Annotated in this window: 50 protein-coding genes and 1 pseudogene (2 of these 51 running past the window's edge); 29 read left to right on the forward strand and 22 right to left on the reverse strand. The window is 70.3% G+C overall.

Annotated features, from left to right (window positions below; translation table 11 throughout):
* The 3 genes in view from AB0M48_RS01415 to AB0M48_RS01425 are tightly spaced (at most 8 nt apart) and all read right to left on the reverse strand, a layout consistent with a single transcriptional unit that may run on beyond the window.
* A protein-coding gene (locus AB0M48_RS01415; RefSeq protein WP_363835195.1) for a 2Fe-2S iron-sulfur cluster-binding protein crosses the window boundary here: on the reverse strand, positions 1–1726 show its 5' portion. Its footprint begins 1112 nt before the window's first position; only the first 1726 of its 2838 coding nucleotides appear in the window; its start codon is at positions 1724–1726; its stop codon lies beyond the left edge, outside the window.
* Complete coding sequence (locus tag AB0M48_RS01420) at positions 1723–2004, reverse strand: sarcosine oxidase subunit delta (RefSeq protein ID WP_363835196.1); 282 nt, start codon at positions 2002–2004, stop codon at positions 1723–1725. Before AB0M48_RS01420 ends, AB0M48_RS01415 begins: the two co-directional genes overlap by 4 nt.
* Positions 2005–2012: 8 nt before the next feature.
* The gene (locus AB0M48_RS01425) at positions 2013–3251 is read right to left on the reverse strand and encodes a sarcosine oxidase subunit beta family protein (protein ID WP_363835886.1); all 1239 of its coding nucleotides are present in this window, start codon (positions 3249–3251) and stop codon (positions 2013–2015) included.
* A 69-nt stretch (positions 3252–3320) separates the two neighbouring features.
* Here AB0M48_RS01425 and AB0M48_RS01430 point away from each other — a divergent pair, with 69 nt between their 5' ends.
* A complete protein-coding gene (locus AB0M48_RS01430) occupies positions 3321–3980 on the forward strand; it encodes a GntR family transcriptional regulator (protein ID WP_363835198.1) in 660 nt (219 codons plus the stop codon).
* Here the strand turns inward: AB0M48_RS01430 and AB0M48_RS01435 are convergent.
* The 4 genes from AB0M48_RS01435 to AB0M48_RS01450 all read right to left on the reverse strand — a co-directional run bounded on the left by AB0M48_RS01435 (position 3964) and on the right by AB0M48_RS01450 (position 9967).
* Complete coding sequence (locus AB0M48_RS01435; protein ID WP_363835199.1) at positions 3964–5097, reverse strand: aromatic ring-hydroxylating dioxygenase subunit alpha; 1134 nt, start codon at positions 5095–5097, stop codon at positions 3964–3966. The genes AB0M48_RS01430 and AB0M48_RS01435 overlap by 17 nt on opposite strands.
* Before the next feature lie 269 nt (positions 5098–5366).
* Positions 5367–7814 carry an FAD-dependent oxidoreductase gene (locus tag AB0M48_RS01440; protein ID WP_363835201.1) on the reverse strand — a complete coding sequence of 816 codons (2448 nt, stop codon included), beginning with the start codon at positions 7812–7814 and terminating at the stop codon, positions 5367–5369.
* Entirely contained in the window at positions 7811–8896 is a 1086-nt protein-coding gene (locus AB0M48_RS01445; RefSeq protein ID WP_363835202.1) for an S-(hydroxymethyl)mycothiol dehydrogenase, read from the reverse strand. The genes AB0M48_RS01440 and AB0M48_RS01445 overlap by 4 nt, the downstream gene beginning before the upstream one ends.
* 288 nt (positions 8897–9184) lie before the next feature.
* On the reverse strand, positions 9185–9967 hold the full coding sequence (locus tag AB0M48_RS01450) for an IclR family transcriptional regulator (protein WP_363835204.1): 783 nt from the start codon (positions 9965–9967) through the stop codon (positions 9185–9187).
* Between the two features lie 164 nt (positions 9968–10131).
* Between AB0M48_RS01450 and AB0M48_RS01455 the strand changes: the two genes are divergently transcribed.
* Positions 10132–10449 carry a bifunctional 3-phenylpropionate/cinnamic acid dioxygenase ferredoxin subunit gene (locus AB0M48_RS01455; protein WP_363835205.1) on the forward strand — a complete coding sequence of 106 codons (318 nt, stop codon included), beginning with the start codon at positions 10132–10134 and terminating at the stop codon, positions 10447–10449.
* Between the two features lie 20 nt (positions 10450–10469).
* Here AB0M48_RS01455 and AB0M48_RS01460 read toward each other — a convergent pair whose 3' ends face one another.
* Positions 10470–13367 carry an AAA family ATPase gene (locus AB0M48_RS01460; protein ID WP_363835207.1) on the reverse strand — a complete coding sequence of 966 codons (2898 nt, stop codon included), beginning with the start codon at positions 13365–13367 and terminating at the stop codon, positions 10470–10472.
* A gap of 133 nt (positions 13368–13500) precedes the next feature.
* Here AB0M48_RS01460 and AB0M48_RS01465 point away from each other — a divergent pair, with 133 nt between their 5' ends.
* Positions 13501–15063: a S8 family serine peptidase gene (locus tag AB0M48_RS01465; protein WP_363835208.1), complete on the forward strand. Its 1563-nt coding sequence runs from the start codon at positions 13501–13503 to the stop codon at positions 15061–15063.
* 21 nt (positions 15064–15084) lie between these two features.
* Positions 15085–16617, forward strand: coding sequence for a S8 family serine peptidase (locus AB0M48_RS01470; RefSeq protein ID WP_363835210.1), 1533 nt, complete (start codon positions 15085–15087; stop codon positions 16615–16617).
* Between the two features lie 71 nt (positions 16618–16688).
* Here the strand turns inward: AB0M48_RS01470 and AB0M48_RS01475 are convergent, their stop codons facing one another.
* Positions 16689–18494, reverse strand: a complete 1806-nt coding sequence (locus AB0M48_RS01475) for a trypsin-like serine protease (RefSeq protein ID WP_363835212.1) — start codon at positions 18492–18494, stop codon at positions 16689–16691.
* A 136-nt stretch (positions 18495–18630) separates the two neighbouring features.
* Positions 18631–20196 carry a phospholipid carrier-dependent glycosyltransferase gene (locus tag AB0M48_RS01480; RefSeq protein ID WP_363835214.1) on the reverse strand — a complete coding sequence of 522 codons (1566 nt, stop codon included), beginning with the start codon at positions 20194–20196 and terminating at the stop codon, positions 18631–18633.
* Between the two features lie 164 nt (positions 20197–20360).
* Here AB0M48_RS01480 and AB0M48_RS01485 point away from each other — a divergent pair, with 164 nt between their 5' ends.
* Together AB0M48_RS01485 and dinB are read left to right on the forward strand one after the other, a co-directional pair.
* Positions 20361–21326 (forward strand): serine hydrolase domain-containing protein, encoded by a 966-nt coding sequence (locus AB0M48_RS01485; protein ID WP_363835215.1) that lies wholly within the window; start codon positions 20361–20363, stop codon positions 21324–21326.
* Between the two features lie 35 nt (positions 21327–21361).
* The gene (gene dinB / locus AB0M48_RS01490) at positions 21362–22552 is read left to right on the forward strand and encodes a DNA polymerase IV (RefSeq protein ID WP_363835216.1); all 1191 of its coding nucleotides are present in this window, start codon (positions 21362–21364) and stop codon (positions 22550–22552) included.
* 72 nt (positions 22553–22624) lie between these two features.
* Here the strand turns inward: dinB and AB0M48_RS01495 are convergent, their stop codons facing one another.
* Complete coding sequence (locus AB0M48_RS01495) at positions 22625–22828, reverse strand: cold-shock protein (RefSeq protein WP_258949282.1); 204 nt, start codon at positions 22826–22828, stop codon at positions 22625–22627.
* Between the two features lie 11 nt (positions 22829–22839).
* Positions 22840–23070 (reverse strand): hypothetical protein, encoded by a 231-nt coding sequence (locus AB0M48_RS01500; RefSeq protein ID WP_363835218.1) that lies wholly within the window; start codon positions 23068–23070, stop codon positions 22840–22842.
* Between the two features lie 148 nt (positions 23071–23218).
* Between AB0M48_RS01500 and AB0M48_RS01505 the strand changes: the two genes are divergently transcribed.
* The 4 genes from AB0M48_RS01505 to AB0M48_RS01520 all read left to right on the forward strand — a co-directional run bounded on the left by AB0M48_RS01505 (position 23219) and on the right by AB0M48_RS01520 (position 26838).
* The gene (locus tag AB0M48_RS01505; RefSeq protein WP_363835220.1) at positions 23219–23449 is read left to right on the forward strand and encodes a hypothetical protein; all 231 of its coding nucleotides are present in this window, start codon (positions 23219–23221) and stop codon (positions 23447–23449) included.
* Positions 23450–24777: 1328 nt separating this feature from the next.
* Positions 24778–25218, forward strand: a complete 441-nt coding sequence (locus AB0M48_RS01510; RefSeq protein WP_363835222.1) for a discoidin domain-containing protein — start codon at positions 24778–24780, stop codon at positions 25216–25218.
* Positions 25219–25282: 64 nt separating this feature from the next.
* Complete coding sequence (locus AB0M48_RS01515; protein ID WP_363835223.1) at positions 25283–26362, forward strand: dihydrodipicolinate reductase; 1080 nt, start codon at positions 25283–25285, stop codon at positions 26360–26362.
* Positions 26359–26838 carry a carboxymuconolactone decarboxylase family protein gene (locus AB0M48_RS01520; RefSeq protein ID WP_319983890.1) on the forward strand — a complete coding sequence of 160 codons (480 nt, stop codon included), beginning with the start codon at positions 26359–26361 and terminating at the stop codon, positions 26836–26838. Before AB0M48_RS01515 ends, AB0M48_RS01520 begins: the two co-directional genes overlap by 4 nt.
* Before the next feature lie 14 nt (positions 26839–26852).
* Here AB0M48_RS01520 and AB0M48_RS01525 read toward each other — a convergent pair whose 3' ends face one another.
* Positions 26853–28421 carry a GMC oxidoreductase gene (locus tag AB0M48_RS01525; protein ID WP_363835225.1) on the reverse strand — a complete coding sequence of 523 codons (1569 nt, stop codon included), beginning with the start codon at positions 28419–28421 and terminating at the stop codon, positions 26853–26855.
* A gap of 232 nt (positions 28422–28653) precedes the next feature.
* Here AB0M48_RS01525 and AB0M48_RS01530 point away from each other — a divergent pair, with 232 nt between their 5' ends.
* The 4 genes and pseudogenes from AB0M48_RS01530 to AB0M48_RS01545 all read left to right on the forward strand — a co-directional run bounded on the left by AB0M48_RS01530 (position 28654) and on the right by AB0M48_RS01545 (position 31137).
* Positions 28654–29244, forward strand: coding sequence for an FAD-dependent oxidoreductase (locus AB0M48_RS01530; RefSeq protein WP_363835227.1), 591 nt, complete (start codon positions 28654–28656; stop codon positions 29242–29244).
* 47 nt (positions 29245–29291) lie between these two features.
* Positions 29292–29812: pseudogene (locus AB0M48_RS01535) on the forward strand (FAD-dependent oxidoreductase); the annotation flags it as partial.
* Positions 29813–29886: 74 nt separating this feature from the next.
* Positions 29887–30474 carry a cyclic nucleotide-binding domain-containing protein gene (locus tag AB0M48_RS01540; RefSeq protein ID WP_363835228.1) on the forward strand — a complete coding sequence of 196 codons (588 nt, stop codon included), beginning with the start codon at positions 29887–29889 and terminating at the stop codon, positions 30472–30474.
* A gap of 114 nt (positions 30475–30588) precedes the next feature.
* Positions 30589–31137 (forward strand): DUF1062 domain-containing protein, encoded by a 549-nt coding sequence (locus AB0M48_RS01545; protein WP_363835230.1) that lies wholly within the window; start codon positions 30589–30591, stop codon positions 31135–31137.
* Here the strand turns inward: AB0M48_RS01545 and AB0M48_RS01550 are convergent.
* On the reverse strand, positions 31127–31990 hold the full coding sequence (locus tag AB0M48_RS01550) for a LysR family transcriptional regulator (protein WP_363835231.1): 864 nt from the start codon (positions 31988–31990) through the stop codon (positions 31127–31129). The two genes, AB0M48_RS01545 and AB0M48_RS01550, sit on opposite strands and share 11 nt — an antisense overlap.
* A 74-nt stretch (positions 31991–32064) precedes the next feature.
* Here AB0M48_RS01550 and AB0M48_RS01555 point away from each other — a divergent pair, with 74 nt between their 5' ends.
* Positions 32065–32670 carry a dihydrofolate reductase family protein gene (locus tag AB0M48_RS01555; protein WP_363835233.1) on the forward strand — a complete coding sequence of 202 codons (606 nt, stop codon included), beginning with the start codon at positions 32065–32067 and terminating at the stop codon, positions 32668–32670.
* A 96-nt stretch (positions 32671–32766) separates the two neighbouring features.
* Positions 32767–35748: a TIM-barrel domain-containing protein gene (locus tag AB0M48_RS01560; RefSeq protein WP_363835235.1), complete on the forward strand. Its 2982-nt coding sequence runs from the start codon at positions 32767–32769 to the stop codon at positions 35746–35748.
* Here the strand turns inward: AB0M48_RS01560 and AB0M48_RS01565 are convergent.
* Entirely contained in the window at positions 35726–36427 is a 702-nt protein-coding gene (locus AB0M48_RS01565; RefSeq protein WP_363835237.1) for a FadR/GntR family transcriptional regulator, read from the reverse strand. The genes AB0M48_RS01560 and AB0M48_RS01565 overlap by 23 nt on opposite strands.
* 145 nt (positions 36428–36572) lie before the next feature.
* Between AB0M48_RS01565 and AB0M48_RS01570 the strand changes: the two genes are divergently transcribed.
* Genes AB0M48_RS01570 through AB0M48_RS01580 form a run of 3 tightly spaced genes read left to right on the forward strand, consistent with a single transcriptional unit; the run spans position 36573 to position 40634 of the window.
* Positions 36573–37895 carry an SLC13 family permease gene (locus tag AB0M48_RS01570; protein WP_363835239.1) on the forward strand — a complete coding sequence of 441 codons (1323 nt, stop codon included), beginning with the start codon at positions 36573–36575 and terminating at the stop codon, positions 37893–37895.
* A gap of 5 nt (positions 37896–37900) precedes the next feature.
* On the forward strand, positions 37901–39307 hold the full coding sequence (locus AB0M48_RS01575) for an acyl-CoA synthetase (protein WP_363835241.1): 1407 nt from the start codon (positions 37901–37903) through the stop codon (positions 39305–39307).
* Complete coding sequence (locus AB0M48_RS01580; protein ID WP_363835243.1) at positions 39291–40634, forward strand: carboxyl transferase domain-containing protein; 1344 nt, start codon at positions 39291–39293, stop codon at positions 40632–40634. Before AB0M48_RS01575 ends, AB0M48_RS01580 begins: the two co-directional genes overlap by 17 nt.
* Here the strand turns inward: AB0M48_RS01580 and AB0M48_RS01585 are convergent.
* A complete protein-coding gene (locus tag AB0M48_RS01585; protein WP_363835245.1) occupies positions 40616–40747 on the reverse strand; it encodes a hypothetical protein in 132 nt (43 codons plus the stop codon). The genes AB0M48_RS01580 and AB0M48_RS01585 overlap by 19 nt on opposite strands.
* A gap of 128 nt (positions 40748–40875) precedes the next feature.
* Between AB0M48_RS01585 and AB0M48_RS01590 the strand changes: the two genes are divergently transcribed.
* Positions 40876–41004 carry a hypothetical protein gene (locus AB0M48_RS01590; protein ID WP_363835247.1) on the forward strand — a complete coding sequence of 43 codons (129 nt, stop codon included), beginning with the start codon at positions 40876–40878 and terminating at the stop codon, positions 41002–41004.
* 169 nt (positions 41005–41173) lie between these two features.
* Here the strand turns inward: AB0M48_RS01590 and AB0M48_RS01595 are convergent, their stop codons facing one another.
* Positions 41174–41632, reverse strand: a complete 459-nt coding sequence (locus tag AB0M48_RS01595) for a hypothetical protein (RefSeq protein WP_363835248.1) — start codon at positions 41630–41632, stop codon at positions 41174–41176.
* Position 41633: 1 nt separating this feature from the next.
* On the opposite strand from AB0M48_RS01595, the gene AB0M48_RS01600 reads away from it, so the two are divergent.
* Positions 41634–41774 carry a hypothetical protein gene (locus AB0M48_RS01600; RefSeq protein ID WP_363835249.1) on the forward strand — a complete coding sequence of 47 codons (141 nt, stop codon included), beginning with the start codon at positions 41634–41636 and terminating at the stop codon, positions 41772–41774.
* On the opposite strand, the gene AB0M48_RS01605 is transcribed toward AB0M48_RS01600, so the two are convergent.
* On the reverse strand, positions 41761–42348 hold the full coding sequence (locus tag AB0M48_RS01605) for a helix-turn-helix transcriptional regulator (protein WP_363835250.1): 588 nt from the start codon (positions 42346–42348) through the stop codon (positions 41761–41763). The two genes, AB0M48_RS01600 and AB0M48_RS01605, sit on opposite strands and share 14 nt — an antisense overlap.
* Before the next feature lie 67 nt (positions 42349–42415).
* Here AB0M48_RS01605 and AB0M48_RS01610 point away from each other — a divergent pair, with 67 nt between their 5' ends.
* The gene (locus AB0M48_RS01610) at positions 42416–43369 is read left to right on the forward strand and encodes an alpha/beta hydrolase (RefSeq protein ID WP_363835251.1); all 954 of its coding nucleotides are present in this window, start codon (positions 42416–42418) and stop codon (positions 43367–43369) included.
* On the opposite strand, the gene AB0M48_RS01615 is transcribed toward AB0M48_RS01610, so the two are convergent.
* Both AB0M48_RS01615 and AB0M48_RS01620 read right to left on the reverse strand, forming a co-directional pair.
* Positions 43359–44831: an amidase gene (locus AB0M48_RS01615; protein WP_363835252.1), complete on the reverse strand. Its 1473-nt coding sequence runs from the start codon at positions 44829–44831 to the stop codon at positions 43359–43361. The two genes, AB0M48_RS01610 and AB0M48_RS01615, sit on opposite strands and share 11 nt — an antisense overlap.
* Positions 44832–44913: 82 nt before the next feature.
* Entirely contained in the window at positions 44914–45840 is a 927-nt protein-coding gene (locus AB0M48_RS01620) for a patatin family protein (RefSeq protein ID WP_363835254.1), read from the reverse strand.
* 217 nt (positions 45841–46057) lie between these two features.
* Between AB0M48_RS01620 and AB0M48_RS01625 the strand changes: the two genes are divergently transcribed.
* The 4 genes from AB0M48_RS01625 to AB0M48_RS01640 are packed head-to-tail and all read left to right on the forward strand — an operon-like array spanning position 46058 to position 50917.
* Positions 46058–47668 carry an ABC-F family ATP-binding cassette domain-containing protein gene (locus tag AB0M48_RS01625; RefSeq protein WP_363835256.1) on the forward strand — a complete coding sequence of 537 codons (1611 nt, stop codon included), beginning with the start codon at positions 46058–46060 and terminating at the stop codon, positions 47666–47668.
* Entirely contained in the window at positions 47661–49253 is a 1593-nt protein-coding gene (locus tag AB0M48_RS01630; protein WP_363835258.1) for an ABC-F family ATP-binding cassette domain-containing protein, read from the forward strand. The genes AB0M48_RS01625 and AB0M48_RS01630 overlap by 8 nt, the downstream gene beginning before the upstream one ends.
* Positions 49254–49269: 16 nt before the next feature.
* Positions 49270–50118, forward strand: a complete 849-nt coding sequence (locus AB0M48_RS01635) for a hypothetical protein (protein WP_363835260.1) — start codon at positions 49270–49272, stop codon at positions 50116–50118.
* 49 nt (positions 50119–50167) lie between these two features.
* Positions 50168–50917 carry a DUF899 family protein gene (locus AB0M48_RS01640; protein ID WP_363835262.1) on the forward strand — a complete coding sequence of 250 codons (750 nt, stop codon included), beginning with the start codon at positions 50168–50170 and terminating at the stop codon, positions 50915–50917.
* Here the strand turns inward: AB0M48_RS01640 and AB0M48_RS01645 are convergent, their stop codons facing one another.
* Positions 50918–51655 carry a methyltransferase domain-containing protein gene (locus tag AB0M48_RS01645; RefSeq protein WP_363835263.1) on the reverse strand — a complete coding sequence of 246 codons (738 nt, stop codon included), beginning with the start codon at positions 51653–51655 and terminating at the stop codon, positions 50918–50920. It lies immediately after the preceding gene.
* Between the two features lie 63 nt (positions 51656–51718).
* On the opposite strand from AB0M48_RS01645, the gene AB0M48_RS01650 reads away from it, so the two are divergent.
* The 3 genes from AB0M48_RS01650 (at position 51719) to AB0M48_RS01660 (ending at position 55419) form a co-directional block, all read left to right on the forward strand.
* Positions 51719–52906: a GNAT family N-acetyltransferase gene (locus tag AB0M48_RS01650; protein ID WP_363835265.1), complete on the forward strand. Its 1188-nt coding sequence runs from the start codon at positions 51719–51721 to the stop codon at positions 52904–52906.
* Positions 52907–53040: 134 nt separating this feature from the next.
* Entirely contained in the window at positions 53041–54357 is a 1317-nt protein-coding gene (locus tag AB0M48_RS01655; RefSeq protein WP_363835270.1) for a cytochrome P450, read from the forward strand.
* A 135-nt stretch (positions 54358–54492) separates the two neighbouring features.
* Complete coding sequence (locus AB0M48_RS01660) at positions 54493–55419, forward strand: hypothetical protein (RefSeq protein ID WP_363835272.1); 927 nt, start codon at positions 54493–54495, stop codon at positions 55417–55419.
* Between the two features lie 48 nt (positions 55420–55467).
* On the opposite strand, the gene AB0M48_RS01665 is transcribed toward AB0M48_RS01660, so the two are convergent.
* A protein-coding gene (locus tag AB0M48_RS01665) for an FtsX-like permease family protein (RefSeq protein WP_363835274.1) crosses the window boundary here: on the reverse strand, positions 55468–57671 show its 3' portion. The gene runs 277 nt beyond the window's last position; only the last 2204 of its 2481 coding nucleotides appear in the window; its start codon lies off the right edge, out of view; the stop codon is at positions 55468–55470.

Below are 57671 nucleotides of genomic sequence, written 5' to 3' on the forward strand. Positions count from 1 at the left end.
GGCCGACGTCCTCGAACAACGCCCCGTGCGCCACGTGCCACGGGTGGATCGACGTGACGCGCACCGGGTCGTGCAGCTCGCCGCGGTCCCGCCCGGCCAGCGCGGCGAACGACACCGACGTGAACGGCGGGCGGAACGTCGTGGGCCGCTGCTCGGCCAGCTCGACGCCCAGTTCCTCCGCGACGATGCCCGCGGCGATCATGCCGGACGTCTTGCCCTGGTCGTGCGCGGTGCCGATGGTCGTGTAGCGCTTGACGTGCTCGAGCGACCGCAGACCCGCGCCGGTCGCCCGCAGCACGTCCGCCACGGTCGAGTCCCGTTGCAGGTCGACGAAGCTCGCGTCCTCGTTGCCCGGCACCCGCCACAGCACCAGGCCGGAACGGGCCGTGCAGCGCGAGTCCGACACCGGCAGCGGAACCTGGCCGCCCGGCGTGAACCCGGCGGCGGCCGCGGCCCGCGCACCGGCGTCCCGGCCCTGCCGCGCACACGCGCCGAGGTCCAGCTCACCGGTCGCGGATCCGGCGACCCGCACGGTGGCAAGTTCCTCGCCCGGCACGAAAGCACCGAGTTCGGCGTCGTAGCGCAGCGCCCCGCGTGCCTGGCTGAACAGGCTCACCACCGGGTTCCAGCCGCCCGACACCAGGACGGTGTCGCAGGCGACGGTGACGTCCGGCGACGTGACGGCCAGCGGAGCGATCCGCACCCCGGTCACCCGGCCCTCGCCCTCGGTCCCCACGACCACGTGTCCGGCGCGGACCTCGATGCCCCGCGCCGAACATTCCTCCGCCAGCCGGACGGGCGTCTCCGGGCGGGCGTCCGCGATCAGCGCGATGTCCACACCGGACTCGGCCAGGTCGATCGCCGCGCAGTACGCGCTGTCGTTGGTGGTGAAGACAACGGCCCGCGATCCGGGCAGCACGCCGTAGCGGTGCAGGAACGTGCGAGCCGACGAGGCGAGCATGATCCCCGGCCGGTCGTTGTCGGCGAAGGCCACGGGCCGTTCGTGGGCGCCGGTGGCGAGCACGGTCTGCCGCGTCCTGATCCGCCACACCCGCTGGCGTGCCAGCGCGGCCGGCGCCGCGAACCCGAGGTGGTCGGTGCGCTTCTGCAGCGCCAGCACGAACCCGTCCTGGTACATGCCGAACGCCGTGGTGCGCTCCAGCACCAGCACACCGGGCGTGCTCCTCAGCTCCGCCACGACGTCCGCGACCCACTCGGCGGACGGCCGGTCGTCCAGGTACTCGTCCACGCCCAGCAGCGCGCCACCGGCCTGGTTCTGCTCGTCGACCAGCACCACCCGCGCACCGCTGCGAGCGGCGGTCAGCGCCGCGACCAGACCGGCGGGCCCGGCGCCGACGACCAGCACGTCGCAGTGCTCGTGCTTGGCGTCGTAGCGCGCGGGGTCCGGTTCGGGCGACAGCCGTCCCTGACCCGCCAGTCCGCGCGCCACCAGACCGTCGTACAGCTCGACGGTCGTGGCGAGCAGCATCGGCTCGGAGAACGGCGCCTCGACCTGCACCAGCGACGTCGGGTCCTCCGACCCCGCCGCGACGATGCCGCGCGGCCGGCCGAGCTTCACGCTGCTGCCGATCTCGTGCACCCCGTGAGCGAGCAACGCCGACGCGAGCGTGTCGCCGGGGTGCCCGGTGTACGGGAGGCCGTTGAAGGTGAAGTGCAGCAGGGTGTTCCGGTCGATCGAACCACCGTTCGGGGTGCGGAAGGTCATGCGGTCACCTCGGGCATGGGCTCGCCCACGCGGTAGACGGCCAGCAGGTCGTGGGTGCGGGTGTCGCGCACGGCGTTGAACCACCGGCGGCATCCGGCGTGGTGGCTCCAGCGCTCGGCGAACGGGCCGCTCGGGTTCTCCCGGAAGAACACGTACTGCGCCCACTGCTCGTCGGTCAGCGCCGAGGGGTCCTCGGGGTAGGCGACGTGCGCCTGGCCGCCGTAGTGGAACTCCGCTTCCTCGCGCGGGCCGCACCACGGGCACGGGATGAGTTGCATGCCTGCTCCTAGTGCGCGACGGCGGCGGCGCCGTGCTCGTCGACGAGAGCGCCCGTGGTGAAGCGCTCGAGGGTGAACGGTTCGTTGAACGGGTGCGGTTTGTCGTGGGCGATGGTGTGCGCGAAGCAGTCGCCGACACCGGGCGTGGCCTTGAAGCCGCCGGTTCCCCAGCCGCAGTTCAGGGACAGGCCGCCGACGGGCGTGAGGCCGACGATCGGCGAGGCGTCCGGGCTGACGTCGACGATGCCCGCCCACGTCCGCAGCAGGTGGGCTCGCGCGAAGACGGGGAACAGCTCCAATGCCGCCGACATCTGCTGTTCGATGATGTGGAACGAACCTCTTTGCCCGTAACCGTTGTAGCTGTCGATGCCCGCGCCCATCACCAGTTCTCCCTTGTGGGCCTGGGAGACGTAGACGTGCACGGCGTTCGACATCACGACGGTCGGGTGGACGGGTTCGAGCAGTTCGGAGACGAGGGCCTGCAACGGGTGCGAGGCGAGCGGCAACCGCAGTCCGACCATCTTCGCGAGCACCGAGCTGTGTCCGGCCGCGCACAACGCGACCTTGCCGGCGGCGATGCGACCGCGGGACGTCTCGACCGCGGCGATCCGGCCACCGGACGTCTCGAGCCCGGTGACCTCGCAGTTCTGGATCAGGTCGACGCCCATCGCGTGCGCGGCCCGCGCGTAGCCCCACGCCACGTAGTCGTGCTTCGCGATGCCCGCGCGCGCCTGGTAGGTCGCGCCCAGCACCGGGTAGCGGACGTCCGGCGAGGTGTTGACGATCGGGCAGATCTCCTTGACCCCGGCGGGATCCACCCACTCCGCGTCGATCCCGTTGAGCCGGTTGGCGTTGACCCGCCGGACGCTGTCGCGCACGTCCTGCAGGCTGTGCGCCAGGTTCAGGACACCGCGCTGGTCGAAGAGGATCGGGTAGCCGAGGTCGTCCTCGAGGCCCTCCCACAGCTTCAGCGAGTGCTCGTAGATGCCGGAGCTCTCGTCCCACAGGTAGTTCGACCGGATGATCGTCGTGTTGCGGGCCATGTTGCCGCCCGCGAGCCAACCCTTCTCCAGCACCGCGACGTTCGTGATGCCGTGCACCTTCGCGAGGTAGTACGCGGTCGCGAGGCCGTGCCCTCCACCGCCGACGACCACGACGTCGTAGGAGGGCTTCGGTTCCGGGTCGTCCCAGAGGAAGTCGGGGTGCTCCGGGAGGTGCGCTCCGAGCGGCTGAGCCGAGCTGGTCATGCGCGACGCCTCCAGCTGAGTCATCTGGTCGACTACTGGTATATCAGTCTGTGCGTTACCGTAGGTCACATGAACGCACGGGTCAACGACGAGCCCGCCTCCGTCTCACTCACCGAGCGGGCGTACGCGGTCCTGCGAGATCGCCTGGTGATGCTGGAAATCAAGCCGGGTGAGCCCATCAACGAGGAGAGGCTGCGTACCGAGCTCGGCGTCGGCCGCACCCCGATCCGCGAAGCCCTCAAGCGGCTGGAGCAGGAACGGCTCGTCGTCGCCTTCCCGCGCCGCGGCACGTTCGCCACCGACGTGAACATCTCCGACCTCTCCCACATCTCCGAGGTGCGCCGGACGCTGGAACCCCTGGCCGCGGCAGCCGCGGCCGAACGCGCCACGGGCCAGGACAGGGCGGCACTCACCGAGCTGCGCTCGCGGCTCGACACGGCGGCGCCGACGGGCGACAACACGGAGCTCCTGCGCACCGACGTCGGTGTGCACCGCGCGATCTACGGGTGCGTGCACAACCCGTTCCTCGAGGACACCCTGATCTCCTACGACAACCTGGCCACCCGGATCTGGTGCGTGTTCCTGCCACGACTGTCCGGAATGGCCGGTCACGTCGACGAGCACGTACCCCTCCTCACCGCGATCGTCGAGGGCGACGCGAAGAAGGCGAGCGAACTCGCCTCCCAGCACGTCATCGGTTTCGAGCAGGCGATCAGGGCGTTGATCTGACCGCCAGCTTCTCCAGCACCCACGAGTGGAACTCGCCGATGTGGTGCTCGGAGGGAACCAGCACACCGCCGTCGCGGTAGGCCCGCGACGACATGGCGGGCTGGCACCGCTCGCAGGCCTCGAAGTCCTGCTCGTTGACCCGGTGGAAGAGCTCGACGGACCGCGACACGTCCTTGCCGGTCGCGACGACGTCCTTGGCGTAGAGCCAGTCGCACTCGACGATCGTGCGGTCGGCGGCCATCGGGAACATCCGGTGGATGATCACGTGGTCCGGCACGAGGTTGATGAACACCTGCGGCCGCACGGTGATCGCGTAGTACCGGCGTTCCTGGTCGGCGGCGACGCCGGACAGGTTCTCGAAGCCCTCGCTGCCGTCGATCGTGAAGCCCTTGATCTCCTCGCCGAACACCGCCCCGTGCCCGACGTAGTACTGCGCGGCGTACCCGTCGGCGAACTCCGGCAGGACCTCCGTGAGCTCGGGGTGGATGGTCGCGCAGTGGTAGCACTCCATGAAGTTCTCGATGATGAGCTTCCAGTTGGCCTTGACGTCGTAGGTGATCCGGCGGCCCAGCTCCAGTTCGCTGACCTGGTAGTTGCCGATCGCGTCGAGGTTGCCCAGGCGTTCGCGCACGTCCTGCTGCACGGTCTCCTCGAACGACGCTGGCTCGTCGGCCAGCGAGATCCACGCGTAGCCGAGCCACTCGCGCAGCTGCACGGTCTTCAGCCCGTACTCGACGCGGTCGACGTCCGGCATTGACGTGAGGTTCGGCGCGGCGACCAGCCTGCCGTCCAGGCCGTAGGTCCAGGCGTGGTACGGACACTGGAAGTTGCGCTTGACCGTGCCGGTCTCCTCGACGCACAGCTTGGCGCCGCGGTGGCGGCAGATGTTGAGGAACGCGCGCAGCGAGCCGTCGCGCGAGCGGGTCACGAGGACGCTCTCGCGTCCGATCTGGACGGTCCGGAAGTTGCCCGCGTCCGGCAGGTCGGCGCCGCGGACCGCGCAGAACCACATCCGCTCGAAGATGTTCTGCTGCTCCAGCGCGAAGATCGCCGCATCGGTGTAGGTGTTGCCGGGCAACGTGGGGATCAGGCTGGACGGCAGTTCGGTCTGGGTCATGGTGGCTCCGTGAAGGGAAGTCGAAGGAGATCGCTCCTACGTGGACAGCCCGGTTGCAATAGCCGGAAGCCAGGCCGATGGTCTTGGCGGTACCGGCCGAGGCGACTCACCGGTCTACCGTCGGGCCGACGGTAAGTCAGGTCTGTGGAGCTTGTGCAAGACCGTGGGCGGCACACCGTCCCCAGCTGGAAACCTCAGGCGGCGACGGGCTGCGAAGCAGAAAACTCCAACCGCGAGGCTGGATGCTCTCGGCTTCGGCCGCGGAGAGGTCAAGAGCGGATCCGCTTCATCTCGGGGTCGAACAGCGGTTCGGGTGCCACTACGGCCCCGATCCGCACCCCGAAGTACTCGATCTCGACCGGAGTTCCCTCCACCGCGACCTCGGCCGGCAACCAGGCGTAGGCGATGTTCTTGCCGATCGAGTAGCCACGGGCCGCGCTGGTCACGTACCCGACCGGCACACCACCGGCGAACACCGGCTCGGAACCCATGACGACCTGGTAGTCGTCGTCGATGACCAGGCAGGTGAGCTTGCGGCTCACGGTTTCCCCGGAACGACCCTCCAACGCCTTGCGGCCGTGGAAGTAGCCCTTGTTCATCCGGACCGCGAAGCCCAGCCCCGCCTCGAACGGGTCGTGCTCGGCGGTCACGTCGGCGCCCCACGACCGGTAGCCCTTCTCCAGCCGCATGCTCGTGAACGCGCTGCGCCCGGCCGCGATGACACCGAGCTGCTGCCCGGCCTCCCAGAGCGTGTCCCACAGACGCCGACCCATGTCCGCGGTGGTGTAGAGCTCCCAGCCGAGCTCACCGACGTACGACAGGCGCATCGCGGTGACCGGCACCTCGCCGATGAAGGCTTCCTGGGCCTTGAAGTACCCCATCGCCTCGTGCGAGAAGTCGGTGCGGGTCAACGGCTGCAGGAGATCACGGGCCAGCGGCCCCCACAGGCCGATGCAGCACGTGCCGGGCGTGATGTCCGTGATGTGCACGCCGCCGTTGCGCGGCATGCGCCTGCGCAGCCAGTCGAGGTCGAGCGGGCCGTTCGCGCCGACCTGGAACCGGTTCTCGCCGAGCCGGGCGATGGTCAGGTCGCTGCGCACTCCCCCGTCCTCGTTGAGCAGCAACGTGTAGACCACCGCGCCCGGCTTGCGGTCGAGCTGGTTGGTGGTCATGGTCTGCAGGAACGTCAACGCCTCCGGACCGCTGACCTCCAGGCGCTTCAACGCGGTCATGTCGAACATCGCGACCCGCTTGCGCGCGACGAGGGCCTCGGCGCCGGCGATCGGCGACCAGAACCGGGACGCCCACTCGTTGCGCTCGGGGATCTCCGCGACCTCGGGCAGTGAGGCGTTGGCCTCGTACCAGTGCGGCCGCTCCCAGCCTGAGGCTTCGAGGAACACCGCGCCGAGTTCCTGCTGGCGCTCGTAGAACGGGCTGGTGCGCAACGGCCGCGGGTTCTCGGCGGGCTGCAGCGGGTGCAGGACGTCGTAGACCTCGACGAACGCCCGGCAGCTGCGTTCGTGCACGTAACCGGGCGAGCGCTGGACGTCCTCGAACCGGTTGAGGTCGCAGCCGTGCAGGTCGATGCCCGGCTGCCCGTCGACCAGCCACTCGGCCATCGCCTTCGCGACACCGGCCGAGTGCGTGATCCACACGGCCTCGGCCACCCAGAACCCGGTCAGGCCGGGGTGTTCGCCGAGCAGCGGGTTGCCGTCCGGGGTGAAGGAGAACAGGCCGTTGACGCCCTCCTCGACCTTCGAGTCGGCGAGCACCGGCAGCAGGTCGACGGCGGCGTCCCAGGAGGTCTCGAAGTCCTCCGGGGTGAACGCGATCTCGGACGGCATGGTCGGTGCCACGCCGAAGTCGAGGATGTCGTCCGCCGAGATCGGCATCGGCCGGTGTCCGTACGCGCCGATGCCGATGCGATCGACGTGTTCGCGGAAGTACAGGTCCGCGTCCTGGTGGCGCAGCAACGGCTTCGACATCTCGGACAGCTCGGTGTTGACGCCTTTCAACGCCGGCAACGGAGCGGTCTTCGCGTACTGGTGGGCCATCGGGACGAGCGGGATGTCGAGGTCGACCATCCTGCCGATGCGCGGGCCCCACATGCCGACGCAGGACACCACCACGTCCGCAGGGAAGGTGTCGTGCTCGGTGACGACGGCCTTCACCCGGCGCCCGGTGCGTTCGATGCCGGTGACCTTGTGGTGTGCCAGGAACTTCGCGCCGCGCTCCATCGCCCTGCGCGCCTGCGCCTCGGCCGCGCGCAACGGCTTCGCGATGCCGTCACCCGGGATGTGGAACCCGCCGAGGATCTTGGCCGGGTCGAGCAGCGGGTGCAGCCGCGCGCACTCCTCCGGGTCGCGCAGGAAGCTCTCGACGCCCCACGACGTCGCCCAGCCGTGGCGGCGCTTGACGTCCGTCCAGCGTTGCGGGGTGGTGGCGACCTCCAGGCCGCCGAGCTGCTGGAAGCACCACTGGTCGTCCATCGTCAGCGCCGTGTACTTCTCGACGGTGTACTTGGCGAACGACGTCATGGTCTTGCAGCCGGTGGTCTGGAAGACCAGGCCCGGCGCGTGGGAGCTCGATCCGCCCGTCGCGAACAGCGGTCCCTGTTCGAGCACGGTGATGTCGGTCCACCCGCGCGCGGTCAGTTCGTCGGCCAGCGCGCATCCGACGATGCCCGCGCCGATCAGCACGACTCTCGGCTGGGTCACAGGACCACCACCGAACGCAGCACGCGGCCGTGGTGCATGTCCTCGAACGCCTTCTCGACGTCGCCGAGCCCGATGGTCTCCGAGACGAACGTGCCGAGGTCGAGCCGGCCCTGCAGGTAGAGGTCGATCAGCATCGGGAAGTCCCGTGAAGGCAGGCAGTCGCCGTACCAGGACGACTTCACGGCGCCACCGCGCGAGAACACGTCGATCAACGGCAGTTCGAGCACCATGTCCGGGGTCGGCACGCCCACGAGCACGGCGAGACCGGCGTGGTCACGGGCGTAGAACGCCTGCTGGAACGTCTCGGGGCGGCCGACCGCGTCGATCACGACGTCGGCGCCGTTGCCCTCGGTGAGTTCCCGGATCGCCTCGACGACGTCCCGCTCGCGGGCGTTGATCGTGTGCGTGGCGCCGAACCGCCGCGCCCATTCGAGTTTGGTGTCGTCGAGGTCGACGGCGATGATCGTGCGCGCCCCCGCCAGCCGGGCTCCCGCGATGGCCGCGTCACCGACACCGCCGCAACCCAGGACCGCCACGCTGTCGCCGCGGGTGACGCCGCCGGTGTTGATCGCGGCGCCGATGCCCGCCATCACGCCGCAGCCGAGCAGTCCCGCGACCTCGGCCGGTGCCTTCGGGTTCACCTTGGTGCACTGTCCTGAGTGGACGAGCGTCTTCTCGGCGAAGGCGCCGATGCCCAGCGCGGGTGACAGCGGTGTGCCGTCCTCCAGCGTCATGGGCTGTGCCGCGTTGTGGGTGTTGAAGCAGTACTGCGGCCGGCCTCGCAGGCAGGAGCGGCACGAACCGCACACCGCGCGCCAGTTGAGGATCACGAAGTCGCCGGGTTCGAGGCCGGTCACGCCGTCGCCGACGGCCTCGACGACGCCCGCCGCCTCGTGCCCGAGCAGGAACGGGAACTCGTCGTTGATCCCGCCCTCCCGGTAGTGCAGATCGGTGTGGCAGACCCCGCAGGCCCGCACCTCCACCAGCGCCTCGCCGGGGCCGGGGTCCGGCACGAGGATGGTCTCGACCGAGACCTTGGCCCCACGCCCCGCAGCCACGACACCGTTCACCGCATGTGCCACTGAGTCGCTCCTGTCAGAGGTGGGGGAAGAGGGAGTTCTTCGCCGCCGGCCGGGCGACGCGAGCGGAGAGGTCGTCCTGAACCGTGGTGGTGGGAACGGGGAGCGACAACGGGCCAACCCTTCCGAGCAAGTTCCGCAGTACGCAACAAGGTCCGCATTATGCAACTACAGCGCATCACGGTGCGACTCGCACGAGCCGTTGTCAAGCCCTTGTCGCACGGACGGAGGCACCCGGAACGACGACGAGCCCCCGGCCGCGACCGGGGGCTCGTCGTTCATCAACGTCTTTCACAGCACGGGATGCCCCATGCGGACGGAGAGGTCGCGCGAGGCCACGCGCAGCTCCTCGACGATCTCGGGCATGCGCTTCTGCGAGAGCCGGTAGGCCGGACCGGCGGCACTGATCGCCGCCACGACGTCACCACGCGAGCCGAACACCGGCACGGCCACCGCGTGCAGGCCGGCCTCCAGCTCCTCCATGCAGGTGGCGAACCCGTCCTCGGCGGTGCGACGCAGCACGCTGCGCAGCTTCACGGGATCGGTGATCGTGCGTGGAGCACAGGACTCCAGGTCGCCGGAGAGCAGGCGTTCCTGCTCGGCCGGTGACGCGGCAGCGAGCAGGACCTTGCCGCTCGACGTGGCGTGCAACGGCGTGCGCTGACCGATCCAGTTCTGCGCCGCCACGGCGGAGCTCCCTCGCGCCTGACTCACGTTGAGGGCCACGTCGCTGTCGAGGACCGCGATGTTGACGGTCTCCCCGAGCCGGTCCGCGAGCGCCGAGCAGACGGGGCCTCCCACCCGGACGTAGTCGAGCTGGCCGCTCACCGCTCCGGCGAACCGCAGCATGCCGAGACCGATCCGGAACGGGCCGCGTTCGCCGTCCTGTTCCACGAGCTCACGGGCCTGGAGCGTGTAGACGAGCCTGGACGCGGAGGACTTGTGCACGCCGAGCTCGGCGGCGATCTCGGTGATTCCCGCTTCCCCGTTGCGGACCAGCAGCTCCAGCACCGACACCGCCCGATCGACCGATTGCACCAGCGCCGGGTCGCGCGCCTGCCCGTTGTTGCTCATCACGCAACACTATCCGATTGGCGCAACGCGGTGTTGCGAACGAGCACGCGGTGTTGCACCGGGGAAACGCTGGACATTGGAGCCTTGACGCGTCTGAACACCTCCGTCATTCTGCTGTTGCGTATCGCACACCCGGTTCCGTAATACGCAACGGAGGGTTTCTGATGATCACCGCATGCGCCGTCGACGACCTGCCACCGGGTGAGTCCCTGCGGGTCGACGGCAAGCCTGCGATCGCGGTCTTCAACGCGGACGGCGAGTTCTACGCGATCGACGACACCTGCAGCCACCAGGACGCGTCCCTGTCCGAGGGCTGGCTGGAGGGGTGCTTCGTGGAATGCCCGCTGCACGCCGCGCTCTTCGACCTCCGCACCGGCGTGCCGACGTGCCTGCCTGCCAAGAAGGCCGTGCGCACGTACCCGGTCGTGGTGCGGGACGGCGTGATCTACGTGGACACGGACGGCCGCGAAGCCGTGGCGTGAGAACAGCTTCGGGCCTCGACCTAAGCCAGGTCCTCGGCCTGCAGCTCGGCCCGCGACGACACCCCGAGCTTGCGCAGCACCCGTGCCGCGTGCTGCTCGACGGTGCGCGGCGACAGGAACAGCACGTCGGCGATCTTGCGGTTGGTGTGGCCGGCGACCAGCAGCCGGGCGACCTCCTGCTCGCGGGGCGACAGCTCGTCGCCGTACCCGCGCCTGCCGCGCCGTGACGGTTTGCCGCCGCCGATGCTGCGCAGCTGGTGCCGGCACCGGGCCGCGTCACGGGTGGCGCCCAGGCCGTCGAACGTGTCCACCAGGGCCGACAGGATCTCGGCCGCCTTCTCCTGGTCGGAGGGCAGCAGGCAGGCGGCTTCGCGTTCGGAGACCAGCGCGGTGAGGTAGGGCGCGGGCAGTGCCGAGTACCGGTCGGCGGCCTCGCGGAAGAGGGACATGGCGGCGTCGGCCTGGCCGCGTGCCTCGGCGAGCAGGCCGCGGCACCAGGCGAGGGCGGCGAACGCCATCGGGGCGTCCCTGCCGTCGATGCCCGCCGCCATCTGCTCGATCAGCGTCTCGGCGTCGGTCTCCCGCCCGGCGGCGAGGAACGTGGCCACGGCAACCGGTCCGATTTCGGTCGCCCACACCCACACGCCCTTCGTGCGCACGATCGCGAGGCCGCGGTCGACGTCCACGCAGGCACGGGTGATCTCGTCCTGGGCCAGCATCGTCCGGGCGAGAGCCGCGCAGCCCGCGATGGCGACCGGCACGATCGACTCCTCGGGGGCGAACGCGCCGGTCTCGGTGAGGTAGCTGGTCGCCTCCGCCCACTCCCCCCGCGCCATCGCCAGCGAGCCGAGGACCAGGCACAGCTCGCTGGCCAGCGGGAACAGGTCGCGGTACTCGTCGAGCAGGCTCGACGCCCGGTCGGCGAGGCCGTCCCAGTTGCCGGTCAGCCAGTCGAGGCGGGCCCTCGTCGCGTGGGCGGTGCTCGCCGTGAACGGGGCACCGCACTCGGCGGCGAACCTCAGGCCGTCGCGCAGCAGGTCGGCGCAGCGGCCGAAATGACCGGTCGTGGTCATGGCGTCGGCGAGGTTGCAGTGGGCGCGGGCGAGCTGGCGCAGTTCACCGGAGGTGGACGCGGGCCGGAACGCCCACTCGGCCAGCACCGAGGGGTCGCCCGTGTGCATCTTGGAGCCGACCTCGTTGGCGTACAACGCCATCTTCTGCTCGGGATCGGTCTCGGCCGCGCGCGTCCGGCTGACGCGGTCGAGCCAGGGCTGGACCTCGCTCATCGGGGTCATGCCGAGGTAGGACAGTCCCAGCACGGCTTCTCCCCGCGCGGCCAGCTCGGGGCACTCGGTCAGGTCGGCGACGGCCCGTTCGAGCTCGGAGCGGGCCTCCTCGACCCCGCCCGCCTGGCGGATCAACAACACACCCCGGTAATGCCTGACCTGGCCGCGCGCCGCGGTCGACAGGCGCCGGTCCGACAGCAGGCGTTCCAGCGCCTCGGTCGGATCCAGCTGGTCGAGGCCCTGGTGGGCGACCTGACCGAGCTTGATCGCGAGCCGGTCGACGTCGGCCGCGGGCACGGCCGGGTCGAGCAGCAGCCGTTGCAGGAGAGCGGTGGCCGTGCCCGCGTCGCCGTTCTCGACCGCCCGGTCCGCGGCGGCCTCCCCGTAGCGCAGCCACTCGGACGTGCGCCCGGCACGTTCGCTGTGCTCGGCGAGCTGGACGAGCGGGCGTGGTTCGACCCGGTCGAGCACCTCGGCCGCGCGGCTGTGCAGCTCCTGGCGGTCCGGTCCGCTCAACGTGTCGTAGACGGCCTGCTGGGCCAGCGCGTGCCGGAAGCCGTACCGCCGTGCGTCGACCTCGTGCAGGACGTGGCCCGTCAGCGCGTGCGTCAGGGCAGCACGACTCTCACTGATCTCCGCCACCTCGCCGAGCAGTTCGGCGGACGCGGGCGCGCCCAGCACCGCCGCGGCCTCGACCAGCCGGGTGGCGGCGGCGGGCAGCGCGGCCAGGCGTTCGGCGATGGCGTCGCGCAGCAGGACCGGAACCTCGACGTTGTCGAGCAGCCTGCGCGCCGTGGCGCCGTCCGCGTGCACGGCGCCGGCGGGATTCCGCAACGCTCGCAACGTCTCCTCGACGACGAACGGGATGCCCGCCGTGCGTTCGTGCAGTTTGGCCGCGAACTCCGCCGACACCGCCTCGCCGTCGAGGATCGCCGACGTCAGCGCCCGCACCTCGGCCACGTCGAGCGGTTCGAGTTCGAGCAACGCGCTGGTGATGCCGGTGGGCGGCCGGTACGCCGAGCCGAGCGGCACACCACCCGGCACGTCCTCGCGCCGGTAGGTGACCACGATGGACAGGTTGGCCGGCGGATCACCCATCAGGAACCGCAGCAGCTGCCGGGACCCGTCGTCGGCCCAGTGCAGGTCCTCGACGACGAGCAGCACCGGTCCGAGCACGCTGATCAGTTCGCGCATCGCGCGGAACAGCCGGTGCCGATCCGCCCGCGGATCACCGGTCGGAGGCAGCGGTGGTGGCAGGTGCCCGGCGAGTTCCGGCAACGCCGAACCCAGCACACCCGACACCGGGCTCAGCCGGGAGTGGTTGCGCGCCAGGCGATCCGTGCAGTCGCGCAACGCCTCCAGCACCGCGCCGTACGGGAACGGCTCCCCCACCGGCTGGCAGTGACCCATGAGGACGAAGAGCGGCCCCAGGTCGGCGTCCAGCAACTCCCGCACCAGGCGTGACTTCCCGACGCCCGCCTCGCCCTCGATCATGACCACCGCGGGCTGGCTCGGCACGGCCGCCCGCAGCGCGCCGAGCTGGTCACCTCGGCCCACCAGCACCGGCGAGCTGGTGCGCATCAGTCCGCCGGGGTCGCAGCGCCGCGCCCTGGACTTCGGTGTCCGGCTCATCCGCACCGATGGTAGGTGAAAGACGGGTATCCCTACGTAGCGATATCCGGATTGTTCGCCGTTCGGCCTCGATCGATGGTGATCGGCACGTGCCGCCCATCCCTGCAGTGGCGGCCAGAACGGAGAACCCGAGATGCGACTCGATCGCACAACACGAGTGCTCGCGGCGGCCGGCCTCGGCCTGGCCGTCGCGGCGGCGGTGAGCAGCCCCGTCTCCGCCCAGACGGGCTCGATCCAGAAGACTGACAGGCCCGTCGCGGGCAGCTACATCGTCGTGTTCAAGGACGGTGCCACCGACGTCCCGACCACCAACGCCAAGGCGCTCGACCTCGCCCGCAAGCACGGTGGCAAGGTCAGCAACACTTACGTCGCGTCGGTGCGCGGCTTCGCCGTGAAGCTGGACGAGGCGGCGGCACGGCGGCTCGCGACCGACCCGTCGGTGGCCTACGTGCAGCAGGACGGCTGGGCGAGCATCTCCGACACCCAGACCAGCCCGACGTGGGGGCTGGACCGGATCGACCAGGCCAACCTGCCCGTCGACGCGAAGTACACCTACCCGAACACCGCCTCGAACGTGACCGCGTACGTCCTGGACACCGGGATCTACAAGGCGCACACCGAGTTCGAGGGCCGGGCCAAGGACGGCTACGACTTCATCGACAACGACGCGGACGCCTCGGACTGCCAGGGCCACGGCACGCACGTCGCCGGCACGGTCGGGTCGAAGACGTACGGCGTGGCGAAGAAGGTCAACCTGGTCGCGGTCCGCGTGCTCGACTGCTCGGGCAACGGCCAGTACTCGCAGATCATCAAGGGCATCGACTGGGTGGCCCAGAACGCGACGAAGCCCGCCGTGGCGAACATGAGCCTCGGCGGCGGCGCGGACTCCACTGTGGACAACGCGGTGAAGCGCGCGATCGCGGCGGGCGTGACGTTCGGCCTGGCGGCCGGCAACAACAACGGCAACGCCTGCAACACCTCTCCCGCCCGCGTGCCCGAGGGCATCACGGTGGCCGCCAGCGACTCGGCCGACAAGCGTTCGATCTACACCGGCGGGCAGGCCTCGAACTGGGGCTCGTGCGTCGACCTCTTCGGGCCTGGCTCGAACATCACGTCGACCAGGAACGGCGGCGGCACCACGTCCATGGGCGGCACGTCGATGGCCACCCCGCACGTCGTCGGTGCCGCCGCGCTGTACGTGTCCGCGAACCCGTCCGCAACCCCTGCCCAGGTTCGCGACGCGCTGGTGAACAACGCCACGACCGGCAAGATCACCGATCTCCAGGGCTCGCCGAACAAGCTGCTCAACATCAGCTTCATGGGCGGCGGCGGCCCCGACCCGGAGCCGTGTGCCGCGGCCACCAACGGGGACGACGTGTCCATTCCGGACAACAACACCGCGGTCACGTCGTCGGTGAACGTCACCGGTTGCACCGGCAAGGCCTCGGCCACCACCCAGGTCAAGGTCGACATCAACCACCCCTACACCGCTGACCTGGCCATCGACCTGGTCGGTCCGTCGGGTGCCGTCTACAGCCTCAAGAAGGCCAAGGGCGCCACCTCTTCGGCCGGTGTGCACGAGACCTTCACGGTCGACGCCTCGGCCGAGAACCGCAACGGCACGTGGAAGTTGCAGGTGACCGACGTCTGGACCTACGACGCCGGGAACATCGACACCTGGACCCTGACGTTCTGACGACGCCCGGAAGGACTTCCCATGCACCGCACCACCTGCGGGCTCGCCGTTCTGATCGTCGCCTCCGCCATGCTGGCCACCCCGGCACACGCGGCTGAGGCCGACTTCGTCAAGGCCCGCAACCCCGCGGCCGGCGGCAGCTTCATCGTGTCCCTCCAGCCCGGCGCGGCCGTCCAGGCGTCGTCGAGCGCTCTCACCCAGAAGTACGGCGGCACCCTCGACGCCGTGTTCTCCCGCGCCATGCGCGGCTTCCAGGTCAAGAACCTGACCGAGGCCGCGGCGCGGAGGCTGGCGGCCGACCCCGCCGTCAAGGCCGTCTACCAGGACGGCACCGCGAAGGCCGTGGACGTGCAGACCAACCCGACGTGGGGCCTGGACCGCGTGGACCAGGCGTCCCTGCCGCTGGACAAGAAGTTCACCTACCCCAGCGGCGGCGCGTCGAACGTGACGGTCTACATCACCGACACGGGCGTCAAGACGTCGATCGCCGACTTCGAGGGGCGCGCGTCCGTGGGCGCCGACTTCATCGAGGACGGCCAGAACGGGCAGGACTGCTCGGGCCACGGCACACACGTGGCGGGCACGGTCGGCTCGAAGACCTACGGCGTGGCGAAGAAGGCCAAGCTGGTCTCGGTCCGCATGCTCGGCACGAGCTGCGGGAGCAGCGGCCCTGACTCGGCCGGTGTCAAGGCCATCGAGTGGATCACCGCGAACGCGCAGAAACCCGCCGTGGTCGACGCTTCCTGGACCTTCGACACCGCCGACATTGGCAACGACGCCATCGCCGGCATGGTCGCCTCCGGCGTGCAGATGGCCGTCGCGTCGGGCAACAGCTCGACGAACGCCTGCTCCACCGGCCCTGCCAAGATCGCGTCACTGATCACCGTGAACGCGACCTCGTCCAACGACGCACGCGCCTCGTTCTCGAACTACGGCTCGTGCACGGACATCTTCGCCCCCGGTGACGGCATCACCTCGCTGGGGCTGAACGGCGGCGCCACCAACATGTCCGGCACGTCCATGGCCACCCCGCACGTCGCGGGTGTCGCGGCCCTGTACCTGTCGGCCAACCCGTCCGCGAGCCCACAGGCCCTGCGCGACGCGCTGGTGAACAACGCCACCGACGGCAAGGTCACCAACCCTGGCACCGGTTCGCCGAACAAGCTGCTGTACAGCGGTTTCATCGGCGGCGGTCCCGACCCGGTGTGCGGCCCCGGCACGAACGGCGACGACGTGTCCATTCCGGACACCGGCACCGCAGTCTCGTCGCCGGTCACGATCTCCGGCTGCACCGGCAACTCCACGGCCTCGGCAACCGTCAAGGTCGACATCTTCCACACCTACACCGGTGATCTGGCCATCGACCTGGTCAGCCCGTCCGGCAAGTCCTACGTGCTCAAGAAGGCGGGCGGCACTTCGTCGTCGGCGGGTGTCCACGAGACCTACACCGTCGACCTGTCCACCGAGGCGCGCAACGGCACCTGGAAGCTGCAGGTGAAGGACGTCTACACCTATGACACCGGCAACATCGACACCTGGACTCTGACGGTCTGAGTCCTCGCACCGCAGTGAAGAGCCCCGGAGCCGTAGCTCCGGGGCTCTTCCTTTCCCTGTTCCCCTGGGGGCTAGCGGGTGACCGTCAGCGTGAACGTGGTCGTGCCGGTCTTCCCGTCGGCCGAGGTGGCCTTGATGGTGATCGGGTAGGTCCCGGGCGGGGTGGAGAAGTTCGTGAAGACCCAGACGTTGCTGCTGCCGTTCTGGCCGATCGTGGCCGGGTTGAACGACATCTGGGCACCGGTGGGCACACCGGACGCGGTCAGCGTCAGGTTGCCGGTGCCGCCGGCGGCCTTCACCAGGGTCTGGGCGAGCATGCCCTGCCTGACGCTGGCCGACGACGGCGACGCGGTCACCGTGACCTCACCGGTCGGCGGGTCGGTGCCCTCGACCGTGAGCGACACCGTCGTGGTGGCGGTCTTCCCGCCCGTGTCCGTGCCCGTCACCGTGATGGTGGACGTGCCGGCGGTCGCGGTGCTGGAGACGTCCAGCGTCAGCTTGGACGAGCTGCCGGCACCCACCGACGACGGCTGGAACGTGGCCTTCACGCCGCTGGGCACGCCCGAGGCCGACAGGGTGATCGTCCGGCCGTCGCCACTCGAGGAGATCGTGGTGGAGACGTACTTCCCCTTGGCCGCCTTCACGCTGCTCGGCGAGGCTCCCAGGGTGAAGTCGCCCGGCTGCGGGTCGCCGCCGCCGGTGACGGTCAGCGAGTACTTGCCGGACGCGGTCTTGCCGCTCGTCGTGGTGCCGCCGACGGTGATCTCGTAGGTGCCGTTGGGAGCGGAGGTGCTCGCCTCGAACGTGACCTTGGCCGAGTTGCCGGTGGTCACCGACGTCGGCTGGAAGACCGCCTTCACGCCACTGGGCAGGCCGCTGGCCGACAGCGTGGCGTTCTCCGCGCCACCCGAACCGGCCGTGGTGGTGATGCCCGCGGACACCGTCTTGCCCGCGGCGACCGAACCACTGCCCGGCGCGACGGTCAGCCCGAAGTCACCGACCGGGGGCTGCTCGCCGACCTCGGTCCTGACCCAGTCGCCCATCTCGTTGTCGAGGCGGCCGTAGATCGAGTACCACTTGAAGTCCGACCGGCTCCACGACGCGACGCCGTAGATCTTGCCGTCGAGGATCAGCGGGCCGCCGCTGTCACCGGGCAGGATCGAGATCCGGCCGTCGGAGTACCCGGCGCAGATCATGGTCGCCGACTTGAAGCCCGCGCCGACGCCCTGGCAGACGCTGTCCCCGTTGACGACCGGCAGGCTCGCCTTGTCGAGGGTGACGTCCTGCGAGTTGTCGTTGAAGTCCTTCTTGCCGTAGCCGAAACCGAGGCCGGTCTTGCCCGGCGCGGCGCCACCGGCGTCCGCGGAAGTGGCGAACTTCGGGTACGCGGCACCACCCTTCAACGCGATGTCGCGGTCCACGGTCACGACGGCGACGTCGTAACCCTGGTCGAAGTTGACGTACTTCGGGTGCTTCTTGTAGCTGACGACGTTCACGGCGAACCCGGTGCCGGCGCCGCCCTGGTAGTCCTTGAGGTCGTCGAGCCCGTAGACGAACTTCTTCTCCCCCTGGGCATCCGCGCAGTGCGCCGCGATCAGGATCTTGCGCGGCGCCAGGACAGTGCCGGTGCAGGTCTGGCCCTCCGGCCGGGTGCCACCGGCCCGGATGCCCGCGATGATGCCGGGGAACTCGCTCACGGTGGCGTTCTGCCCGCCGACGAACATGGGCGAGGCGTCACCGAGGTTGGCGGGGACGGTGTCCCCCAGGTAGTTCGCCGCAGGGGCGTTCGGCGGTGCGGCGTGCGCGATGCTGACCGGCGTCAGCACCGTGGCCGCGACCAGGGCCAGCAGGCCCCAGGACCGTGGTGTTCTCGTCACGTTGGTTCCTCTCCGGATCTCGGAACGGCCCACCTCAGGGCAGGGACGGCGGCCGTTCGCTGCGATCACTGTCGGAGCCCCGCACGCGCGGAACAATCAGGGTCCGCATCCGTAGGGGTACGGAACTTTCACGTACCTAAGACCTGCGGAAGATCGTGATGGAGTGCCCCACGACGTCGATCGGCGCGCTCGTGTCGATCAGGGCTCGCAGCACGTCGTCGGCCTTGGCGATGGCCGTGTTGGACACGACGAGCAGCCCGTGCACCTGGTCCGGCGGCACCTCGCGCGGGTCGGCGGCACTGATGCCGTAGTGCTCGGGCACGCCGGAGCCCTTGTAGACGAGCCACTTCTGTTCGCCGGGGTACCGCTGCAGACGCTCGGCCAGCCTGCCCAGGTCCTGGCCCCAGTCGACGTTCGAGTCGTGCAGGTGCAGGTGGGTCTTGGACGGGCCGCCGAACACCTCGTTGGAGTACGGCAGGTAGTAGGGGAACGTCCACAGTGAACTGACCGCGGCCAGCGCGACCGCGAGCACGGCGTAACGCCGGTGCGCGACCACCGCGGCGGCGACCGCGAGGAACATCGGCACGAAGATCGCGTACCGGACGCCGAGGTCGCGGTTGCCGGTCATCGCGAAGAGCAGCAGCACGGCGGCGGGAGCGAGGACGTACGCGGCCGCCGGGCGTTTGACCATCGCGACGGCTCCGGCCGCCCAGAGCAGCAGGGCTCCCAGCGGTGTCTTCACCAGCAACGCGGCCGGCAGGTAGTACCAGTGCGAACCCTCGTAGTGCGTGCCGAAGAGGTAGCCGCCCCAGACGCGGTTCTCGAACCCCAGCTGGACGCGCATCCCGTCGAGGTAGGGCTCGGGGAACGGCAGCAGACCGACCGGTGCGGACGGCAGGTCGGGCGGGGTCTCCCAGCGGAGCAACGGGTCGACGGCGAGGTACGACGCCCACACCACGGTGACGGCGATCAGCACCATGACGAGCACGGCTTTGGCGCGGGCCTGCCAGAAGGCCAGGAACAGCAGCACCGGCACCGCGGCCAGGGTGTTCATCTTGGTCGCCAGTGCCGCGCCGAGGGCCAGTCCGGCGAGCGGCAGGTACGGCCCGGGGTCGGTGCGCGCCCGCCACAGCAGCCAGGCCGACGTGAGCAGGAACCCGGCCGCCGCAACGTCCAGCGCGGCCAGCGATCCGTGGGCGATCAGGTCGGGCGAGAACGTGTACAGCGCGAGCGCGACGAGCCCGCCGGACCTGTTCGTGACGTCGGTGGCGAACAGGAGGACGACCACCCCGAACAACAGCGTCAGCACGATCATCGGCAACCGGGCCGCCAGCAGCAGTGCGCCGGGGTCGTGGCCCGACTCGTAGAGCAGGTGCCTGCCCAGTTCGGTCTGGTCGCCCTGGAAACCGGGGTCGAGCCGGACGTCGGCGAACGCGAGCCCGGTCGCCATGATCAGCTTGCCCAGCGGCGGGTGCTCGGGGTTGTACCGGAGGCTGTGCTGTTGCAGCTGGACGACCGTCGTGCCGATGTACACGGGTTCGTCGATCGTCGGCGTCTGCGCGACCGCGGTGGTGATCATCGCGATCGCCATCTGGGCCAGCAGCACGGCCGCGGCCAGCGCGAACAGCCAGCGCCGCGGTGCTTTCACCGGCACCGGCGGCGGCGACACGCCGGCGGGGCGCTGGATCGTGGCGAGCGACAAGACCGCTCGGTCCTCTCCCGTGGATGAACCAACCCGACACTTCCCGAAACGGGATGCCCGCCGGATCGGTTGCTCCACGGATCCGCCGCAGATCGTTGCGAGACGTCGTCCCGGCAGCGGAAATTCGTTTCAGCGAGGCGGTCACACAGGTCTAGCCTGCGCGAATGCCGTTGGGAGAGCTGGACAAGATCGCCGAGGACACCGGTTTCTCCGGCGTGGTCCAGGTCGACCGCGCCGGGGAGATCGAGTTCGCGAAGGCCTACGGGCTCGCCAACCGCGCGTACGGCGTGCCCAACACCGTGGACACCAGGTTCGGCATCGCCAGCGGCGGCAAGGGGTTCACCGCGCTGACGGTGCTCTCGCTGATCCACGAGGGGAAGCTGGCGTTCGACACCACCGCCCGTTCGCTGCTCGGCGACGACCTGCCGTTGATCGCCGACGACGTGACGGTCGAGCACCTGCTCACGCACACGTCGGGAATCGGTGACTACCTCGACGAGGAGGGCGACTGGCAGGCCGACGACTACGTGATCGGCGCCGTGCACTTGCTGACCACGACGGAGGCATTCCTGCCGCTGCTGGACGGGATTCCCACCAAGTTCAAGGCCGGCGAGCGGTTCGGGTACTGCAACGGCGGCTACGTGGTGCTGGCGCTGCTGGCCGAGCGCGCGAGCGGGCAGGGCTACCACGACCTCGTCCGCTCCAGGGTGCTCCGCCCGGCGGACATGACGAGGACCGGCTTCCTGCGCTCCGACGAACTGCCCGGCGACGCCGCCGTCGGTTATCTGGAGGGCCTCGACCGCTCGAACGTCTTCCACCTGCCGGTGCTGGCCACCGGTGACGGCGGCATCCACACGACGGCGGGCGACATGTCGAAGTTCTGGCGCGCCTTGTTCGCCAGCGGGGACGCGGAGCTGGTCACGAGGCCGCGCCACGACGTGCCCGAGGAGTCGCTGCGCTACGGCCTCGGGTTCTGGCTGCACCAGACCAGCGACACCGTGATCCTCGCCGGGTACGACGCCGGCGCGTCGTTCAAGTCCACTCACGACCCGCACACCGGCACCACCATCACCGTCCTGTCGAACACCTCCCCCGGCGCCTGGCCGATCGCGCGGGCACTCATGTCCTGACAGCACTGTTCTGAACGGGTGACGGATGCGAACATGTGTTCGTGAGCACCCCGATCCTGCACGCCGACCTCGACGCGTTCTACGCGGCGGTCGAGCAACGGGACGATCCGAGCCTGCGCGGCCGTCCGGTGATCGTGGGCGGTGGAGTGGTACTGGCCGCGAGCTACGAGGCCAAGGCGTTCGGCGTGCGCACGGCGATGGGCGGCGAGAGGGCACGGCGGCTCTGCCCGCAGGCGATCGTCGTGCCGCCGCGGATGTCGGCCTACGCCGCCGCGAGCAAGGCGGTGTTCGAGGTGTTCCGCGGCACGACGCCGCTGGTCGAGGGCCTGTCGATCGACGAGGCGTTCCTCGACGTCGGTGGCCTGCACCGGATCGCCGGCCCGCCGGAGGTGATCGCCGCACGACTGCGGGCGGACGTGCTCGCGCAGGTCGGCCTGCCGATCACGGTCGGGGTGGCGCGGACGAAGTTCCTGGCCAAGGTCGCGAGCGGGGTCGCGAAGCCGGACGGACTGCTGGTCGTGCCCGCCGATCGCGAACTGGAGTTCCTGCACCCGCTGCCCGTCGAACGGCTGTGGGGCGTCGGCGAGGTGACGGCGGCCAAGCTGCACGCCCTGGGCCTGCGCACGGTCGGTGAGGTCGCCGGGCTCGGCGAGGCGGGGCTCGTCTCGATGGTCGGCCGCGCGGCGGGCCGGCACCTGCACGCGCTGGCGCACAACCACGACCCGCGTCCGGTCCAACCAGGACAGCGCCGCCACTCGATCGGCTCACAACGCGCCCTGGGCCGCCGGGATCGCACCCGCGACGAGCTCGACGCCGTCCTCGCCTCGCTGCTCGACGGCATTTCGCGGCGGCTGCGCACGGCCGAGCGCGCGTGCCGGACCGTCGTGCTGCGCCTGCGGTTCGCCGACTTCACCCGCGCCACGCGTTCGCACACGTTGAGGCACCCGACAACGGAGACGGAGGTGCTCCTGGCGACAGCGAGGGAGCTGCTCGGCACCGCGACGCCGATGATCGAGACCCGCGGCATCACGCTGCTGGGCGTCTCGCTCACCAACCTCCAGAACGACGCGCCGATGCAGCTGGCGCTGCCGTTCGAGGAGCGGAAACCGGCCGCACTGGACGCCGCGCTGGACCACGTGCGCGACCGCTTCGGGTCGGCGTCCGTGACGCGGGCGACGCTGCTCGGCCGCGATCCCGGCATCTCCGTGCCGCTGCTGCCGGACTGATCACCTGGTCCGCACACAACACCGTGGAGCGACCGGCCGATGGCCGATCACTCCACAGTGGACGTATCAGGTCTAGACGAGGCGCACGGCGCGAGCCTGCGGCCCCTTCTGCCCCTCGCCGATCTCGAACTCGACGGCCTGGTCGTCGGCGATGCCGTGATGCCCGTAGTCCTGCACCTCGGACTGGTGCACGAACAGGTCAGGCCCGCCGCCCTCGGGCGCGATGAAGCCGAAGCCCTTGCTGCCGTTGAACCACTTGACAGTTCCTCGAGTCACCGGTGTGCCCCTCATGCGTGAAGTGCGGTGGAGGCCGGCAGGTTCGCCAGGCCGAGCATGGACAGCAGTTCACGGCAATCGCCGGCGTCATGGGAACGTCCCGCCACTATCTTGGCGGCCTGACGCTGGTGGTTGATCCCGGTGATTTCGGCGTCCAGTCGCGCTTGCGCGAAGTCCTGAGCCGCGTGACGCGGCTTGCCGAACCGGAGAGACGAGGGTGAAGTCGGGAATTCCGGCTGCAAGCCGGTGCTCCGTTCTCCGGCCGGAGACACCGGACCGGACGGGATCGGGGACCGCAGCGGCTGGTTGCCGTCGGCTGGTACCCCAACCTGACCCACAGTAGCCCAATGACCAGCGCGAAGCACCACGAGCACCGCGTATCGTCGATCCATGCCAAAAGACCAAGGTGGACCGGCGCTCGCGCCCACGCTGTCCGAATGGCTCAAGGCCCGCGAGGAAACGGCCCGCCACCTGGCCACCGGTGCCGCGCGCACGGTGGACGAGGCATGGGTGCAGCGGCTCGCCGACCTGCTGGCGACCGAGAGGTCCTGGCAGGAGCAGTACACCGAACTGGTGGCTCTCGGCAGCACGGACGGCCGGTTCCCGACCTCCAACCGCTGAGCCCGCGTCCTGCGCCTGTACTGACGGCTGAAGTTCCGGTCCGTCAAATTCTTGCGTGGTTCTGTTGACATCTTGCACTCTAGAGTCGGGTCGCCGACAAAGGAGTTCGCGATGTCCCTGTCACGCCGAACACTGCTCAGCACCGCGCTCGCCGCTCCCGCGCTGGGGTTCCTGCCCACCCCCGCGCAGGCGGTCAGCCCTCCCGGCGACGTCGTCGGCTAGATCACCGTCGGGTACCAGGGCTGGTTCGCCTGCCGCGGGGACAACTCCCCGATCGACGGCTGGTGGCACTGGAACGACGACTGGAGCCGGCCTCCCGCACCGCCCACCAGTTCCATCGTCGCGTGGCCGGACGTCCGCGACTACGCACACACGTACCCGACCGCGTTCGCCGATCTGGGCGACGGCCGGCCCGCCACGCTCTTCTCGAACTACGACCGGCAGACCGTCGACGTGCACTTCCAGTGGATGCGCGACAACAACATCGACACGGCGGCCCTGCAGCGGTTCGACCCGACCGGCGGCGAGGGCCCGATCCGCGACGCGGTGACCGCGCACGTCCGGCCGGCCGCGGAGGCCACCGGGCGGAAGTTCTACATCATGTACGACGTCACGAACTGGACGAACATGCGGTCGGAGATCAAGACCGACTGGCTGGACAAGATGTCCGCGTACACGTCCTCCCCCGCGTACGCACGGCAGAACGGCAAACCAGTCGTGTGCGTCTGGGGCTTCGGGTTCAACGACCCCGGCCGGCCGTTCGGACCGGAGGCGTGCCAGGACGTCGTCGACTGGTTCAAGGCGCGCGGCTGTTACGTGATCGGCGGCGTCCCCACCCACTGGCGGCTGGAGATCGAGGACTCGCGGCGGGGCTTCGGCACCGTCTACCGGTCGTTCGACATGATCTCGCCGTGGATGGTCGGCCGGATCGGCACCCCGGCGGACACGGATCGCTTCCACACCAACGTGAACACACCCGACCAGGCGGAGTGCAACGCGCGCGGGATCGACTACCAGCCGTGCGTGCTGCCGGGCGATGTCGGGTCGCGGCAACGGTTGCACGGCGACTTCATGTGGCGGCAGTTCTACAACATGGTCCGCCTCGGCGCGCAGGGCATCTACATCTCGATGTTCGACGAGTTCAACGAGGGCAACCAGATCTGCAAGACGGCCGAGACGCCGGCCGACGTGCCGGTCGGATCCGGCTACCTCGCACTGGACGAGGACGGCACCCGCTGCTCCGCCGACTACTACATGAGGCTGACCGGCGACGGCGGCAGGATGCTCAAGGGCGAGATCGCCCTGACCGCGATCAGGCCCACCCAACCGTGGATCGGCGGTCCGCCTGCCCCGGACGTCGACCGGCCGCCGGGCGTCCCACGACCCAGAGCTCGCAGACCCAGCACTACGGCAGCGGTTTCGCCGTCGACAACGATCCGCACTCCTACTGGGAGAGCGCGAACAACGCCTTCCCGCAGTGGACCCAGGTCGACCTCGGGGCGGTGCACGCCCTCCGCAGGGCCGTGCTCACCCTCCCACCGAACCCCGCGTGGGGCCGGCGCACCCAGACCGTGACGATCGAGGGCAGCGCGAACGGCCAGTCGTTCGTCCCGCTCGCCGGGGCGGCCGGGTACGTCTTCGACCCCGCGACCGGCAACTCGGCCACCGCCACGCTGCCCGGCGCCCAGGTCCGGTACGTCCGGCTCACCTTCACCGGGAACACGGCCTGGCCCGCGGGTCAGCTGTCGGGACTGCGGCTCCACACCTGATCAGGCAGCTTCTCGCCGGATGGGCGCTGTACAACTAGAACGTGTTCTAGGTAATCTGCACCACATGATCGCCACAGTGGTGTTGGGCACCGGCAACGTCGGCCGTGCCGCCATTCGCGCCGTCGATGCCCATCCGGCGCTGAAGCTGACGGCCGTGGTCGTCCACAACCCGGAGAAGGTCGGCCGCGACGCGGGCGATCTCGCCGGGATCGAGCAGGAGCTCGGAGTCGCGGCCACGAACGACATCGACGCGGTGCTCGCCACGAGTCCGCGTGCCGTGGTGTACGCCGCGTCGGGTGACATCCGGCCGGACGACGCGCTGGCCGACATCACGAAGGCGATCCGCGCGGGCGCGGTGGTCGTCACGCCGTCGCTGTACGCGCTGTACGACCCCCGCAGTGCACCGCCTGAACTTCGAGAACCGGTTCTAGCCGCGATCAAGGAGGGCGGCGGGTCGCTGTTCGTCTCCGGCGTCGACCCCGGCTGGGGCAACGACGTGCTGCCGTTGCTGATCAGCGGGCTCGGCCACACCGTCGACGCGGTGCGCTGCCAGGAGATCTTCGACTACTCGACCTACGACCAGCCCGACGCGGTGCGGTGGCTGATCGGGTTCGGGCAGCCGCTCGACTACCAGGCGCCGATGCTGATGCCGACGGTGCCGACCATGGTCTGGGGCGGGCAGATCCGGCTGATGGCCAGGGCGTTCGGGGTCAAGATCGACGAGATCCGCGAGACCGTCGACCGGCGCGCGCTCGACGAGACGGTCACGACGCGGACCATGGGCGAGTTCGAGAAGGGCACCCAGGGCGCGATCCGGTTCGAGGTGCAGGGCATCGTGGACGGCGAGCCGCTCATCGTCATCGAGCACGTGACGCGCATCCACAACTCCTGCGCGACGGACTGGCCGATGCCCCCGTCCGGCGACGGCACGCACAAGGTGATCATCGAGGGCAGGCCGCGCATCGAGGTCTCCGTCGAGTCCGCCGACGAGGGCGAGAACCGTTCCGCGGGCGGCAACGCGACCGCCGTCGGCCGCATCGTGAACGCCATCGACTGGCTCGCCGAGGCCGAGCCGGGACTCTACGACGCGCTCGACGTCCCGTTGCGCGCCGCGGCCGGCAAACTCGGAAGGAGGAAGCCGTGAACATCGACATCCCCGAGGGCAAGGATCCCATCGGCTACGTGTGGGGTGAGCTCGTGCCGGGCATCGGCATGGCCGCCGCGAACCTCTCGCTGGCCGTGTACCAGCACACCACGCTGGGGCTGCGCGAGTTCGAGGCGGCGCGGCTGCGGATCGCGCAGATCAACGGCTGCATGTTCTGCCTCGACTGGCGGACCGAACGCGACGGCGTGAAGGTCGAGGACGGCTTCGTCGACGCGGTGACCCAGTGGCGCACCACCGACGCCTTCGACGACCGGGCGAGGCTGGCCGCGGAGTACGCCGAGCGGTACGCACTGGATCACCACGGTCTCGACGACGAGTTCTGGTCGCGCATGACCCGGCACTACAGCCAGGTGGAGATCGTGGAACTCACGATGAGCATCGGGGCCTGGCTCGTGTTCGGCAGGCTGAACCGGGTGTTCGGCCTCGACGCCCTGTGCGTGCTACCGAAGTTCTGACGTCCACACCGGACTCAGAGATCGGTGGCGATGATCTTCTCGATGTTCCTCTCCGCCAGCGCCGTGATCGTGACGAACGGGTTCACCACGGTGGTGCCCGGGATCAGCGACCCGTCCATCACGTACAGGCCCGGGTAACCGTGCAGGCGCCCGTAGTTGTCGGTGGCCTTGTTCAGGACCGCGCCGCCGAGCGGGTGGTACGTCAGGTGGTCGCCCCAGATCTTGTAGACGCCGAAGAGGTCGGTCCGGTAGATCGTCCCCTCCTTTGAGTTGATCCTGTCGAAGATGGTCTTCGCGGCGTTGATCGAGACCTCCTTCCACGCCGTCTGCCAGTTCAGGTCGACCTTGCCCGCGGCGGGGTTCCAGGTGAACTGGGCGCGGTTCGGGGTCTTCGTGATCGACAGGTAGAACGACGCGTAGGTCTCGATGCCGGTCGGCAGCGGTGCCACCTCGGCGAAGGCGCCGCCCGCAGCCCAGTTGTCGATGCCCAGGGTCGGGATGGACGACTGCAGCTTGCCGGTCGGGTCCCACATGTGGTTCGCGCGGCCGCACATGACGTTGCCGTTGTCGCCCCAGCCCCTGCCGACCTCGCCGTTCAGGTTCGGCAGCGCGCCGGTGGCCTTGAGCTTGACCAGGAGCTTGCTCGTGCCGACGCTGCCCGCCGCGAAGAACACCTTCGCCGCGGTCACCTCCTTGACCGCGATCGGGTCGCCGTTGGTGTTGAGCTGCTCGATGGTGACCTTGTAGCCGCCCGTCGCCGGGACGACCGAGACGACCCGGTGCAGCGGCGAGATGGTGACGCGTCCCGTCGCCCTGACCTTGCTGAGATAGGTCTTCTGCAACGACTTCTTGCCGTAGTTGTTGCCGTAGAGGATCTCTCCCACCAACGCCGACTTCGGCGCCGTCCCGGCGGCCTCCTGCTCCATGTAGTTCCAGTCGTACACGGTGGGCACGAAGACGTACGGGAAGTTCGACCGCTGGGCGTGCTTCCGGCCCACTCGCGAGTACTGGTAGGCCTCGGTCGTCTCGAACCAGGCCGGACGGATCATGTTGACCCCGAGCTCGGCGTTGGCGCGGGGGTAGTAGGTGCCGTACATCTCGTCGGGGTTCACCGTCGGCAGGACGTCACCGAAGTGCTCCCGTTTCGGCGTGACGGCCATGCCTCCGTTGACGAGCGAGCCGCCGCCGACGCCGCGTCCCTGGTAGACGGTGATGCCGGCGAACTCCTCGGCGTCGAGGATGCCGGTGTAGCGCGGGATCGCCTTGTCGATCGGGAAGCCCAGGAAGTTGCTGAGCGGTTGTTTCGTCTTGGTGCGCAGCCAGAACGACCGCTGGTCCGGGGTCGTGGTGTTGGCGAAGATCTTGCCGTCCGCGCCCGGGGTGTCCCACGCCATGCCCATCTCGACCATGTGGACGTCGACACCGGCCTGGGCGAGACGCAGGGCCGCCACGCTTCCGCCGTACCCCGTGCCGATCACCAGGGCGGGAACGACCGCCGCGTCCGCGATCGACGCCGCCGCCTGTGCCACCGGCGTGACGCCACCGAGTGCGACAGCTCCGAGAATAGAACCTGTTCCAGCCATGAACGAACGTCGTGAAGGACCCTTGAAACCGTTGTCAGACGTCATTGTCTGGGTCATGTGATCTTCCTCACTGTGGGCTCATGAGAACAAGTTATACCTGCGGTTGGAGATCAAGTCACTATCTGGCAGGACCGGTTCGCCCAGGTGCGCGACGCAGGTGAGCGTCTCGGAAGCGAGATCCGGAGACGGTGCGGACAACCCGTACGGCCCAGTACGACCACACGATTCGGGAATGTCCGGACACGCGTGGCCGTCCGACAACCGAGTGATGCCCTCGGTATCTGATGGTGGTGAGGACGCGAGACCGAGCGTCCTGGTGATGGGTGCGGGGATCTCCGGCCTGGCGGCGGCACGGGCGCTGCGCGAGCTGGGCCACCCCGTGACCGTGCTGGAGTCCCGCGACCGGGTCGGCGGCCGGATCTGGACCGACGCGCACGGGGTGGACCTGGGCGCGCACCGGATCCACGGCACGGACGGCAACCCGATCACCGAACTGGTGGAGGACCTGGGAATTCCGTACAGCTACGTGGGCGGCGACAGCGCCTGCACGGGCGGGTTCGACAGCCTGGACCTGTTCGGTGCGGACCGCCGGGCGGTGAACCACCGCTACAAGAGCCGCACCCTCCACCTGGCCGACGACGTCCTGCACGAGCTGGAACACCGCGCCGCCGTGGCACGCAAGGACGATCACCCGGACGTCCCGCTCGGCGAGGCGATGCGCCAGGTCATGGCCGAACGCCGGCTGTCCCCGGAGGACGAACAGGCCGTGCGGTACCACCTGAACGTGATCCTGCGGCGGAAGACCCGGACAAGCTCACCCTGAAGCACTGGGAGGACGGCTACCTCGTCTACGGCTACGGCGACAGCACGTTGCACCAGGGCTACCAGTCCGTGGTGGACGCTTCGGCGGAAGGGCTCGACATCCGGCTCGGCCACGTCGTCACGCGCGTCGAGGACGGACGCGTCACCACGGACCAGGGCGTGTTCGAGGCCGACAAGGTGCTCGTCACGGTGCCACTGGGGGTGTTGAAGGCCGCCGCGGTCGAGTTCGTGCCGCCGCTGCCCGAGGCCAAGCGGTCGGCGATCGCCCGGCTCGGGTCCGGCACGCTCACCTCTGCCGCGACACGGACCGCTACCCCACCGTCGTCATCAGCATGTGGAAGTCGCACGGCAAACCGGTTCTGGTGATGCTGCTCGGCGCCTCTCTCGGCCGTGCGGTGGAGATCTGGTCCGAGGAGGCCGTCTCGGCGTACGCGGCCGAGGTCGTCCAGGACCTCTTCGGTGCGGACGCGCCGCCTCCTTCCGGCATCTCGCGCACCACGTGGTCCTCCGACCCGTACGCGCTGGGGTCGTACACCTGCATCGGGGTCGACTCGTCCTCGAAGGACATCGCGACGCTCGCGGAACCGGTGGGCGACAAGCTGTTCTTCGCAGGCGAGGGCACGAACCCGTACCACTGGGCTGTGTGCACGGCGCGTACGAGTCAGGCCGCCGCGAGGCCGCGCGCATCAGCGGGGACTCGGACCTCTACACCCCGCCCAGCGCCGGGAAGTCCGGCGCCCAGTCGCGCAACACCGACCGGATGCTGCGGTTCGTGCGGATGCGGATGGACCACATCACCGAGCGCGAACTGACCGAGCGGGTCGCGTGCCTGCGGTGCAGCGTCGATCCCCACGGCGTGCGGTTGTTCGCTGCGCTCGCCGACTCCGAACTGGAGACGCTCGCCTCGATGTTCGACGAGATCCCCTACGCGGCGGGCGACACGCTGTTCCACGAGGACGACGCGGCGCACGGCGTGTTCCTGGTCGCCTCCGGGCAGGTCGAGATCGACTTCGGGGGGATCTGCGAACGGTCGGTGCTCGGCCCGGGCGGACTGCTCGGCCACTACGACATGTTCTTCAACGCCCGCACCACCTCGGCGACGGCGCTGACCGACGACGTCGTGGTGTTCTACCTCGACCACTACCAGAGCTTCCTGTACGCGTTCCCCGAAATTGAGTGGAACGGCGCGGCGCCAGGCCGTTACGTTCCTGCCGGACTGATCCCTGGGTGAGGACGTGCCGTTGTACACCGTTTGAGTTCTCCCACGCACTGGTCTTCGTTGCGCGCCGCTCTCTGAGCAGCGCGCTCCCCTTGCTGCGGATTTCTCACCGAACGGTGTACCTCTGTGCTCTCCACCTGGGCCGTCGTGCCCACCTGTCTTCCCCTCGTCCGCCGTCGTTGCCACGTGTGCGCCGCCGACCGCTTCCGGGCGAGCGGCAAGTTCCGCGTCAACGCCAACCACAAGGTCCTCGACGCCTGGCTCCTCGTGCTGTGCACGGGCTGCGGGGACACGGCCAAGCTCACGATCTTCGAACGAACTCACGTCCGCGCGGTGCGGCCCGCGCTGCTGGACCGGTTGCACGCCAACGACCTGTCACTGGTCGCGGAACTGCTGCAGGACACCGTTCTGCAGCGCCGCAACCACATCTCCCTCGACTGGGAGGGTGCGTGGCGGCTCGACACCGGCGGGTCCGATCACCTGGACCAGGAGGTGGTCGACGTGTCGGTCCGGTTCACGGCACGGATCCCGGTCCGGCCGGTGCGGCTGATCGCGGACGCGTGCGGGCTGTCGCGCGGTGAGGTCGAACGGCTGATCGCCGAAGGGAAGGTCGTGTCGGCGATCCGGTTGACCGGCAAGGTCTCCGGCGACTTCACCTTCACGCTCAAGCGCTGAACGAGCGCGTCAACGCGGCCAGTACGGCGGCCACGCCCGGCGGATCGGGCGGGTCGCCGTACGTCGCGGCGTGGATCTCGCGGTGGAGACCCACGAGTTCAGTGGCGTGCACGTCCGGCCGGCGGTGCGCCTGCAACCCCAGCCCGGCCAGGACCGCCACCCCCGCGCCCGCGGCCACGAGTGCCTGCACCACCACCATGTCGTCGCTGTGCGAGGCGATGCGCGGCGCGAAGCCCTCGCTCCGGCAGATGGTCTCCAGTTCCGCCTGGCACGCGTCGCACCCGCCGATCCAGGCCGAATGCCGGTGGTGCGCGAGGCTGTCGTCCGGCCGCGTGCTGATCAGGTAGATCGGATCATCACCGAGGTGGACGAAGCGGATGCCCTCCTCCACGGGCGTGCCGGGGTGCCGGAACACGACGGCGACCTCGGCCTCGCCGTGCCGCAGCATCGCCAACGCCTCGACCGGATGCCGCTCGAAGAGGCTCAGTTCGAGGCCGGGGTGCTCACGCGCCAGCGCGGCGGCCGCCCTGGGAACGATCGTGGCGGCCGTGGAGGCGTTGGCGGCCACCCTGACCCGGCCGGACCGCAGCCCGGCCTGGGCCGCGAGCTCGGTGGTGGCGGCGTCGACCCGCCCGACGATCTCAGCGGCCCTCCTGGCCAGCAGCTCGCCCTCGGGAGTGAGGCGGATGCCGCGGCCGATCCGTTGCACGAGCTTCACGCCCGTGGCCGCCTCCAGCCTCGCCAGGTGGTGGCTCACCGACGGTTGCGAGTAGTGCAGCTGCTTCGCGGCCTCCGTCACCGAGCCGTGCCGGGCCACCGCCGCCAGCACCTTCAGGTGCACCAGGCTGAACATTCATCAAGGCTATCTATGAATTGCGCGTGCTTTTGGCATTGGACGTCATGGGTCAGGCGAGCCAGGCTGGGTTCATGACCAAGGTGACGTGCGACCTCTCGATCTCTCTCGACGGCTACGCGGCGGGGCCCGGCCAGTCCGAGGACCGTCCGTTCGGCGACGACGGCGGCGACGGCTGGGGCAGCGAGCTGCACGCGTGGTTCGAGGACCCCGCCGAGCAGAAGTGGCAGCTGGACCGCATGGCCGAGACGAAGGCCTTCATCATGGGCCGCAACATGTTCGGCCCGGTCCGCGGCTCCTGGGACCGCCCGTGGAACGGCTGGTGGGGCGACAACCCGCCGTACCACGGGCCGGTCTTCGTGCTCACCCACCACCCGCGCGAACCCCAGCCGATGGAGGGCGGCACGACGTTCCACTTCGTGACCGAGGGCATCGCGGCGGCGTTCAAGCTCGCCCGCGAGGCGGCCGGGAACGGCAACATCTCCATCCACGGCGGCGCCACCACGGTCAACCAGTACCTGACCGCGGGCCTGATCGACGAGCTCCGGCTGCGGATCGTGCCGATCACGCTCGGCGCCGGGTCGCGGCTGTTCGACGGCGTTCCCGGACTGAACCTCGAACAGATCGACTCCCGCGCAGGGGCCTCCTTCACGCATGTGACGTATCGCGTCGTGCGCTGAATGGCCTCTTGATCGCTCCACATCGTCAGGCCAAGGTGAGGAAGGTTCAGGTCCCTGAACACCTCGGAAGCCGACGGCGTCAGACGAGGAGCACGAATGCGGAAACGCACGACGATCGTCCCTCTGCTAGCCCTCCTGAGCCTGGTCCTCCCCGCACCCGCGACCGCCCAGCCAGGCGGCACGGTGGTCTCCGGGCAGGCCAGGTTCCAGATCCTCTCCCCCACCCTGGTTCGTTCCGAATTCGCCGGGGACCGCCGCTTTGAGGACCAGGGCACTTACAACGTTGTAAATCGCACCTTCCCCCGCACGGCCTACACCTCGCGCGTGCAGGACGGCTGGCTGACCATCACCACGTCGGCCATGACCGTGCGGTACCGCGTGGGGTCCGGGCCGTTCCGCGCGGACAACCTCGAGATCAAGACGGCCGGCACGACCGCGTCCCCGTGGCGGCGGGTGGTCTGTGCGACCGGGCAGCTCTGCGAGGCGGAGGACCAGCAACGGGAAGGCCTGCTGGTCGCGGCCGATCATCCCGGCCATTCCGGTGCCGGGTTCGTCGCCGGGTTCTCCTACGCCAACAACGGGATCACGGCGACGGTGCGTGCTGTCAGCGCCGGCAGGCACCGGCTGGTCGTCAAGTACGCGAACGGCCGGGGCGGCGACGGCAAGCACGAGAGCCGCACGCTCGGGCTCGCCGTCGACGGGCAGGCTCCCCGTCAGATCACCCTGCCCGCGACCGCCGACTGGGGTGCCTGGCAGCAGGTGTCCACGGACGTCGACCTGTCCGCGGGCGAACACCGCGTCTCCCTGACGCGCGGTGCCGCCGATTCGGGCAACGTGAACGTTGACAGCCTTGCTCTGCTCAGCGGTGACCAGTCGTACCCCGGCGTGCGAGCGGTGGACGACTGCCGGTTCGGCACGAGCTGCGAGGCCGAGAACGGCCTGATCACCGGTGCGAAGATCGCCGTCGAGCACGCGGGGTTCGCGGGCACCGGGTTCGTCGCCGAACTCGTCGGCGGCACGCGGCTGAGCCAGCGCGTGACCAGCGTTCCGGCGGCGGGCACGTATCCCGTGGTGCTGCGCTACGCCAACGGTGTCGGCGGCGACGGCAAGCACGAGGCCCGGACCGTGCTGATCAACGGTCAGGCGATCAGCTTGCCCGTCACGGCGAACTGGGCCACGTGGTCCACCGCGACGGCACAGGTCTCCCTGCCCGCGGGCACTTCCGACCTCACCGTCACGTGCCCGGACGCGGGTTGCCACGTCAACCTGGACACCGTCGGGATCAACAACCCGGTCCAGCACCTGGCGCTCGGCGGCTACCGGCGTTCGCTCGACGGCTACACGGGCAACAGCGGTGATCCCCAGCTGACGCCCGGCCTGATGTACCGCGACGGCTGGTACCTGCTGGACGACACGACTTCCGCCCTGCGCAACGGAACTCCGCGCGTGGATCGGGGTGCGCAGCCGTACCAGGACGGCTACGTGTTCGGCTACGGCCAGAACTACAAGGCGGCGCTCGGAGATCTCACGGCGCTGACCGGCGGGCCGAAGTTGTTGCCCCGCTGGGCCTACGGTGTCTGGTACTCCGAGTACATCGACCGGACCGCAGCCGACTTCCGCGACCGGATCCTGCCGGCGTTCCGGCAGCACGGTGTACCACTGGACGTGCTGGTGGTCGACACCGACTTCAAGGGGCACAACCTGTGGAACGGCTGGCGCATGGACCAGACGAAGTTCCCGGATCCACAGGGCTTCCTCGACTGGGCGCACGGTGAAGGGCTGCACAGCACGCTCAACATCCACCCCAGCATCCAGGGCGACGACCCCGACTTCGCTCGCGCGCAGGCGACCGCGAAGGGCAAGCTGGCCAAGGGTTCCTGCACGAACTGCTACGTGTTCGACTGGGGCGACCCGGACCAGCTGCGCGCCTACCTGGAGCTGCACCAGAAGATGCCGACCGACTTCTGGTGGCTCGACTGGTGTTGTGACGGCTCGGGTTCGTCGCTGCGCGGGGTCACGCCCGACTCGTGGATCAACGAGCAGTACGCGAAGATCGGCGCGTTCGCGTTCTCGCGCGGGTTCGGCTCGCTGCAGGCGGGCGGGTACAGCGGCTCCGGGCCGTTGCCGACCGGTCCGTGGGCGGAGAAGCGCTCGACCCTGCACTTCACCGGCGACACGTCGTCGACGTGGGGCACGCTGAAGGCGACCATCGGCTACACCTCGGCCGAGGGCGTGGCGACCGGGATGTCGAACATCAGCCACGACATCGGCGGCCACAACGACACCACCGGGCTGCGCGGCTCGGAGACCTACCTCGACAACGGCCAGGTCCGCTACACCACCAAGATGCCGGACGACATGTACGCGCGGTGGGTGCAGCTGGGCGCGTTCCAGCCAATCACGCGGCTGCACAGCAACCACGGCGACCGGCTGCCGTGGCAGTACGGGGCGGCCGCGCAAGCCTCGGCGACGAAGTTCCTGAACCTGCGCGAACGGCTCGTTCCGTACATCTACTCGCTGGCGGAGCAGGCGAACCGCACCGGCGTGCCGATCCAGCGGCCGGCGTGGCTCGAGTACCCGGGCAGTCCGGAGGCCTACTCCACTGTGGACAGCCAGTTCCTGCTCGGGCCGGACGTGCTGGTCGCGCCGATCACGACGCCCGGCGACACCGGTTCGACGCGCGTCTGGTTCCCGCCGGGGCAGTGGACCGACTACTTCACCGGGCAGGTCTACCAGGGCAACACCTGGGCGACCGTCAGCGCGGGCCTGGACACCATGCCGGTGTTCATGCGCGCGGGCGGCATGGTGGTGGAGCGGTCGGAGAACGTGGCCAACGACGTGCAGAACCCGGCCGGCCCGCTGACCGTGCACGTGACGGCCGGTGCCAAGGGCGAGTTCACGCTGTACGAGGACGGCGGACGCACGCGGATCATCCAGCACGGCGACACGATCGTCCTGCTGTCCGGCAAGGTGTCCAAGCGGGACTGGAAGTTCGTCGTGCACAAGGCGGACGGGTCCAGCCACGTCGTGCAGGCGCGCAACTCGCCGGCGGTGGTCAGTCTTCGGGCACCCAGGTGAGCAGCCTGACCTTCGCGACGGTGCGGACGTGTTTCCGCATCGCCGCGGCGGCCTTCTTCGCGTCCCCCGCGGCGATGGCCTCGTAGATCGCCGTGTGCTGCGCCAGTGACCGGGACGGGCGTCCCGGCTGGCGCAGCGACTCGGTGCGGCTCTCGGTGATCTGACCGGCGATGGTCTTCATGAAGTCGGCCAGCAGCGAGCTGTGCGCGGCGGCGGTGACGGCGGCGTGGAAGCGGCGATCCCCTTCCACTCCGTTGTCACCGCCGCCGATCTCGTCCCGCATGTAGTCCAGCGCCTCGCGGATCGTCTCCAGCTCGGCGTCGGTGCGGCGTTCGGCGGCCAGTTCGGCGAGCTTGGTCTCCAGCGCCTCGCGGGCCTCCAGCACCTCGGGGAGGCGCTTGCGGCGTTCGACGAGCTGCTCGACCGGTTCGACGTCGAGGCTGTCGCGGACCAGGTACGTGCCGCCGCCGTGCCGTGCCTCGACCAGGCCCTGGACCTCCAGGACCACGATCGCCTGCTTGATGGACGCGCGGCTCACGCCGAGGCTCGCGGCGAGGTCGCGTTCGGCGGGCAGCCTGTCCCCCGCGCTCAGGCCCGCCTCGACCACGTGCGCGCGCAGGCGTTCGAGCACCTGCTCGTACAGGCGGGACTTGACCATGGGCCGCAGTGCCTCGGACATCGTCCCAGGATAACCGGTCAAGTGGCTCAGCCACTAGGCCACCTCTTGACAGCGGCTGGACCGTGGGCGGAAAGTGGCTGAACCACTTGACCACTGAGCCAGCTCAGGCCATCCACCCGGACAGCCCCAACGACGGGAGCCCCGCATGTCCGCCGAACTGATCTCGATACTCGTGCTGGTCGTGGTGTTCGTCATCGCCACGACGAGGTCGATCAACATGGGTGCGCTCGCCTTCGCCGCGGCCTTCGGGGTCGGCACGCTGGTGGCGGACATGAAGACCGACGACATCTTCAAAGGCTTCCCCGGCTCGTTGTTCGTCGTGCTGGTCGGGGTGACGTTCCTGTTCGCCATCGCCCGCGCCAACGGCACCACGGACTGGCTGGTGCACATGGCGATCCGGCTGGTCGGCGGGCGGATCGCGTTGATGCCGTGGGTGATGTTCGCGATCACGGGTGTGCTGACGGCGATCGGCGCGGTGAGTCCGGCGGCGGTCGCGATCGTGGCGCCGATCGCGATGGGGTTCGCGGCCAGGTACCGGATCAGCCCGTTGCTGATGGGCGTCATGGTCGTGCACGGCGCGCAGGCCGGCGGGTTCTCCCCCATCAGCATCTACGGCACGATCGTCAACGGCATCGTCGCGAAGGAAGGCCTGCCGGGCAACGAGATCGTGCTGTTCCTGGCCAGTCTCGTGGTGAACCTGCTGATCGCCGCCGTGGTGTTCGTGGTGCTGGGCGGCATGAAGCTCGCCAGGCAACCCCTGGAGGCGCCCGCGCTGGCCCGCACCGGTGGTGGCGGCGACGACGCTCTCGGCGGCGGAGTCGGCGACGACGACACCCGCGACGTGACTGACGTGGCGGAAGAGCGCGTCGCCCTGACCGCGCCCCGCATCGCGACCCTCCTCGGTCTCGCCGCCCTCGTGATCGCCGCGCTGGTGTTCGACCTCGACGTCGGCCTCGCCGCGATCACGGTGGCCGTGCTGCTCAGCGTGGTGTGGCCGGAGACCTCCAAGCACGCGATCACCCAGATCACGTGGCCGACGGTGCTGCTGATCTGCGGCATCCTCACCTACGTCGCCGTGCTGCAGACGATGGGCACGATCAAGTGGGCGGGCGACTCGGTCGCCGGTGTCGGTGCTCCCCTGCTCGCCGCCCTGCTGATCTGCTACATCGGCGCGATCGTGTCGGCGTTCGCCTCGTCCGTCGGCATCATGGGTGCGCTGATCCCGCTGGCGGTGCCGTTCCTCCTGCTGGGCGAGGTCAGCTCGATCGGCCTGATCGCGGCGCTGGCGGTGTCGGCGACCGTGGTCGACGTGAGTCCGTTCTCCACCAACGGTGCCCTGGTGCTGGCCGGTGCGCAGGACGTCGACCGCGACAAGTTCTTCAAGCAACTGATGGTCTACGGCGGGATCATGGTCGCGGCGGCACCGCCGCTGGTCTGGCTCGCCCTCGTCGTCCCGGGAATCTGGTGACCTTGATGTTCGCTCTGCAGTCCGACCGCGTCGCCCTCCGCTTCGGCGACCGGACCCTCACCCACGCCGAGCTCGGCGCCTGCGCCGGGGCTCTGGCACAGCAGCTGTCCGGCCTGCCTCGGGTGGCGATCTGGGCGACCCCGGCCATCGAGACGTGCGTCGCGGTGGTCGCGGCCCTGCTCGCCGGAGTGCCCGCCGTGCCGCTCAACCCGAAGGTCGGCGAGCGGGAACTCGCGCACATCGTGGCGGACAGCGCGCCCGCCGCGGTGCTCGCCGCTCCCGGAGTCCAGCTTCCCCCAGGCCTGCAGCCGGTGCCCCGCCTGGACGTCACACTCGGCGGCGGGGTCGCCGCGCCGTTCGCCGATCCCGGTGGCGAGGCCCCGGCGTTGATCGTCTACACCTCGGGCACCACCGGCGCGCCCAAGGGCGTCGTGCTGCCGCGCCGGGCGATCGTGTCCACTTTGGACGCGGTCGCGGAGGCCTGGGAGTGGACCGCGGAGGACGTGCTGGTGCACGCGTTGCCGTTGTTCCACGTGCACGGGCTGATCCTCGGCGTACTGGGCCCGTTGCGACGAGGTGGCACGGTGCACCACCTCGGCAAGTTCTCCACCGACGCCGTCACGCGGGCTCTCGACGGTGACGGCACGATGGTGTTCGGCGTTCCGACGATGTACCACCGCATCGCCGAGGAAGTGGGCGACGACCTGAAGCTCGCCAACGCGTTGAGCGGGGCGCGGTTGCTGGTGTCGGGCTCGGCGGCGTTGCCGGTGCGCGACCACGAGCGGATCGCCGCCGCGACCGGGCAGCGCGTGGTCGAGCGGTACGGGATGACCGAGACGCTGATGAACACCAGCGTCCGCGCGGACGGCGACCGCAGGCCGGGCGCGGTCGGCGTGCCGCTGCCGGGCGTCGAGGTGCGGCTGGTCGACGACGCCGGGCAGACGCTGGACGACGCCGGTGCGATCGGCGAGATCCAGGTGCGCGGGCCGAACCTGTTCACCGAGTACCTCAACCGGCCCGACGCCACCGCCGAGGCGTTCGCGGACGGCTGGTTCCGCACCGGCGACGTGGGGACGCGCGACGAGGACGGCTACTACCGCATCGTCGGGCGCAAGGCGACGGACATCATCAAGAGCGGCGGTTACAAGATCGGCGCCGGCGAGATCGAGAACGCCCTGCTGGAACACCCCGGGGTGAAGGAGGTGGCGGTGACCGCCGAACCCGACGACGACCTGGGCGAGCGGATCGTCGCCTGGGTCGTGCCCGCCGGGACGGAGCCGTCCCCGGACGAGCTGGCCGACCACGTGGCACGCCTGCTCACCCCGCACAAGCGGCCGCGGGTGGTGCGGTTCGTGGAGTCGTTGCCGCGCAACGACATGGGCAAGGTGATGAAGCGTGCCCTACGGGCGTGAGTCGGCCCGTGAGGTGATCGGGCGGGTGGCGTCGTCGTTCGCCGAGCTGCCGGACGACCTGGGCCCCTCGATCGGCGACGGCCCCCTCGGCTGGCCGGGCTACGGAGACCAGCTCGCGCGGGCGGCCGCCTCGACCGGTGAGGACGAGTCCGTGGTCTGCGGGGTCGCCGAGATCGGCGGCGTCACGGCCGCGGTGGTGGCGTTCGAGTTCGGGTTCCTCGGCGGCTCACTGGGGACCCGCACCGGCGCGCGCATCGAGCAGGCCTTCACGCACGCCCGCGACCTCGGCCTGCCGGTGGTCTCGCTGGTCGCGACCGGTGGCAGCCGCATGCAGGAGGGCACGCTCGCGTTGATGCAGCTGCCCAGGATCGCCCGGCAGCTCACGCTGACCCGAGAGGCCGGGCTGCCGCACATCGCCGTGCTGCGCGATCCCACGACCGGAGGCGGCTGGGCCACGCTCGGGGCGGGCGCGGACGTCGTGCTGGGACTGCGCGGCGCGCAGGTCGGCTTCGCCGGCTCACGGGTGCGTCCGCCGGGGTATTCGGTGACGCAGCAGTTCGCAGCCGGTCTCGTCGACCAGCTCGTGCCGCCGGAGGAGTTGCGCGACCGCCTGGAGCGCTGGCTGCGGCTGCTCACCACGTCCGGCGGCTCTGCCCCCGTGCCACCGGCGCTGGGACAGACGACGTTGCCGAAGACCGGCTGGGACGCGGTGGTGCGCGCCCGCACTCTGGGCCGTCCGCGCGCCAAGGAGTACCTCGCCTCCTACTTCGAGTGGCACGAACCGATCAGCGGGGATCGCAGCGGTGGCGTCGATCCAGGAGTGCTGTGCGGGTTCGGGCATCGCGACGGGCAGACCGTCGCCTACGCGGCACAGTGCGGCACGGCGACCCGGCCCGCGGGGTTCCGCACGGCGGCCCGGCTCGTCCGGCTCGCGGACCGGCTGGGGATCCCGGTGCTGACGCTCGTGGACACACCGGGTGCGGCCAACGACGAGGCCGCCGAGAAGGCCGGGGTGGGTGCCGCGATCGCGGACATGTTCACCGCCATCGCGGCAGCGCGGGTGCCGGTGACGACGCTGGTGATCGGCGAGGGCGGATCCGGTGGCGCGCTGGCGTTCGCCGCACCGGATCGGATGTGGGTGACGCCGGACTGCTACTTCGCGGTGATCTCACCCGAGCTGGCGAACGCCATCTTGAAACGGGACCCGGCTCGGGCGCGGCAGACTGCGGAGGAGTTGCGGTTGCGGCCGCAGGACCTGGTCGAGCTGGGTGTGGCGAGGGGGATCGCCCAGCTCGGCCAGTCCGCTGATCAGGCCACGGCCGGGTAGTCGAAGGTGAGAAGCGGACTCGGGACGCGGGTGATCACGAGTCCGGCCACGCCGTAGAACGGCTCCTTCTTCTTCGGCACCGCGCCCCAGTGCGCCGACACCGGGAGCGGCAAGCTGGGGCGCGGTGCTCGGCGGTGGCAGCGGCGACTGCACGCGGAGGTGGCAGCAGTGGCGGCGGGCGCCACAGAGACAGCGCGCGGCAGCGGCAGGCGGCAGCAGCAGGCGGTGGTGGTGGCAGGCGGTGGTGGTGGCAGGCGGTGGTGGTGGCAGGCGGTGGTGGTGGCAGGCGGTGGTGGTGGCAGGCGGTGGTGGTGGCAGGCGGTGGCGGGCAGCGGCAGCGGCGGTGGGCGGCAGCAGCGGCGGCGGCTAGCCAGAGCCGCGGCCCGCGCAGGCGATCACGCCGGTCGAGCCACACGGGTCGCTGCGGACATGCGGTGCGGAAGCGAAAACATCCAGGGGCGGCGACCCTCACCTGCCCGCACAGGCCTGCCCGCGCACGTTGCCCGCCGCCGGACTGCTCCCGGCGGGCTCGGTGGCGCTCAGGCCGCGCGCGGGACGGTGAACACGCGCAGGAAGGTGCCCAGCAGCTCGCGGTCGCCGGCCAGCTCCACCGTTCCGTCCCGCATCGAGCTGACGATCGCGCGGTAGGACGCCAGTTCGTCGTCGGCGAGTTCCACGGTGATGGTCAGGTCGGGGCCTACCGGTGCGGGGCCCAGGCCGGTGAGCAGTTCGCCGTCGTCCACCACCGCGTGCACCACCACGTCGCGGACGTGGATCTCCCACGACGCCGTTAGACCGGCTGCCTGCGCCGGCTGGAAGACGACGCGGAGGTTCAGCACCATGCCCTCGGGGGTGACGACGTCGCCCTTCTGCGGCTCGCCCAGTTGCGTCGCACCCCAGCGTGCCAGCGACAGCAGGGCCGGCTCCAGCGACTGGCCGACGGGGGTCAGCGCGTAGACGACGCCTCGGGCGGGCGCCGGGGCGACCTGGCGCTCCACGATGCCTGCCTGTTCCAGTTCCTTCGCGGGCCTGTTCGTCGGTGTCGTCGGCGCGTCGTCCATGGCCATCGGCTACGGGATCGTCGTCGCGATCGCGACGTTGATCAGCGTGGTCGCGATGGTGCGGCTCAACCGGAGCTGATCCGGCCGGCGTGGACGTGCGTGCGCACCCCCTGCGGATCGAACAGGATCAGCAGCTCGACCGCGCCGCCGTCCGCACTGCCCAGCCAGTGCGGCTTCGAGGTGTCGAACTCGGCGGCCTCACCGGGCGGCAGCGTCAGGTCGAGGTCGTCGAGCACCAGCCGCAACCGTCCATTCAGGACGTAGAGCCACTCGAACCCGTCGTGCGTCTGCAGTGTCGGTTCCAGCGGTTGCGGCACGGCCGGGATGAGCATCTTGAACGACTGCACCCCGCCCGGCCGCCGCGACAACGGCACGAACGTCATGCCGTACTTGTGGATCGGCTTGAGGTGGATGCGCGGATCGCCGGTCCGCGGGGCACCGACGAGGTCGTCCAGCGGCACGTCGTACACGCGCGACAGCGGTAGCAGCAGTTCCAGGGTCGCCCGCCGCTGCCCGCTCTCCAGCCGGGACAGGGTGCTCTCCGAGATCCCCGTGGTCGTCGCGAGGTCGGCGAGGGTGATGCCGCGGTGCCGGCGCAACGTCCGCAGCCGCGCGCCCACCCCGTCGAGAACGTCTTCGGTTTCGCGGTTCACGGGCCCGAGCTTGCCACAGTGGCAAGTTTTCGTGCCAGAATCAGCAACCGCCGCCCAAGCTGGCCGCATGAAACGCCTCGTCCTCGCCCTGCTGCTCCTGGTCACAGCCTGTGCCACGCCCCAGGAGACTCCGGCGCACGCCGCCGTCACCCAGAACGACCCGGCCTTCCAGAAGACCTTCCGGCACGAGTTCGCCGACGTCGACGGCGTGCGGATGCACTACGTGACCGGCGGCAGCGGCAGCCCGGTCGTGCTGATCCACGGCTGGCCGCAGACCTGGTACGGCTGGTGGCCGATCATGCCCGCGCTCGCCGAACACCACACCGTCTACGCGCTGGACCTGCCCGGACTCGGCGACAGCACCGGCAAGCCCCGGGGCTTCGACAAGGCCACCCTCGCGCGGTACGTCCACGGGCTGACCAGCGCGCTCGGTCTCCGCAACACCTCCGTCGTCGGGCATGACCTCGGCGCGGCCGTCGCGTTCCAGTACGCCAGCCAGTTCCCGGAGGACACCGCGCGCCTGGGCTATCTCGACCTGCCGCTACCGGGCCCGGCGATCGACGCGCGCACGTACCGCACGCTCAGCTGGCACATCGCGTTCCACTCGCAGCCCCAGGTCCCCGAGGCGATCGTCCAGAACGACGTCCGCGACTACCTCGAGCTCTTCTACCCGCAGGTCTCCTACCAGGGCAGCGCGTTCGGCGGCACGTCGACGAAGAATCCGTTCGCGGACAACGAGATCGACGAGTACGCGCGCACCTACAGCTCAGCCCTCTCGAACGGCTTCGAGCTGTACCGCGCGCTCGACCAGGACGTCCGCGACACCGAGGCCGCCCGGCCGGTCCGGGCCCCGGCCCTGGTCATGGCCGCGGAGGGCCAGGCCGAGGCGATCAAGGGCACGGCCGCACCGCGGATGACGAACATCGTGCGCGCGCTCGACGTCCCGAAGGCGGGACATTGGCTGGTCGAGGAGAATCCGCAGTTCGTCACGACCGAACTGCTGCGCTTCCTCACCTCATGAGCGGCATGCGATCGGACCACGGCAGCGCCTCTTCCAGCTGCGCCGCCAACTTGATCAGCAACGCCTCCCCCGCGAGCGGCGCGACGAACTGGACGCCGAGCGGCAGCCCGTCCGCCGTCCAGTGCAGCGGCAGCGAGAGGGCGGGCCTGCCGGTGATGTTCGCGAGCTGCGTGTACGGCACCCAGCCGAGGTTCTCACCGATCATGTCGTCGACGATCTTCGTGTGCTTGAGGAACCGGGCCGTGCCGGTCTTGAGCAGCACGTCGGTCGCCCGTTGCAACGACACCGGCAGGTCGAACTGGCCCACCTTGGGCGGCGGGGTCGCGAGCGTCGGCGTCAGCAGCAGGTCGTAGGACTCGAAGAAGGTGCTGAGGCGGCGGGTGTGCTCGTGCCGCCGCTGCACGGCGTCCACGTAGTCGACGCTGCTCGTGGCCCGTCCCAGGGCGGCCATGAGCAGCGTGTCGCGTTCGAACGCGACGTCCGGCGCCCCGGTCAGGCGCTTGGCGTCGGCGACCTTCCACGCGAGGTTGACGAACCACGTCAGCAGGAAGTCCTTGGCCAGCACCGCGTCGTCGAACGGCGCCTGCGGCAGTTCCTCGACGTGGTGGCCGAGATCGGTGAGCACGCGGACGGCCGACGCGACGGCCGCGACCGCCTCGGGATGCGGGTCCGGGTTGATCGCCGACGGCACCCGCACGCCGATCCGGAGCTTGCCGGGAGCCTGGCCTACGTAGGAGGCGAACGGCTCCGGCGGCATCGCGGGCGAGTACGGCCCGGCCGGCTCACCACCGCAGATGACGTCGAGCATCGCGGCCGTGTCGCGGACCGTGCGCGAGACGACGCCCTGCACCGCGGCGCCGTGCATCATCTCGGCGGTCTCCGGCCCGAACGGCGTGAGGCCGCGTCCCGGCTTCAGTCCGACGAGCCCGCAGCAGGCCGCCGGGATCCGGGTCGAGCCGCCACCGTCGTTCGCACCCGCGCAGGGCACGATCCCGGCGGCGACCGCGGCCGCCGAACCGCCCGACGAACCACCGGGCGTCCGTTCCAGGTCCCACGGGTTGCGCGCCGGACCCCAGACGGCCGACTCGCTGATCGCCTTGGCCCCGAACTCCGGCAGGTTGGTCTTGCCGAAGATCACCAGGCCGGCGTCGATCCAGCGCTGGACGACGGTCGAGTGCGCGGCGACCTTCAGCGCCTTCAGCGAGCGCGACCCGTTCGAGGTCGGCAGGCCCGCGTAGTCCTGGCCCAGGTCCTTGATCAGGAACGGCACCCCGGCGAACGGGCCGGTGAGGTCGTCGGACGGTTCGGCCGGAACGTCCCGGACGATCGCGTTGAGCCGCGGGTTGACCTCCGCGGCGCGTTCCCTCGCCACCGCGAGGAGTTCGGCCGCGGACACCTGCCCGTCCGCGACGAGCCGGGCCAGCCCGGTGGCGTCGTACTTCCGGTACTCGTCGAAGTCCACGCGCTCAAGGTAACTGCTCGGCCCCGCATCACCGGCAGAGAGGAGTTGTAGCGACAGGGGTGCGGGTGCACGTCCACAAGGGTCAGGACACGAGACACCCCGCGAGGTCGTTCATCGCCGCCTCCACACCGACGTCGAGGGCGGCCTGCATGACGCGCGGGCGGCGTTCGGTGCGGCCGATCGTCGCGCTGCCGAGCGGCGGCCGGATCTGCAGGCAGGCGGGATGGGACGCGAGCAGTTTCTCGTCCAGCGCCCTGATGTCCTCGCGCTGCAACCAGGCCGTCACGACGCCCGGCGCGTGGCGGGCGAACCACCGCGACAGCACGAAGCGTTCGCCACGGGACGGCGGCACGCCCAGGAACTCGTCCTCGCGCCGCGTGCGCAGGGCGACGACGTGCGTGGCGCCCTGGGAGAGTGCGGTCCTCACCGGAATCGTCTCGCTCAGCCCGGCGTCGACGTACGGGCGGCCGTCGATCATCACCGGGTCGCCCGCGAGGAACGGCATCGCGGTCGACGCCCGCAGCGCGGTCTGCAGGCTCAGGGTGTCGCGGACGTGGCCGTGCAGGTCGGTCGCCTCACCGGTGAGACCGTCCGTCGCCATCGGGTGGAACTCGACGGGGTTGTCGAGGATCTCCTGGAAGCCCATCGGGTGGACCTCCGTGTAGATGGTGTGGACGAGGTGGTGGGTGTCCACGACCGGCCGCCGGGTGAACGCGCGCCTCGGGTTGATGGTGGTGCGCATGACGGCCGGGTCCCACCAGGCGTGCTTGCTCCTGTCCGCCCGGCCGCACAGCAGCCAGGCGGCGTTCAGCGATCCCGCCGAGCTGCCGTAGACGGCGTCGAACAGCGGCAGCAGCCCGAGCCGTTCGATCGCGACGGTCATGCCGCTGGAGTAGACGCCGCGCGAGCTCCCGCCTTCGACCAGCAGGACGAGCCGCGCGTCGTCGTTCCGTTGCCCTGGAACGCTTTGCTGCCGCCTGCGCTCGCGCAGCAACTCGAGAACCGTCATGCCCGAAACCCTATCCGCGCACCTTCCGCCACGCTGCTAATGTGGAAGTGAGATCAACCGCCCTCGATGAGGAGCTCGACGTGCTGGTGGGTGAAGACGACATCTCAGGGTGAGCCCTGGATGTGACAGGCCATCGTCCGCGATGGCCGTTCAGTCGTCCCCTTCTTCCACACGCGTGGTCGTTCCGCGCGCGGCACATCTCCGAGGTCTCACACCCATGTCCGACGCATTCATCGTCGTGTCGTCCCTGTCCTTCTCCTGGCCGGACGACACCCCCGTGTTCGACGGCCTGTCCGTCTCGGTGCCGGGCGGGCGCACCGGTCTCGTTGCCCCGAACGGTGCCGGCAAGTCGACGCTCCTCAAGCTCGTGGCAGGCGCTTTGACGCCGTCCGGGGGCAGCGTGTCCGTCGAGGGCGTCCTCGGCCACCTCCCGCAGGACCTGCCGCTGACCGCCGGGCTGACCGTGGCGGAGGTGCTCGGTGTCGCGGACGTGCTGCGCGCCATCGCGGCCGTCGAGTCCGGTGACGTCGGCGAGGAGCACTTCACCACCATCGGCACCGACTGGGACCTGGAGGAACGCACGCGCGCCCAGCTCGACCGGCTCGGGCTCGGTGATCTCGCGCTCGACCGGGTGCTCGGCACGCTGAGCGGCGGGCAGGTCGTCTCGCTCGGCCTCGCCGCCCAGTTGCTGAAGCAGCCGGACGTGCTGCTGCTCGACGAGCCGACCAACAACCTCGACCTGGACGCCCGGCACCGCCTCTACGACGTGCTGGACGACTGGCGCGGGTGCCTGCTCGTGGTGAGCCACGACCGGGAGCTGCTCGACCGGATGGACCGGATCGCGGAGCTCGACGGCGGCGAGATCCGCTTCTACGGCGGGAACTTCTCCGCCTACGAGGAGGCGGTGGCGGCCGAGCGCGAGGTGGCGGAGAAGAACGTCCGCAGCGCCGAGCAGGAGGTCAAGCGCGAGAAGCGCGAGATGCAGCAGGCCCGCGAACGTGCCGCGCGCCGGGCGTCCAACGCGCAACGCAACCTCTCGAACGCGGGCCTGCCGAGGATCTTCGCGGGCAACATGAAGCGCAACGCGGAGGTGTCGGCGGCCAAGGCGGACGGCACGCACGCGGCCCGGCTCGGCGCGGCCCGCTCGAAGCTCGACCAGGCCGAACGGGCGTTGAAGGACGAGCAGAGGATCAGCTTGGAGCTGCCGCGGACGGCGGTCCCGGCGGGCCGCACGGTGTTCCTCGGCTCGGACATCCGGGTGCGGGACCTGTTCGACGACCTCTCGCTGGTGATCCGGGGGCCGGAACGCATCGCGCTCGCCGCTCCGAACGGCGCCGGCAAGTCCACGCTGCTGCGGGTGGTCCACGGTTCGCTGACGCCGGACAGCGGTGAGGTGAAACGGGCCGACGGCCGGGTCGCGTACCTGTCCCAGCGGCTGGACCTGCTCGACGACTCCCGCACGGTGGCGGAGAACCTGGCCGCGTTCGCCCCGGCGATGCCCCCTGCCGAGCGGATGAACCTGCTGGCGCGCTTCCTGTTCCGCGGTTCGCGCGCGCACCTGCCGGTCGCGGTGCTGTCCGGCGGCGAACGGCTGCGCGCCACACTGGCGTGCGTCCTGTTCGCCGAACCCGCGCCGCAGCTGCTGTTGCTGGACGAACCGACGAACAACCTCGACCTGGTCAGCGTCGGACAGCTGGAGAGCGCGCTGAACGCGTACCAGGGCGCGTTCGTCGTCGTCAGCCACGACGAGCGGTTCCTGAGCGAGGTGAGGATCGACCGCCGGCTGCGCCTGGACGGCGGCAAGTTGCTGGAGGCCGCGCATGGCTGAGGCACTGGTCGCCACCGAACTGGTGCGCGGATTCGGTGGCCGGCGCGTGCTGGACGGGGTGTCGCTGACCGCGGCCCCCGGCCACCGCATCGGGCTGATCGGCGAGAACGGCGCGGGCAAGTCGACGCTGCTGAGGCTGCTCGCGGGCGTCGACCAGCCCGACGGAGGCGTCGTCACACGGCCGCCGGACCTGAGTTTCCTGCGCCAGGAGATGCCGTTCCCGGACTCGGCGACCGTCGCCCAGGTGCTGGACGACGCGCTGGCCGAGGCACGGGAGGACCTGTCCGAGCTGGAACGGCTGGGTGCGCTGGTCGCCGACCCCGCGTACCTGGAGGAGTACTCGGAACGGCTGGAACTCGCGCAACGGCACGAAGCGTGGGACGCGGACCGCCGGGCGGGCATCGTCCTCAACGGACTCGGACTCGGCGAGGTGGCCCACGAGCGCACGCTCGGGTCGTTGTCCGGCGGTGAGCGGCGCCGGCTCGACCTGGCCGCGCTGGTGATCCGGCGGCCGTCGGCGTTGCTGCTGGACGAACCCACGAACCACCTGGACGACGACGCGGCCGCGTTCCTGGAGGAGCAGCTGCGAGCGCTGCCCGGCATCGTCGTGCTGGCGAGCCACGACAGGGCGTTCCTCGACGCGGTGTGCACCGACCTCGTCGACCTCGATCCGGCGGTGGACGGGCCGGTCCGCTTCGGCGGCACCTACAGCGAGTACCTGCGGCAGAAGCGCGCCGACCGCGACCGCTGGGAGCGTCGATACGCCGAGGAACAGGAGGAGCTGGCCGCGGTCCGCGACTCGCTCGGCCTGATCGCGGGCCGCGTCGCGCCGAACCGGGCCATGCGCGACAGCGACAAGATGGGCTACGGCGTGCGGGCGAACCGCGTGCAGAGCCAGATCTCCCGCCGCGTCCGCAACGCCACCCGGCGCCTCGAAGAGCTGGAGCGCAACGCCGTGCCCGCTCCCCCGCGCCCGCTGCGGTTCGCGCCGGACTCGGTGGCGCTGCGGGCCGGGGACCTGGTGTCGTTGCGGAAGGTCCGGGTGCCCGGCCGCCTCGCGCTCGACTTCCTCGACGTGCGCGACGGCGACCGCCTGCTCGTGACCGGCCCGAACGGCGCGGGCAAGTCGACGTTGCTGCACGTGCTGGCAGGCCACCTCCCGGCCGGGGGTGTGCGGCGGCAGCCCGGCGTCCGCATCGGACTGCTCGACCAGGACACGTCGTTCGCGAACCCCCGCCTCACCGCACGGGCCACGTACGGCCGCGCGCTCGGCGCCGAACGGATCGCGCAGGTGCCGCTGGAATCGTTGGGACTGCTGCACAAGTGGGACCTGGGCAAGCCCGTCGGCGCGTTGTCCGTGGGCCAGCAACGCCGCCTCGCGCTGGCGTTGCTCGTGGCGGACCCGCCGCACCTGCTGCTGCTCGACGAGCCGACCAACCACCTGTCGCCGACGTTGTGCGACGAGCTGGAGGACGCGCTGGGGCCGGGTCCGGGCGCGATCGTGCTCGCGAGCCACGACCGGTGGCTGCGCAACCGTTGGGAGGGCGCCGAGATCGGGTTAACTCGCTGGACAGGTTCCGGATGATGGTCCGGGGGTTCTCATGGTGGTGTTCGAGTGCGTGGCGTGCGGTGCCGCGCTGACCGTTCCGCTCAGACAGGTCGACCGGCCCGATCACGAGCACTACCACTGGGACAGGAAGACCAGCTTCACCCCGGCTCTTCTGCCGCACGGCACCTACGCCGCACAGGGCGACTTCCTCGTCGGGCCTGGGGACGTACGAGGCCTGTCCTGGGTGGACGACCACCCCGAGGGCGGGTGCTGTGGAGTGGACAGCGCCGACCCGAACCTCGCCTGCGCGTGCGGGCGGGCGGTCGCGACACGGGTCGACGACTGCTCGCGGTGGCAGGTGGTGCGGTTCGAACCCGGCGCGGTCCGGGCTTCGGGTGAGCCGGATCCGGTCCGGCCGTGGGACGCGTTCGACTGGGACGGCGTGTCGCTGACCGAGAGCGAGCTGTGGTGGCCCAGACGCGTGGGGATCGCGGCCGGGGCCGCGCTCGCCGGCGTGCTGCTCGCGGCGCAGGACGCGCCCGTGCTCGCCGCGGACGGACCTGTCCACGACCTCTTCCAGAGTCATCTCGACTCGTGGCGACCGCCGGGACGACCTCCGCGGACATTGGCGCTGGCCGGGCCGGGCCTGACCGCCCGGGCCGATCTCCTGATGGTGCCCCGGCATCCGCAGACCGGCGAGCCCTGGCCCGTGCCGGGGACGGCCGTACCGATCTCGGCCGAGTTGTGGCTCTGGCTGGCGAACGACAAGCCGCCGTACCTGCCGAGGACCGGCGGGCAGTGGGAGCCCTACCTCCGCCACGATCCGTTGCCGTGCCGTCCGAGGAAACTTCGGCTGGACGACAACGTCACCCGGCATGAGATGTCGAGACGGCGGAAATAGCTTCGACGTGCTTGTGCAAGGACACTCGCGCAACCACGGAGGACTGATCATGACCGGACGCCCGCCCGTCGCCGACCTCGCCACCTGGCAGCAGGCCCGCGACGCGCTGCTGGTCCGCGAGAAGGCCCACACCCGCGAGGGCGACGCCATCGCGGCCGAACGCCGGAAGCTGCCGATGGTCGAGTTCGACGGCAAGGTCGAGGTCGTCGGCGCCGACGGGCCCGTGCCGTTCGTGGAGCTGTTCCAGGGGCGTGACGAGCTCGTCGTCTACAAGCACATGTGGTGGGACGGCGCGCCGCACCAGGGGCAGTGCGAGGGCTGCACCCACGTGCCGTGGCACTTCGGCGACGCCGCCTACCTCAACGCGCGCGGGGTCTCGTTCGCGATGCTGACCACCGGTGCCTGGGACGAGGTGGCGCCGTTCGTGGAGTTCATGGGCTACACCCAGCCCTGGTACTCCGTGCGCGGAGTGGACGGTCCCGCCGGTGGCGACATGGGGTACCTGACCAGCTACCTGCGCGATGGCGACCGCACGTTCCTCACCTACTCCACGACCGCGCGCGGCTGTGAGGCGGTCAACGGGTCGCTGGCGCTGCTCGACATGACCGTGCACGGGCGTGGCGAGGTCTGGGAGCAGCACCCGGAGGGCTGGCCCGAGTCACGGCAGGCGGGGTGGTTCTGGCGGACGAACGCCGGCGGGGAGTCCAGCTGGGGCGAGGACAGCAGGCCCGTGCCGCAGTGGACCCGTCCGGGCGCGACGCCCGTGCAGACGCTGGGGCGGCAGGGCCACTGCCACTGATCAGCGGGGTTTGGTCGCGGTCGCGAGAACGCGGCGCTTCTGGTCGAAACCGGCCAGGACGCTCCGCGCCTCCGTCTGCATGGACACCATCGCGGGGTCGCCGGGTGCGTCGGTGGCGAGGGCCTCCTCCCACATCCGCTTCTCCCGCTCACGCCACTGCGGCCGGTCGACCACCTCGACGTCGGTGAAGCCGGCCTCGGGAAGCTGGCGGGCGAGGTCGAGCTCGCGGATGCGGCGCCACACGCGCTCGTCCCCGGGCTCGGCAGCCTGCCAGCAGGTGATGACGAGCCGCCCGCCGGGCCGCAGGACGCGCAGGCACTCCCGCAGCGCGTCCGGCTTGGACTCCGCGAACTGCACGGAGTCGACGATCAGCACCGCGTCCACGGAACCGGCGCTCAGGCCGGTGGCGGTCAGCGTGCCGACCCGGAAGTCGCCTCCGTCACTGCGCTGCCTGGCTTGCTTGACGGCCACGGCGGAGAAGTCCACACCGACCAGCCGGCAGCCGGTGCGGCGCGCGATCTCCAGTCCGTACCCGCCCCGGCCGCACGCGAGGTCCAGCAGCACCCGGCCCTGCGCCAGGCGCAGCGCCGGCACGACCTCGTCGAGGCCCTGCCCGCCCAGCAGGCTGGTCGACTCCAGGCCCGGCGGGAGGCCGAGCGTCCGCCGCACCAGGTCGTCGGCCAGCGGCGAGGCGGCCCGATCGGCGTACCAGCGGTCGAAGTCCTCTGCACTCGTCACGGCGCAGACCTTGCCAGAAAACGCGTTTGCGCCCGGCTGCTTCGGCCCGGTCCACTGTGGCGCGTGCAGATCCGTGCCACGACCGCCCAGGACCTCGACGGTTTCGTCCGCACCGTCCACACCGCGTTCGGGCGCTTCCCCGAGACACCGGACGAGAACGGCGGCGGCCTCTGGTGGTCGGCCGTCGAGATGGACCGCGGTGTCGTCGCCGAGACCGGGGGCAAGCTCGTCGGAACGGCGATCTCGTACCCGTTCGAACTCACGTTGCCCGGCGCGGTCGTCGTCCCGGCCGCCGGGATCAGCTCGGTCGGCGTGCTGCCGACGCACCGCCGCCACGGGGTCCTCACCGCGATGATGCGGTACCAGCTCGGCGCACTGCGGGACGGTGGCGAGTTCCTCTCCGTGCTGCTGGCGACCGAGGGCGGGATCTACGGCAGGTTCGGTTACGGCCCGGCGACCTTCACGCGCCGTGTGACCGTGCAGCGCGGCCAGAGCGCGTTCAGGACTCAGGTCCGCGCGGGAGCGATCGAGGTCCTCCCCCGGTCCGAGGCCACCGAGGTGCTGGAGGAGGTCTACGACCGCTACCGCCGCACCCAGCCCGGCGCGCTGTCGAGGCCGCACCGCTGGTGGGCGCTGGGAGCGGGCATGCCTCCCGTCGCGCCGGCGCCGCGCTACGTCGCCGTGCACCGCGACGCTCACGGCGTTCCGGACGGATATGCCACCTACGTGCTCGACGGCGGCACGCTGACGATCGACGAGACCATCGCCGCCGACGACGCCGTGTTCGCGGCGCTCGCCCGGTTCGCGCTGGACCACGACCTGGTCACGGAGGTGGTGTTCAAGCACGTCCCCACGGACCATCCGCTGCGGTGGATGCTCGCGGACTTCAACGCGGGGCCGACGAGCGGCGAGATGGACTGGCTCTGGGTGAGGCTGCTGGACGTGCCGAGGGCGCTGACCGCGCGAGGCTGGCTCACCGACGGTGAGATCGTGCTCGACGTCGACGACCCGTTCCTCGGGGAGCGCCACCGCTACCTGCTGACCGTCGAGGACGGGAAGGCCGAATGCGTGGGGACGACCCGTGCTCCGGACCTGTCGCTGGACGTGCGTGACCTGGGCTCGATCTACCTGGGAGGGACGGCACCCAGTACTCTCGTCCGCGCCGGACATGTCCTGGCACACGGCTGCACCGTCAATGCTGACGCTCTGTTCCGTGCCGAACGCCCTCCGCATTGCCTGCACTGGTTCTGATGGACGTCTGGACCAAAGTATGACGGCGCGTTAGGCCCAGGTATGACGCGAACGGACGGTCACGTCGTTATTGTCCGTTCCGTTGCACATCATCAACCCGTAAACCCCCTTTCCGCCGGAGGGACAGCCGCGTCATGTGGGAAGTTCTGCAGTCAGCGACCGACGTCCGGTCGCGCGTCACCGAGTGGATGGGGAAGCGGTTCCTCGCGCACCTCAGCAAGACCGGGTTCGACCTCGAGTCGTCCTGGTTCGTGCCGTCGCGAGTGCTCGCTCCGCTGCGGCGCAACGGCCTGGACCCCGTGCCGGAGCTGGCGCGGATGCAGGCCCACGGGCCGGTGACGCGGCTGCCGCTGCCGGTCACGGTGTGGCTGGTGACGGGTTACGAGGCGTCCAAGCAGGTGCTCGTGGACTCCGAGGCGTTCAGCAACGACTTCGGGCACCTGCGCGAGCTGGGGCTGTTCTCCGACGAGGCACCGGGCGGGCTGGGGTTCAGCGACCCGCCGGAGCACACGCGACTGCGCAAGGTGCTGACGCCGGAGTTCACCATGCGCCGCCTCTCCCGGCTCGTGCCCCGGATCGAGGCGATCGTGGCGGACCAGCTCGACCTGATGTCCATGAAGGACGGTCCCGTCGACCTCGTCGAACACTTCGCGATGACCGTGCCGGCGCTCACGATCTGCGAGCTGCTGGGCGTGCCCGCGAGTGAGCGCGAGGAGTTCCAGCGCCGCAGCGTCTCGCGGTTCGACCTCGGTGGCGCGGCCACGACCTCGCTGTCGGCCGTGTCGGAGTCGATCGTCTACTTCCGCGAGCTCGTGCGGTCCCAGCGGCTGAACCCGACCGACGGGCTGCTCGGCGAACTCGTCCGCAAGCACGGCGACGACCTGGGCGACGACGAGCTCGCGGGCCTCGCGGACGGCCTGCTCACCGGCGGGTTCGAGACGACGGCGAGCATGATCTCGCTCGGCACCCTCGCGCTGCTGCGCGACCCCGGCCTGCGCGAACAGGCCCTCGGCGACGAGAAGGCCGTGAACGGGCTGGTCGACGAGCTGCTGCGGCACCTGAGCGTCGTGTCGGTGGCGTTCCTGCGGATCGCGCGCCACGACATCGAGGTCGCTGGCACGAAGATCAAGGCGGGCGACATCGTGGCGTGCTCGCTGTCCCAGGCGAACCGCGACCCGAGCGCGTACCCGAGCCCGGACGTCATCGTCCCGGAGCGTGCCGCCGGCCAGCACCTCGCGTTCGGCTACGGCGCGCACCGCTGCATCGGCGCCGAGCTCGCGAAGATGGAGCTGCGGATCGCCTACCCGGCGCTCGTCAAGCGGTTCCCGGAGATGCGCCTCGCGGTGGCGCCGGGCGACCTGTCGTTCCGCAAGCTCTCGATCGTCTACGGGCTGCACTCGATGCCGATGCACCTCGGCGCGCAGCCCAGTCCGATCCAGCAGGTTCTCTAACGGAGTCGGGTGGGGGATGGCCTGATACACCCAACTTCTCGCAGTCGGGGTTGAGGGTTCATCCCTCATGCCTTCGCGTTCGTGCTCGAACAGTCTCTACCTACCAACGCATTCCGCGAACGGAAGGTAGAGACCATGATCCGCCAGGCCATCATCGCCGCCGCCACCCTCTCGACCATCGCGCTCCCGGCCGTCGCCGCCGCCGACCCGATCATCGGCCAGCCCGTGCCGTGCGTGAAGGTCGCCGACCTCGCCGGTGCCGACTTCTCGGTGAAGCAGTGCGGCATCAGCGACGTCGACCAGTACCGCGCGGGCCTGGAGAACAACGGTGGCTCCTACTGCGGGCCGTCGTCGCTGTACAACGTGCTGCACCACTGGGCGCACGAGAGGAACGCGCCGGTCGGGTGGCTGACCACGAAGGTCAAGAACCTCGACCCGAAGGACCCGGCCGACCACAACATCATCACCAACTCCGTCGGCCGGATCGGTGTGGACGCGCAGTACACCAGCAAGGGCACGAGGCTGAGCACCCTGCGGACCGCGTGGACCATCGCGACCAAGCCCGCCCGTGACGCCGGCTGGAGCACCGCCACCGAGGGCATCAGTCCGCACGGGAACGCGGACTTCGGCGGTGACATGGCGAAGAAACTCGCCCGCGGGCCGTTGCAGATGCTCTACGGCCGTTACTCGGCCGGTCCGCAGAACAGCCTGCAGCGCGGCGGCGGGCACCTCGTCACGGTCACCGCGGTCGAGGGGTCGTTCGGCGGCAACACCGTGCAGGTCCGCTACATGGACCCGGCCAAGGCGGCCGACCACGGCGTCGGTGACTACCTGAAGACGCAGTCCACCTACGCGACGGTCACCGCGACGCTGACGAAGAGGTCCGTCTACGAGTACAGCCCGGTGACCGACAACCCGGACACCGACACCGACGAGAGCCTCACGCCGGGCACCTACCGCACGGTGACCCGCTGGCAGCTCACGACGGCGGGCTCGACGTCGACCACCACGGTGCTGGTGGAGGGCTTCAACTGGTTCGACATGGCCCCGCCCGTGGGCTGATGAAGACGTGAGAAAAGGCCACCCGGACCGGGTGGCCTTTTCTCACGTTCACTCCCGCGTGCCGATCGTGTCGATGGGCTGGGCGCGCAGCGACAACCGGGTGGACACCGCGATCGACACCAGGCCGAGCACCGCGGCGCCGGCGAGCGCGCCCAGGTAGACCAGGACCGACCCGGCGGGCAGCGGGCTGCCGGTGAGGCCGAGGGCGAGCACGGCCAGCGGCACCGCCGCCACCAGCGAGCCCAGCGCGGCGGCCAGTCCGACCGTCAGCAGCGCTTCGGTCCGCATCATCCGGACGATCTGGCGGCGACCGGTGCCGACCAGCCGCAGCAGGGCGAACTCGCGGCGGCGTGCGGCCGTGGACATGACCAGCGTGTTCGACACGGAGATCGCGACGTAGCCGAGGATCACGCCGACCGCGACCAGGTTGAGCAGGAACTGGGTCCGCTCGGCGCTCCGGTCCTGCGCCGCTACCCGTTCGGTCACCTTCAGGCCGGGATAGCGGCTGGTCAGGTCGTTGAGCGCGGTGGCGTCCGCGCCCTTCACGAGCACGGCGCTGTCCATACCGGCTGTGGTGTGGGCACGGGCGTCCGCGGCCGACAGCACGTAGTCGCCGAACGCGAGGTCGTGCTCGTAGGTCGCGACGACCTTCAGCTTCGCCTGCTGACCGTCCGCGAACCAGAACTCCACCATGTCGCCGATCAACTTGTCCTCCCAGGAGGCGTGCGCGTCGCTCAACGCGACCGTGCCCGTCCGGAGGTCGTCGATGCTGCCGGACACGACGCCGAGGTCGACCATGCCGCTCGCGGTGGCGTCGAGGCCGTTGGCCGGACGGCTCTGCACCTCGACGCTGTCACCGGTCGTGCTCGCGGTGATCACCTGGGTGCGCACCAGCGAGGTGGCCGTCCCTCCCGGGATCTGCCGGACGACCTCGGCGGGCACGCCGGTCACACCGGTGATCACGTGGTCAGCGGTGATCGACCGCTCGGTCTGCTGGTGCACGGCGGCCGTGACCGTCGTCTGGCTGTAGAAGTTCACCACCGCGAACCCGATGGCGAGCATCAGCGGCGTCACCGCGGCCGCGAGCCGCCGCGAGTTCTTCAGCACGTTCGCCGAGGCCAGGTAGCCGCTCACGCCGAACGACCTGGCCAGCACCGGCGCGATCACCCGGACGGCCGCCCCGATCACCCTCGGCCCGGTGAGCGCCAGCCCGATGATCAGCACGAGTGCCGCCGACACCGCGATCGCCGCGCCGATCTGCCCGCCGATGAACAACGGCACCACGGTCGCGCCGAGCCCGATCGCGGTCAGGAACCACCCGATGGCCAGCCGGACCTTGCCGACGTCCCGCTTCTGCACCGCGGCCTCGCCCAGCGCCTCGACGGGGTTGATCGACGACGGCCTGCGCGACGCGCTCCAGGCCGCGAGGCGTGCGGCGCCCACTCCGATCAGCAGGGCCGCCACCAGCGGGATCGGGCTGATCGAGAGGGCGAAGTCGTCCGGCACCACGCCGATCCGCGCGAACGCGGCCCGCAGTCCCTGGCTGACCCCGATGCCGAGCAGGCTGCCGATCACGCCGGCGACCACCGAGACGACCGTCGTCTCGACGCCGATGAGCTTGCGGACCTGCCGCGGCGTCGCGCCCACGGCCCGCAGCAGGGCGAACTCGCGGCGGCGTTGCTCGACGGTCAGGGCGAGGGTGCTGGCCACGACGAAGATCGCGACCAGGACCGCGTACCCGCCGAACGAGGCGGACAGGATCGTGAGGATCGACTTGGTCTGGCTGACGTCGTCGAACTCGGCGGCGCTGCGGTCGGCGCCGGACGACACCGTGACGTGGTCGTGCGCGAGTGCCTTCTCGACCTGCCGGGCATCGGCGCCCAGCACGCCGATGGCACTCAGCTGACCGGACCGCCCGAAGTGCGCGGCCGCCTCCGTCTCGCTGAAGAACACCGAGGCCTGGCGCGCGCGTCCGGCCGCCTCGGCGACTCCGGCCACGCGATAGGTCTCGGGGACGGACCGGGTCATGATCCTGATCTCGCCACCCACGCCGACGCCCGACTCGGCCGCCAGCGTTGAGTCCAGGACCACCTCGCCCGGCTTCGGCGCGGTGCCGTCCTTCAGCGTGAACGGCGCCAGCACGGCGGAGTCCCAGTTGTGACCGTACGTGGACCTGCTCGCGAGCGGCTGCCCGTCCTGCCCCACCACGACGGCGGGGAACGTCTGCTCGGGAACGGCCCGCGCACCCGGCA

Origin of the sequence: Lentzea sp. NPDC051208 (genome assembly GCF_040682435.1) — a bacterium.
Taxonomy (GTDB): domain Bacteria; phylum Actinomycetota; class Actinomycetes; order Mycobacteriales; family Pseudonocardiaceae; genus Lentzea; species Lentzea kristufekii.

Bases quoted from the DNA above. Each gene is read 5' to 3' on its own strand.
- AB0M48_RS01420 (WP_363835196.1), bottom strand. From the start codon at position 2,004: ATGCAACTCATCCCGTGCCCGTGGTGCGGCCCGCGCGAGGAAGCGGAG.
- AB0M48_RS01425 (WP_363835886.1), bottom strand. From the start codon at position 3,251: ATGACCAGCTCGGCTCAGCCGCTCGGAGCGCACCTCCCGGAGCACCCC.
- AB0M48_RS01430 (WP_363835198.1), top strand. From the start codon at position 3,321: ATGAACGCACGGGTCAACGACGAGCCCGCCTCCGTCTCACTCACCGAG.
- AB0M48_RS01435 (WP_363835199.1), bottom strand. From the start codon at position 5,097: ATGACCCAGACCGAACTGCCGTCCAGCCTGATCCCCACGTTGCCCGGC.
- AB0M48_RS01450 (WP_363835204.1), bottom strand. From the start codon at position 9,967: ATGAGCAACAACGGGCAGGCGCGCGACCCGGCGCTGGTGCAATCGGTC.
- AB0M48_RS01455 (WP_363835205.1), top strand. From the start codon at position 10,132: ATGATCACCGCATGCGCCGTCGACGACCTGCCACCGGGTGAGTCCCTG.
- AB0M48_RS01460 (WP_363835207.1), bottom strand. From the start codon at position 13,367: ATGAGCCGGACACCGAAGTCCAGGGCGCGGCGCTGCGACCCCGGCGGA.
- AB0M48_RS01465 (WP_363835208.1), top strand. From the start codon at position 13,501: ATGCGACTCGATCGCACAACACGAGTGCTCGCGGCGGCCGGCCTCGGC.
- AB0M48_RS01470 (WP_363835210.1), top strand. From the start codon at position 15,085: ATGCACCGCACCACCTGCGGGCTCGCCGTTCTGATCGTCGCCTCCGCC.
- AB0M48_RS01485 (WP_363835215.1), top strand. From the start codon at position 20,361: ATGCCGTTGGGAGAGCTGGACAAGATCGCCGAGGACACCGGTTTCTCC.
- AB0M48_RS01505 (WP_363835220.1), top strand. From the start codon at position 23,219: ATGCCAAAAGACCAAGGTGGACCGGCGCTCGCGCCCACGCTGTCCGAA.
- AB0M48_RS01515 (WP_363835223.1), top strand. From the start codon at position 25,283: ATGATCGCCACAGTGGTGTTGGGCACCGGCAACGTCGGCCGTGCCGCC.
- AB0M48_RS01525 (WP_363835225.1), bottom strand. From the start codon at position 28,421: ATGGCTGGAACAGGTTCTATTCTCGGAGCTGTCGCACTCGGTGGCGTC.
- AB0M48_RS01530 (WP_363835227.1), top strand. From the start codon at position 28,654: ATGTCCGGACACGCGTGGCCGTCCGACAACCGAGTGATGCCCTCGGTA.
- AB0M48_RS01550 (WP_363835231.1), bottom strand. From the start codon at position 31,990: ATGTTCAGCCTGGTGCACCTGAAGGTGCTGGCGGCGGTGGCCCGGCAC.
- AB0M48_RS01555 (WP_363835233.1), top strand. From the start codon at position 32,065: ATGACCAAGGTGACGTGCGACCTCTCGATCTCTCTCGACGGCTACGCG.
- AB0M48_RS01560 (WP_363835235.1), top strand. From the start codon at position 32,767: ATGCGGAAACGCACGACGATCGTCCCTCTGCTAGCCCTCCTGAGCCTG.
- AB0M48_RS01565 (WP_363835237.1), bottom strand. From the start codon at position 36,427: ATGTCCGAGGCACTGCGGCCCATGGTCAAGTCCCGCCTGTACGAGCAG.
- AB0M48_RS01570 (WP_363835239.1), top strand. From the start codon at position 36,573: ATGTCCGCCGAACTGATCTCGATACTCGTGCTGGTCGTGGTGTTCGTC.
- AB0M48_RS01575 (WP_363835241.1), top strand. From the start codon at position 37,901: ATGTTCGCTCTGCAGTCCGACCGCGTCGCCCTCCGCTTCGGCGACCGG.
- AB0M48_RS01600 (WP_363835249.1), top strand. From the start codon at position 41,634: ATGCCTGCCTGTTCCAGTTCCTTCGCGGGCCTGTTCGTCGGTGTCGTC.
- AB0M48_RS01610 (WP_363835251.1), top strand. From the start codon at position 42,416: ATGAAACGCCTCGTCCTCGCCCTGCTGCTCCTGGTCACAGCCTGTGCC.
- AB0M48_RS01620 (WP_363835254.1), bottom strand. From the start codon at position 45,840: ATGACGGTTCTCGAGTTGCTGCGCGAGCGCAGGCGGCAGCAAAGCGTT.
- AB0M48_RS01625 (WP_363835256.1), top strand. From the start codon at position 46,058: ATGTCCGACGCATTCATCGTCGTGTCGTCCCTGTCCTTCTCCTGGCCG.
- AB0M48_RS01630 (WP_363835258.1), top strand. From the start codon at position 47,661: ATGGCTGAGGCACTGGTCGCCACCGAACTGGTGCGCGGATTCGGTGGC.
- AB0M48_RS01635 (WP_363835260.1), top strand. From the start codon at position 49,270: ATGGTGGTGTTCGAGTGCGTGGCGTGCGGTGCCGCGCTGACCGTTCCG.
- AB0M48_RS01640 (WP_363835262.1), top strand. From the start codon at position 50,168: ATGACCGGACGCCCGCCCGTCGCCGACCTCGCCACCTGGCAGCAGGCC.
- AB0M48_RS01655 (WP_363835270.1), top strand. From the start codon at position 53,041: ATGTGGGAAGTTCTGCAGTCAGCGACCGACGTCCGGTCGCGCGTCACC.
- AB0M48_RS01660 (WP_363835272.1), top strand. From the start codon at position 54,493: ATGATCCGCCAGGCCATCATCGCCGCCGCCACCCTCTCGACCATCGCG.